57 protein-coding genes and 1 pseudogene (2 of these 58 running past the window's edge) are annotated in these 55,873 nt (G+C 66.8%); 33 read left to right on the top strand and 25 right to left on the bottom strand.

From position 1 onward, the window contains the following. From ruvB to A7G45_RS18380, 12 genes are all read left to right on the top strand, one after another. Positions 1–1,030, top strand: partial view of a Holliday junction branch migration DNA helicase RuvB gene (gene ruvB / locus A7G45_RS18435; RefSeq protein ID WP_043399180.1) — the 3' portion only. The gene continues 29 nt to the left of window position 1, outside the view; the window shows 1,030 of its 1,059 coding nt (coding positions 30–1,059); its start codon lies off the left edge, out of view; the stop codon is at positions 1,028–1,030. A 5-nt stretch (positions 1,031–1,035) separates the two neighbouring features. Beyond that, on the top strand, positions 1,036–1,422 hold the full coding sequence (locus tag A7G45_RS18430; protein WP_260939240.1) for a DUF1304 domain-containing protein: 387 nt from the start codon (positions 1,036–1,038) through the stop codon (positions 1,420–1,422). Between the two features lie 32 nt (positions 1,423–1,454). Beyond that, positions 1,455–2,210 carry a lytic transglycosylase domain-containing protein gene (locus tag A7G45_RS18425; RefSeq protein ID WP_260939790.1) on the top strand — a complete coding sequence of 252 codons (756 nt, stop codon included), beginning with the start codon at positions 1,455–1,457 and terminating at the stop codon, positions 2,208–2,210. A 150-nt stretch (positions 2,211–2,360) separates the two neighbouring features. Continuing rightward, positions 2,361–2,693, top strand: coding sequence for a preprotein translocase subunit YajC (gene yajC, locus A7G45_RS18420; RefSeq protein ID WP_043399174.1), 333 nt, complete (start codon positions 2,361–2,363; stop codon positions 2,691–2,693). A 66-nt stretch (positions 2,694–2,759) separates the two neighbouring features. After that, a complete protein-coding gene (secD, locus tag A7G45_RS18415) occupies positions 2,760–4,676 on the top strand; it encodes a protein translocase subunit SecD (protein ID WP_260939238.1) in 1,917 nt (638 codons plus the stop codon). A gap of 7 nt (positions 4,677–4,683) precedes the next feature. Further along, entirely contained in the window at positions 4,684–5,937 is a 1,254-nt protein-coding gene (gene secF / locus A7G45_RS18410) for a protein translocase subunit SecF (protein WP_260939236.1), read from the top strand. 6 nt (positions 5,938–5,943) lie between these two features. Continuing rightward, complete coding sequence (locus A7G45_RS18405; protein WP_260939235.1) at positions 5,944–7,584, top strand: ABC transporter substrate-binding protein; 1,641 nt, start codon at positions 5,944–5,946, stop codon at positions 7,582–7,584. After that, entirely contained in the window at positions 7,581–8,105 is a 525-nt protein-coding gene (locus A7G45_RS18400) for an adenine phosphoribosyltransferase (protein ID WP_043399167.1), read from the top strand. Before A7G45_RS18405 ends, A7G45_RS18400 begins: the two co-directional genes overlap by 4 nt. A gap of 98 nt (positions 8,106–8,203) precedes the next feature. Next, entirely contained in the window at positions 8,204–10,489 is a 2,286-nt protein-coding gene (locus A7G45_RS18395; RefSeq protein WP_231575645.1) for a RelA/SpoT family protein, read from the top strand. 121 nt (positions 10,490–10,610) lie between these two features. Then, a complete protein-coding gene (locus tag A7G45_RS18390) occupies positions 10,611–11,378 on the top strand; it encodes a hypothetical protein (RefSeq protein ID WP_260939234.1) in 768 nt (255 codons plus the stop codon). Between the two features lie 50 nt (positions 11,379–11,428). Then, positions 11,429–12,586, top strand: coding sequence for an ESX-1 system-associated protein (locus A7G45_RS18385; protein WP_344258624.1), 1,158 nt, complete (start codon positions 11,429–11,431; stop codon positions 12,584–12,586). Between the two features lie 1,107 nt (positions 12,587–13,693). Beyond that, entirely contained in the window at positions 13,694–15,070 is a 1,377-nt protein-coding gene (locus tag A7G45_RS18380; RefSeq protein WP_260939232.1) for an EspK C-terminal domain-containing protein, read from the top strand. A 2-nt stretch (positions 15,071–15,072) separates the two neighbouring features. Here the strand turns inward: A7G45_RS18380 and A7G45_RS18375 are convergent, their stop codons facing one another. Together A7G45_RS18375 and A7G45_RS18370 are read right to left on the bottom strand one after the other, a co-directional pair. Further along, a complete protein-coding gene (locus A7G45_RS18375) occupies positions 15,073–15,900 on the bottom strand; it encodes a thioesterase family protein (RefSeq protein WP_260939231.1) in 828 nt (275 codons plus the stop codon). A 53-nt stretch (positions 15,901–15,953) separates the two neighbouring features. Continuing rightward, entirely contained in the window at positions 15,954–16,421 is a 468-nt protein-coding gene (locus A7G45_RS18370; protein ID WP_260939230.1) for a winged helix-turn-helix transcriptional regulator, read from the bottom strand. Between the two features lie 94 nt (positions 16,422–16,515). Here A7G45_RS18370 and A7G45_RS18365 point away from each other — a divergent pair, with 94 nt between their 5' ends. Together A7G45_RS18365 and A7G45_RS18360 are read left to right on the top strand one after the other, a co-directional pair. Then, entirely contained in the window at positions 16,516–17,217 is a 702-nt protein-coding gene (locus tag A7G45_RS18365) for an SDR family oxidoreductase (protein WP_260939229.1), read from the top strand. 6 nt (positions 17,218–17,223) lie between these two features. Next, complete coding sequence (locus tag A7G45_RS18360; protein WP_260939227.1) at positions 17,224–17,649, top strand: tautomerase family protein; 426 nt, start codon at positions 17,224–17,226, stop codon at positions 17,647–17,649. Between the two features lie 23 nt (positions 17,650–17,672). Here A7G45_RS18360 and A7G45_RS18355 read toward each other — a convergent pair whose 3' ends face one another. The 3 genes from A7G45_RS18355 to A7G45_RS18345 are packed head-to-tail and all read right to left on the bottom strand — an operon-like array spanning position 17,673 to position 21,774. Further along, on the bottom strand, positions 17,673–18,500 hold the full coding sequence (locus A7G45_RS18355; RefSeq protein ID WP_260939226.1) for a thioesterase family protein: 828 nt from the start codon (positions 18,498–18,500) through the stop codon (positions 17,673–17,675). Continuing rightward, entirely contained in the window at positions 18,497–21,346 is a 2,850-nt protein-coding gene (locus tag A7G45_RS18350) for an MMPL/RND family transporter (RefSeq protein ID WP_260939225.1), read from the bottom strand. Before A7G45_RS18350 ends, A7G45_RS18355 begins: the two co-directional genes overlap by 4 nt. Beyond that, positions 21,343–21,774 (bottom strand): MmpS family transport accessory protein, encoded by a 432-nt coding sequence (locus A7G45_RS18345; RefSeq protein WP_043986306.1) that lies wholly within the window; start codon positions 21,772–21,774, stop codon positions 21,343–21,345. The genes A7G45_RS18350 and A7G45_RS18345 overlap by 4 nt, the downstream gene beginning before the upstream one ends. A gap of 95 nt (positions 21,775–21,869) precedes the next feature. Here A7G45_RS18345 and A7G45_RS18340 point away from each other — a divergent pair, with 95 nt between their 5' ends. Both A7G45_RS18340 and A7G45_RS18335 read left to right on the top strand, forming a co-directional pair. Beyond that, on the top strand, positions 21,870–22,481 hold the full coding sequence (locus A7G45_RS18340; RefSeq protein WP_260939224.1) for a TetR/AcrR family transcriptional regulator: 612 nt from the start codon (positions 21,870–21,872) through the stop codon (positions 22,479–22,481). Between the two features lie 56 nt (positions 22,482–22,537). Next, a complete protein-coding gene (locus A7G45_RS18335) occupies positions 22,538–23,032 on the top strand; it encodes a hypothetical protein (protein WP_260939221.1) in 495 nt (164 codons plus the stop codon). Positions 23,033–23,046: 14 nt separating this feature from the next. On the opposite strand, the gene zwf is transcribed toward A7G45_RS18335, so the two are convergent. The 3 genes from zwf to A7G45_RS18320 all read right to left on the bottom strand — a co-directional run bounded on the left by zwf (position 23,047) and on the right by A7G45_RS18320 (position 26,440). Further along, entirely contained in the window at positions 23,047–24,549 is a 1,503-nt protein-coding gene (gene zwf, locus A7G45_RS18330; RefSeq protein ID WP_133761927.1) for a glucose-6-phosphate dehydrogenase, read from the bottom strand. Between the two features lie 96 nt (positions 24,550–24,645). Next, positions 24,646–25,527: a peptidylprolyl isomerase gene (locus A7G45_RS18325; protein ID WP_071287274.1), complete on the bottom strand. Its 882-nt coding sequence runs from the start codon at positions 25,525–25,527 to the stop codon at positions 24,646–24,648. Positions 25,528–25,636: 109 nt separating this feature from the next. Continuing rightward, positions 25,637–26,440 (bottom strand): DsbA family protein, encoded by an 804-nt coding sequence (locus A7G45_RS18320; RefSeq protein ID WP_260939217.1) that lies wholly within the window; start codon positions 26,438–26,440, stop codon positions 25,637–25,639. A gap of 33 nt (positions 26,441–26,473) precedes the next feature. On the opposite strand from A7G45_RS18320, the gene A7G45_RS18315 reads away from it, so the two are divergent. Both A7G45_RS18315 and hisS read left to right on the top strand, forming a co-directional pair. Further along, entirely contained in the window at positions 26,474–27,139 is a 666-nt protein-coding gene (locus A7G45_RS18315; RefSeq protein WP_071287276.1) for an MBL fold metallo-hydrolase, read from the top strand. After that, positions 27,136–28,395, top strand: coding sequence for a histidine--tRNA ligase (gene hisS / locus A7G45_RS18310; protein WP_260939213.1), 1,260 nt, complete (start codon positions 27,136–27,138; stop codon positions 28,393–28,395). The genes A7G45_RS18315 and hisS overlap by 4 nt, the downstream gene beginning before the upstream one ends. On the opposite strand, the gene A7G45_RS18305 is transcribed toward hisS, so the two are convergent. Both A7G45_RS18305 and A7G45_RS18300 read right to left on the bottom strand, forming a co-directional pair. Then, positions 28,392–28,910 carry a cytochrome b gene (locus tag A7G45_RS18305; RefSeq protein WP_043399123.1) on the bottom strand — a complete coding sequence of 173 codons (519 nt, stop codon included), beginning with the start codon at positions 28,908–28,910 and terminating at the stop codon, positions 28,392–28,394. The two genes, hisS and A7G45_RS18305, sit on opposite strands and share 4 nt — an antisense overlap. Further along, a complete protein-coding gene (locus A7G45_RS18300) occupies positions 28,907–29,962 on the bottom strand; it encodes a catalase family peroxidase (protein ID WP_260939210.1) in 1,056 nt (351 codons plus the stop codon). Before A7G45_RS18300 ends, A7G45_RS18305 begins: the two co-directional genes overlap by 4 nt. 44 nt (positions 29,963–30,006) lie before the next feature. On the opposite strand from A7G45_RS18300, the gene dtd reads away from it, so the two are divergent. Further along, the gene (gene dtd, locus A7G45_RS18295; RefSeq protein ID WP_260939789.1) at positions 30,007–30,447 is read left to right on the top strand and encodes a D-aminoacyl-tRNA deacylase; all 441 of its coding nucleotides are present in this window, start codon (positions 30,007–30,009) and stop codon (positions 30,445–30,447) included. Between the two features lie 43 nt (positions 30,448–30,490). After that, positions 30,491–30,922, top strand: a complete 432-nt coding sequence (locus A7G45_RS18290; protein ID WP_133761933.1) for an Rv2576c family protein — start codon at positions 30,491–30,493, stop codon at positions 30,920–30,922. A gap of 4 nt (positions 30,923–30,926) precedes the next feature. Here A7G45_RS18290 and A7G45_RS18285 read toward each other — a convergent pair whose 3' ends face one another. After that, on the bottom strand, positions 30,927–31,262 hold the full coding sequence (locus A7G45_RS18285) for a gamma-glutamylcyclotransferase family protein (RefSeq protein WP_260939207.1): 336 nt from the start codon (positions 31,260–31,262) through the stop codon (positions 30,927–30,929). Between the two features lie 181 nt (positions 31,263–31,443). Here A7G45_RS18285 and mbp1 point away from each other — a divergent pair, with 181 nt between their 5' ends. The 3 genes from mbp1 to A7G45_RS18270 all read left to right on the top strand — a co-directional run bounded on the left by mbp1 (position 31,444) and on the right by A7G45_RS18270 (position 32,288). Further along, positions 31,444–31,680 (top strand): microaggregate-binding protein 1, encoded by a 237-nt coding sequence (mbp1, locus tag A7G45_RS18280; protein WP_260939205.1) that lies wholly within the window; start codon positions 31,444–31,446, stop codon positions 31,678–31,680. 186 nt (positions 31,681–31,866) lie between these two features. Next, complete coding sequence (locus A7G45_RS18275; protein ID WP_208112589.1) at positions 31,867–32,079, top strand: hypothetical protein; 213 nt, start codon at positions 31,867–31,869, stop codon at positions 32,077–32,079. 53 nt (positions 32,080–32,132) lie between these two features. Beyond that, the gene (locus A7G45_RS18270; RefSeq protein WP_260939204.1) at positions 32,133–32,288 is read left to right on the top strand and encodes a DUF6131 family protein; all 156 of its coding nucleotides are present in this window, start codon (positions 32,133–32,135) and stop codon (positions 32,286–32,288) included. A gap of 70 nt (positions 32,289–32,358) precedes the next feature. Here A7G45_RS18270 and A7G45_RS18265 read toward each other — a convergent pair whose 3' ends face one another. Further along, positions 32,359–32,565: a hypothetical protein gene (locus A7G45_RS18265; RefSeq protein ID WP_260939203.1), complete on the bottom strand. Its 207-nt coding sequence runs from the start codon at positions 32,563–32,565 to the stop codon at positions 32,359–32,361. A 212-nt stretch (positions 32,566–32,777) separates the two neighbouring features. On the opposite strand from A7G45_RS18265, the gene A7G45_RS18260 reads away from it, so the two are divergent. Then, entirely contained in the window at positions 32,778–33,380 is a 603-nt protein-coding gene (locus A7G45_RS18260; RefSeq protein WP_260939788.1) for a PAS and ANTAR domain-containing protein, read from the top strand. A gap of 31 nt (positions 33,381–33,411) precedes the next feature. Further along, positions 33,412–34,437: an Rv2578c family radical SAM protein gene (locus tag A7G45_RS18255; protein WP_260939202.1), complete on the top strand. Its 1,026-nt coding sequence runs from the start codon at positions 33,412–33,414 to the stop codon at positions 34,435–34,437. Between the two features lies 1 nt (position 34,438). Here A7G45_RS18255 and A7G45_RS18250 read toward each other — a convergent pair whose 3' ends face one another. The 7 genes from A7G45_RS18250 to A7G45_RS18220 form a co-directional block, all read right to left on the bottom strand. Beyond that, complete coding sequence (locus A7G45_RS18250; protein WP_260939200.1) at positions 34,439–35,443, bottom strand: zinc-binding alcohol dehydrogenase family protein; 1,005 nt, start codon at positions 35,441–35,443, stop codon at positions 34,439–34,441. Between the two features lie 20 nt (positions 35,444–35,463). Continuing rightward, positions 35,464–36,444: an Acg family FMN-binding oxidoreductase gene (locus A7G45_RS18245; protein ID WP_260939198.1), complete on the bottom strand. Its 981-nt coding sequence runs from the start codon at positions 36,442–36,444 to the stop codon at positions 35,464–35,466. A 49-nt stretch (positions 36,445–36,493) separates the two neighbouring features. Then, positions 36,494–37,111, bottom strand: a complete 618-nt coding sequence (locus A7G45_RS18240) for a TetR/AcrR family transcriptional regulator (RefSeq protein WP_043399095.1) — start codon at positions 37,109–37,111, stop codon at positions 36,494–36,496. Positions 37,112–37,130: 19 nt separating this feature from the next. Then, a complete protein-coding gene (locus A7G45_RS18235) occupies positions 37,131–37,952 on the bottom strand; it encodes a mycofactocin-coupled SDR family oxidoreductase (RefSeq protein ID WP_260939196.1) in 822 nt (273 codons plus the stop codon). Further along, a complete protein-coding gene (locus A7G45_RS18230; protein WP_260939194.1) occupies positions 37,949–39,508 on the bottom strand; it encodes a flavin-containing monooxygenase in 1,560 nt (519 codons plus the stop codon). Before A7G45_RS18230 ends, A7G45_RS18235 begins: the two co-directional genes overlap by 4 nt. Beyond that, positions 39,505–40,104, bottom strand: a complete 600-nt coding sequence (locus tag A7G45_RS18225; RefSeq protein WP_043988283.1) for a TetR/AcrR family transcriptional regulator — start codon at positions 40,102–40,104, stop codon at positions 39,505–39,507. Before A7G45_RS18225 ends, A7G45_RS18230 begins: the two co-directional genes overlap by 4 nt. A 131-nt stretch (positions 40,105–40,235) precedes the next feature. After that, positions 40,236–41,276, bottom strand: a complete 1,041-nt coding sequence (locus A7G45_RS18220) for an IS1595 family transposase (protein WP_043988452.1) — start codon at positions 41,274–41,276, stop codon at positions 40,236–40,238. A 41-nt stretch (positions 41,277–41,317) separates the two neighbouring features. Between A7G45_RS18220 and A7G45_RS18215 the strand changes: the two genes are divergently transcribed. After that, complete coding sequence (locus A7G45_RS18215; protein WP_260939191.1) at positions 41,318–42,628, top strand: HNH endonuclease; 1,311 nt, start codon at positions 41,318–41,320, stop codon at positions 42,626–42,628. Here the strand turns inward: A7G45_RS18215 and ypfJ are convergent. Then, positions 42,625–43,515 carry a KPN_02809 family neutral zinc metallopeptidase gene (gene ypfJ, locus A7G45_RS18210; protein ID WP_260939189.1) on the bottom strand — a complete coding sequence of 297 codons (891 nt, stop codon included), beginning with the start codon at positions 43,513–43,515 and terminating at the stop codon, positions 42,625–42,627. The genes A7G45_RS18215 and ypfJ overlap by 4 nt on opposite strands. 62 nt (positions 43,516–43,577) lie before the next feature. Here ypfJ and A7G45_RS18205 point away from each other — a divergent pair, with 62 nt between their 5' ends. Next, positions 43,578–45,098: a carboxylesterase/lipase family protein gene (locus tag A7G45_RS18205; RefSeq protein WP_260939187.1), complete on the top strand. Its 1,521-nt coding sequence runs from the start codon at positions 43,578–43,580 to the stop codon at positions 45,096–45,098. On the opposite strand, the gene A7G45_RS18200 is transcribed toward A7G45_RS18205, so the two are convergent. Beyond that, complete coding sequence (locus A7G45_RS18200) at positions 45,086–45,601, bottom strand: SRPBCC family protein (RefSeq protein WP_043987531.1); 516 nt, start codon at positions 45,599–45,601, stop codon at positions 45,086–45,088. The two genes, A7G45_RS18205 and A7G45_RS18200, sit on opposite strands and share 13 nt — an antisense overlap. Before the next feature lie 33 nt (positions 45,602–45,634). Beyond that, a complete protein-coding gene (locus tag A7G45_RS18195; RefSeq protein WP_043987530.1) occupies positions 45,635–46,102 on the bottom strand; it encodes an MPT63 family protein in 468 nt (155 codons plus the stop codon). Positions 46,103–46,204: 102 nt separating this feature from the next. Here A7G45_RS18195 and A7G45_RS18190 point away from each other — a divergent pair. Continuing rightward, positions 46,205–46,828: pseudogene (locus A7G45_RS18190) on the top strand (phosphoribosyltransferase); the annotation flags it as partial. A 2-nt stretch (positions 46,829–46,830) separates the two neighbouring features. Here the strand turns inward: A7G45_RS18190 and A7G45_RS18185 are convergent. Then, a complete protein-coding gene (locus tag A7G45_RS18185; RefSeq protein ID WP_260939185.1) occupies positions 46,831–47,712 on the bottom strand; it encodes an oxidoreductase in 882 nt (293 codons plus the stop codon). Between the two features lie 72 nt (positions 47,713–47,784). Between A7G45_RS18185 and aspS the strand changes: the two genes are divergently transcribed. Beyond that, positions 47,785–49,581 (top strand): aspartate--tRNA ligase, encoded by a 1,797-nt coding sequence (gene aspS / locus A7G45_RS18180; RefSeq protein ID WP_260939184.1) that lies wholly within the window; start codon positions 47,785–47,787, stop codon positions 49,579–49,581. Here the strand turns inward: aspS and A7G45_RS18175 are convergent. Further along, on the bottom strand, positions 49,574–52,111 hold the full coding sequence (locus A7G45_RS18175) for a flavin-containing monooxygenase (RefSeq protein ID WP_260939181.1): 2,538 nt from the start codon (positions 52,109–52,111) through the stop codon (positions 49,574–49,576). The genes aspS and A7G45_RS18175 overlap by 8 nt on opposite strands. Before the next feature lie 78 nt (positions 52,112–52,189). Here A7G45_RS18175 and A7G45_RS18170 point away from each other — a divergent pair, with 78 nt between their 5' ends. After that, positions 52,190–52,651 (top strand): nitroreductase family deazaflavin-dependent oxidoreductase, encoded by a 462-nt coding sequence (locus tag A7G45_RS18170; protein ID WP_260939179.1) that lies wholly within the window; start codon positions 52,190–52,192, stop codon positions 52,649–52,651. Positions 52,652–52,714: 63 nt separating this feature from the next. Here the strand turns inward: A7G45_RS18170 and A7G45_RS18165 are convergent, their stop codons facing one another. Beyond that, positions 52,715–53,899 (bottom strand): thiolase family protein, encoded by a 1,185-nt coding sequence (locus A7G45_RS18165; RefSeq protein ID WP_260939176.1) that lies wholly within the window; start codon positions 53,897–53,899, stop codon positions 52,715–52,717. Positions 53,900–53,995: 96 nt separating this feature from the next. On the opposite strand from A7G45_RS18165, the gene A7G45_RS18160 reads away from it, so the two are divergent. The 3 genes from A7G45_RS18160 to A7G45_RS18150 form a co-directional block, all read left to right on the top strand. Next, positions 53,996–54,472 carry a winged helix-turn-helix transcriptional regulator gene (locus A7G45_RS18160; RefSeq protein WP_260939173.1) on the top strand — a complete coding sequence of 159 codons (477 nt, stop codon included), beginning with the start codon at positions 53,996–53,998 and terminating at the stop codon, positions 54,470–54,472. Between the two features lie 9 nt (positions 54,473–54,481). Further along, the gene (locus A7G45_RS18155) at positions 54,482–55,393 is read left to right on the top strand and encodes a DUF389 domain-containing protein (protein WP_260939171.1); all 912 of its coding nucleotides are present in this window, start codon (positions 54,482–54,484) and stop codon (positions 55,391–55,393) included. 192 nt (positions 55,394–55,585) lie between these two features. Further along, positions 55,586–55,873 carry the beginning of a hypothetical protein gene (locus tag A7G45_RS18150; protein ID WP_260939169.1) on the top strand. It continues 1,050 nt past the right edge of the window, so only the first 288 of its 1,338 coding nucleotides appear in the window; it begins with the start codon at positions 55,586–55,588; its stop codon lies beyond the right edge, outside the window.

The following is a 55,873-nucleotide window of genomic DNA, read 5'->3' as shown; positions in this document are numbered from 1 at the left end:
ACCCGACGAGCGGGACGTCTCACCCGCGCTGACCGTCGGTGAAGGCGACGTCGACGCCAGCCTGCGGCCCAAATCGCTGCGTGAGTTCATCGGCCAGCCCCGGGTCCGGGAACAGCTGCAACTGGTACTCGAAGGCGCCAAGAACCGCGGCGGCACACCCGACCACATCCTGCTGTCCGGCCCGCCCGGTCTCGGCAAGACGTCGCTGGCCATGATCATCGCCGCCGAGCTGAGTACCTCGCTGCGCGTCACCTCCGGCCCCGCCCTGGAACGTGCCGGCGACCTGGCCGCCATGCTCAGCAACCTGGTCGAGGGCGACGTCCTGTTCATCGACGAGATTCACCGCATCGCCCGGCCCGCCGAGGAGATGCTGTACCTCGCCATGGAGGACTTCCGGGTCGACGTGGTGGTCGGCAAGGGCCCGGGCGCGACGTCGATTCCGCTGGAGGTTGCGCCGTTCACCCTGGTCGGCGCGACGACCCGGTCGGGCGCGTTGACCGGCCCGCTGCGCGACCGGTTCGGTTTCACCGCGCACATGGACTTCTACGAACCGCCCGAACTGGAGCGCGTGCTGGCCCGTTCGGCCGGCATCCTCGGCATCGAGCTCGGTGTGGAGGCCGGCGCCGAGGTGGCCCGGCGGTCCCGCGGCACGCCCCGTATCGCCAACCGGTTGCTGCGCCGGGTCCGTGACTACGCCGAGGTCCGCGCGGACGGCGTCATCACCCGTGACGTCGCCAAGGCGGCGCTGGCGGTCTATGACGTCGACGAGCTCGGCCTGGATCGGCTGGACCGGGCCGTATTGACCGCTCTGACAAAGAGTTTCGGGGGCGGTCCGGTCGGTGTCTCGACGCTGGCGGTCGCGGTCGGGGAGGAGGCCACCACCGTCGAGGAGGTTTGCGAGCCGTTCCTGGTGCGGGCCGGCATGATCGCGCGGACTCCACGGGGGCGCGTGGCGACCCCGCAGGCATGGACGCATCTGGGCCTGCAACCGCCGATAAACGGATTTGGGCAGTCCGGGCTGTTTGAATAGGACCCATGCTGACTGCAGGGTTGATCGTTGCCGGCCTGGCCGCGCTGTTGCACGTGTACATCTTCGTGATGGAGTCGCTCACCTGGACTTCGCCGCGGACCAGGGCCACCTTCGGCCTCACTGAGCAGCAGGCGGTGGACACCAAGGAGCTGGCCTTCAACCAGGGGTTCTACAACCTGTTCCTGGCCATCGTCACCGCCGTCGGTATCGCGGCAATCATCATGGGGTGCAAGGGCATCGGCCTGGCGCTGATCTTCGCAGGCATCGGTTCCATGGCCGCCGCGGCGCTGGTGCTGCTGCTGTCGTCCCCGGACAAGGCGCGGGCTGCCATCACCCAGGGCACCTTGCCGGTGCTCGGCATCGCCGCCTTGCTGATCGGATCCTTGGGGTGATCCGCCGCTGCGCGACCGTCGTTGTTGCTGTCGTGCTGGCGTTCACCGGTGGCGGCACGTCTGCCGCGGATCCCGGTCCTGACCCGGTGCAACTCGCCGACGGCCTGGTCGCCGACGAACAGGCCGTGCGCGATCCGGCGACGCCGGAACCCGCACTGATCGCCGCTGCGCACCGGCAACAGACGGCGTACCGCGAGATCGCCAGGCATCCGGAGTGGGATGCGGTCATCGCCCCGCGCATCCCGCCGACGCTGGCCGCGGCCTACGACCGCAACGTCGACGCCGGCCGCCAGCTGTTCGGCATGACACCGCCGCGCGACGCCATCCCGCTGTGGACCATCCAGCCGCCGGCGCCCGCCGACGAACTGCTCGGCTACTACCGCGAAGCCGAGGCGGCCTCCGGGGTCGACTGGACCTACCTCGCGGCGATCAACCTGATCGAGTCGCGGTTCGGCCGGATCAACGGCGACAGTACGGCCGGGGCACAGGGCCCCATGCAGTTCCTGCCGTCGACGTTCGCCGCGTACGGCTCCGGGGACATCCGCGCACCCCGGGACTCGATCCTGGCGGCCGGTCGCTATCTGGCCGCCAACGGTTTCGCCGCCGACCACGACCGCGCCGTGCACCACTACAACCATTCCGGCGCCTATGTCCGCGCGGTCAACGATTACGCGGCGGTACTGGCCGCTGATCCCGCCGCGTTCGCCGGCTACTACCAATGGCAGGTCTACTTCCGGACCACGTCGGGCGACGTGCTGCTGCCCGTCGGATACCCCGCCACGCGCTAGGCGCCTGCCGTTTCGGCGGGTCAGCGATTGCGCCGGTTGCGGGCACTGACGCCCGTGATGGCACACTGGTCAGTACCGCGGCACGGCGCTCGGCTGGTCCGGCTCGCCTGCCTGTTCACAGACTCAACAGAACGAAAGATTTTCGCTGTCATGGATTTGGTTGTCTTTCTGCCGCTGCTCCTGGTCATGGGTGCGTTCATGTTCTTCGCATCGCGGCGTCAGCGGAAGCAGATGCAGGCCACCATCGACCTGCACAACTCGCTGAATGTCGGCGACCGCGTGCACACCACCTCCGGTCTGCTGGGCACCATCGCCCGGATCGACGACGACAACGTGGATCTGGAGATCGCCCCCGGCGTCATCACCACCTGGATGAAGCTGGCCGTGCGCGACCGTATCGAGGCCACCGAGGACTCGGCTGAGGACTCCGAAGAATTGACTGCGGCGTCGGCCGAAGAGGGCGCGCCGAAGACCGAAGGCTGACATTCCCGCACCAGCACGTACCCTTTGCGGGGCTGACCGTACCGATCTCAAGGAGACCCTAGAACCGTGGCATCGTCTTCGGCGCCGGTGCACCCATACCGCTATTTGTCGTTCTTCCTGGCGCTGCTCGTCGGTGCCTACCTACTGGTGTTTCTCACCGGCGACAAGCAGGCCAAGCCCAAGCTGGGCATCGACCTGCAGGGCGGTACCCGGGTCACCCTGACTGCACGTACCCCTGACGGCTCGACGCCCACCCGCGAGGCGCTGATCCAGGCCCAGGAGATCATCGGATCCCGGGTGAACGGACTCGGTGTCTCCGGCTCTGAGGTCGTCATCGACGGTTCGAACCTGATCATCACCGTGCCCGGCCAGGACGGCAGCGAGGCCCGCAACCTGGGCCAGACCGCGCGGCTGTACATCCGGCCCGTCGTGCACGTCATCCCGGCTCAGGGCGCGCAGCCCGCGAAGCCCGCCGCGCCGGCTCCCGGCGCACCTGGCGCTCCCGGAGCCCCTGGTCTGCCTCCGGGCATCCTGCCGATGCCTGGTGGTCCCGGCGGCGGCGGTATGCCGCCGCTGATCGCCCCGGCCGAGCCCGAGGCCCCGGTCACCCAGCCGACGCCGGGCGTGCCCGCGCACCCGGCATCCACCGCTCCGGCGCCCGCGCCGGCCCCGCAGCCGCGGCCGTTCCCCGAGGAGCCGACCCCGGCACCGTCGGACAGCCCGACTGCTCCGGCGCCCGCGCCCGCAGAACCCGGCGCGCCCGCGCCTGGTGCCCCCGCCGCTCCGGTCCCTGGCGCTCCGGCCCCCGGTGCTCCGGCCGCTCCCGCCCCTGGTGCTCCGGCACCGGGCGCGCCCGATGCGCACGGCCCCAAGGCCGAGTTGGCTCAGCGCATCGCCGATGAGAAGGCCCTGCGTCAGAGCACGCAGCCGCAGATCCAGCTGCTCGCGCTGCAGTTCCAGGCCACCCGCTGCGACCAGCAGGACGTGCTGGCCGGCAACGACGACCCGAACCTGCCGCTGGTGACCTGCTCCAAGGACCACAAAGAGGTCTACCTGCTGGACAAGTCGATCATCAGCGGTGACGAGATCAAGGACGCGTCGTCGGGCCTGAATCAGCAGCAGGGCGAGTACGTCGTCGACGTCACGTTCAAGGAGAAGGCCGCCGATGTGTGGGCCACCTTCACCGCCGCCAACATCGGCACCCAGACCGCCTTCGTTCTCGACTCCCAGGTGGTCAGCGCCCCCGCCATCCAGGAAGCGATCCCGGGTGGACGCACGCAGATCACCGGCCACTTCAACGCCACCACGGCGAAGGACCTGGCCAACGTGCTGAAGTACGGCTCGCTGCCGCTGTCGTTCGAGTCGTCCGAGGCCGAGACGGTGTCGGCCACGCTGGGTCTGACGTCGCTGCGGGCCGGGCTCTGGGCCGGTCTGATCGGCCTCGGTCTGGTGCTGCTGTACTCGCTGGCCTACTACCGGGTCCTCGGAGTCCTGACCGCGCTGTCGCTGGTCGCGTCGGGCGCCATGGTGTTCGCGATCCTGGTGCTTCTGGGCAGGTACATCAACTACACGCTGGACCTGGCCGGTATCGCAGGTCTGATCATCGGTATCGGTACGACCGCCGACTCGTTCGTGGTGTTCTTCGAACGCATCAAGGACGAGATCCGGGAAGGCCGCAGCTTCCGCTCGGCGGTGCCGCGCGGTTGGGCCCGGGCCCGCAAGACGATTCTGTCCGGCAACGCGGTGACCTTCCTGGCCGCCCTGGTGCTGTACGTCCTGGCCGTCGGCCAGGTGAAGGGCTTCGCGTTCACCTTGGGCCTGACCACGATCCTCGACGTCGTGGTGGTGTTCCTGGTGACCTGGCCGCTGGTCTTCCTGGCATCCAAGTCGGCCACCCTGGCCAAGCCTTCGTACAACGGCCTCGGCGCCGTGCAGCAGATTGCGCGCGAGCGGCGAGCGGCCAGCCTGACGGGACGGGGGTAACACCGATATGTCGAAGCATTCAGCAGATGACACCGAGTTGGAACTGACCGAATCGGCTGCGGCCGAAGAGGATTCGGCCACCGAGGTCGCGGAAACCACGGCCTCGGAGCCGGACGGCAACCTGCCGCACCACAGCTTCTTCGTCCGGCTCTACACCGGTACCGGCGCCTTCGAGGTGATCGGCAAGCGCCGCATGTGGTACGCGATCAGCGCGCTGATCATGCTCATCGCGATCGCCAGCATCGGTATCCGTGGATTCAACTTCGGTATCGACTTCGAGGGCGGTACCAAGGTCGCCATGCCCGTCGCGGGTGTCAGCGCCACTGCCACCCCGCAGGGCGTCGAGGACGTCTTCAGCAAGACCCTCGGCCACGCGCCGGAGTCGGTCGTGCGGGTCGGTAACGGCGACTCGGCCACCCTGCAGATCCGCACCTCGACGCTGTCGACCGCGGACACCGAGAAGCTGCGCAACGCGCTGTTCGATGCGTTCCAGCCGAAGGGCGAGGACGGCAAGGCCTCCAAGAACGTGATCAGCGACTCCGCGGTCTCGTCGACCTGGGGTGATCAGATCACGAAGAAGGCGCTGATCGCGCTGGTGGTGTTCGTCGTCATCGTCGCCATCTACATCACCATTCGCTATGAGCGGTACATGGCGCTGGCGGCATTGGCCTCACTGGCGTTCGACCTGGTCAGTACGGCGGGTGTCTACTCGCTCGTCGGGTTCGAGGTCACGCCGGCCACGGTGATCGGCCTGTTGACGATTCTGGGCTTCTCGCTGTACGACACCGTCATCGTGTTCGACAAGGTCGAGGAGAACACCCACGGCTTCGAGCACACCACTCGACGGACCTTCGCCGAGCAGGCCAACCTGGCGGTCAACCAGACCTTCATGCGGTCCATCAACACCAGCCTCATCTCGGCGCTGCCGATCATCTCGCTGATGGTGGTCGCGGTGTGGCTGCTGGGCGTGGGCACGCTCAAGGACCTGGCGCTCGTTCAGCTGGTCGGTGTCATCGTCGGCACCTACTCGTCGATCTTCTTCGCCACTCCGCTGCTGGTGTCGATGCGCGAGCGCACCGACCTGGTCAAGAACCACACCCGCCGCGTGCTCAACCGCCGCAAGTCGTCGACCGAGCGCGGCACTTCCGGTGGCGACGAGGTGACGGTCGGCGTGGTGGACGCACCGGCAAAGCCGGCGCCGGGGGCCAAGCCCTTGCGGCCCACCGGTAAGCCGTCGGGTAAGCGAAACAGCCGGGGCTAGCCCACCATGCCTGTGCGGTTCCGCGCATTGGCCGGTGCGGTGATGTTGGTGGCCGGTTTCGGCCTAACCGGTTGTGACAGTTCGGCTGACGCCGTCGACTACATCGTCGACGGCGCTCTGCCCACCTACAACACCGCGTCGGTCGTCGGCGCGGCATCCGGTGCGCCGCAGGCCTTTTCGCGGGTGCAGACAGGCTTCAACTTTCGCGGGCCCGACGGGCAGGTGGTCGCCGACCGTGACTTCGGCACCGTCTCTGTCGTCGGCCGCGCCCCGCTGACCCTCGACTACAAGATCAACGACAGTGCCGTGTACTCCGACGGCAAGCCCGTCACCTGCGACGACATGGTGCTGGCCTGGGCCGCGCAGTCGGGGCAGTTCCCGGCGTTCGACGCGGCCAGCCGTGCTGGATACGCCGATCTCGCCGCCGTCGACTGCACCCCGGGCCAGAAGCGGGCTCGCGCCGTCTTCGTCCGTGACCGCGCGGTCACGGACTACGGGCAGTTGTTCGCCGCGACGTCGATGCTGCCGGCGCACGTGCTGGACGACGCATTGGGCCTCGGCGACGGCGGAGTGGCGAAGGCGCTGCAAACCGGCGACGGACCGACCATCGACAAGATCGCCGAGGCCTGGAACACCACCTGGGATCTGAAACCCGATGCGGACCTCAAGCGGTTCCCGTCGGCCGGCCCGTACAAGCTGGCGTCGGTGGCCAAGGACGGCTCGATCACCTTGGCGGCCAACGACAAATGGTGGGGCGCCAAGCCAGTGATCGGCAAGATCACGGTGTCACCGCGCGGCGCCGACCTGGCGAGCCGGATCAAGTCGGGCAAGGCCGAGATCGTCGATGTCGCCGCCGGGGTGATCGGCAAGGACGATGTGCCGGCGAGTTACACCCGCAAGGACAGCGCCTCAGATGACATCCAGCAGTTGATCTTCGCGGCGCAGGGTGCGCTGGCCGATCCCGGTGCGCGCCGAGCCGTCGCGCTCTGCACGCCGCGGGACGCCATCGCCGCTGCGGTCGGGGTGCCGGCCAGCAACGCCCGGCTGAACACCGCGTCTGACGATTCCCTCGCGGTGGCCGAAAACGTGGATGCGAGTGGACAATTCGCCGCCGCCGACGTGGACGGCGCGCGCGCTGCCGTCAACGGCCAGCCCCTGACGGTGCGGATGGGCTATCGCGGCCCGGACGCTCGGCTGGCGTCGGTGGTCGCCGCGATCACCAAGTCGTGCGCCGCTGCCGGCATCACGGTGCAGGAGGTGGCGTCGCCGACGGTGGGCGCACAAAGCCTGCGCGCCAACGACATTGACGTGTTGCTGTCCGGTGGCGGGGGAGCCGCGGGTAGCGGGTCCAGTGGTTCGTCGGTGGTGGATTCGTACGCCTTGCACAGCGGCAACGGCAACAACCTGTCGGGATATGCCAACGAGCGGGTCGACGGCGTCATCGCCGCCCTGGCGATCATCACCGATCCCAAGGAGCAGGCGCGCCTGCTCGGCGAAGGGGCGACGGTGCTGTGGGGCGACGTGCCGACCCTGCCGCTGTACCGCCAGCAGCGGACCCTGCTGGTGACGAACGACATGACGTTGGTGCGCGCCAACCCCACGCGGTGGGGTGCCGGCTGGAACATGGACCGTTGGGGGAGCAAATGAGTGACCTGAATACCCTCTTCGCCGAACTGGTCCGTGAGGTGCCGGATTTCCCGGAGCCCGGTATCCAGTTCAAGGATCTGACGCCGCTGCTGGCCGACGGCCGCGGACTGGCGGCCGTGACGGCAGCACTGGCCGAAGTGGCTGACGGCGTGGACCTGGTCGCCGGTATCGACGCCCGCGGCTTCCTGCTGGGCGCCGCGGTCGCGACGCGGTTGGGTACCGGTGTCCTTGCGGTCCGCAAGGGCGGGAAGTTGCCGCCGCCGGTGCACAGCCAGGCCTACGCGCTGGAGTACGGCACCGCCACGCTGGAGATTCCCGCCGACGGGATCGATCTGACCGGCCGGCGTGTTGTCGTCATAGACGACGTGCTCGCCACCGGCGGAACGGTTGCTGCGACGGTCCGTCTGCTGCAGGCGGCGGGTGCGACGGTGACCGCCGCGGCGGTGGTGCTGGAGCTGAATGGCCTGGGTGGACGCGCTGTATTGGAACCGCTGCCGGTCACCAGCCTGTACGTGGTCTGAGGGGCTATTCTCGACAAACCAGGTGTAGGAGGTGTGCGGCGTTGGCTGACGACAAGGTGACGCAGGTTCAATCGGCGCCGCCCGAGCCGACGCCGGGGATGTCACTGGAAACGGCCAAGGGCACGGTCAGTGCATCCCGCCGCGTACGTGCTCGGCTCGCCCGCCGGATGACCGCTCAGCGCAGCCTGGTGAACCCGGTCCTCGAGCCGTTGGTCGCGGTGCATCGGGAGTTCTACCCGAAGGCCGACCTGGTGATCCTGCAGCGTGCCTACGAGATTGCCGAGGAGCGGCACGCGCCGCAGCTGCGCAAGTCCGGCGACCCGTACATCACGCATCCGTTGGCCGTGGCCAACATCCTGGCCGAACTCGGCATGGACACCACGACGCTGGTCGCCGCGTTGCTGCACGACACCGTCGAGGACACCGGCTACACCCTGGAGGCGCTGACCGCCGAGTTCGGTACAGAGGTCGGCCACCTGGTCGACGGCGTCACCAAGCTGGACAAGGTCGTGCTCGGTTCGGCGGCCGAAGCCGAGACCATCCGCAAGATGATCATCGCCATGGCCCGCGATCCGCGCGTGCTGGTGATCAAGGTTGCCGACCGGCTGCACAACATGCGCACCATGCGGTTCCTCCCGCCCGAGAAGCAGGCCCGCAAGGCTCGCGAGACGCTGGAAGTCATTGCGCCGCTTGCTCATCGGCTCGGTATGGCGACCGTCAAGTGGGAGCTGGAGGATCTCTCCTTCGCGATCCTGCACCCCAAACGCTACGAAGAGATCGTGCGACTGGTCGCCGACCGGGCCCCGTCGCGTGATACCTATCTCGCCAAAGTTCGCGCCGAGATCGCCAATTCGCTGCTTTCGATGAAGATCAACGCGACGGTCGAGGGCCGGCCCAAGCATTACTGGTCCATCTACCAGAAGATGATCGTCAAGGGCCGCGACTTCGACGACATCCACGATCTGGTCGGTGTGCGCATCCTCTGCGACGAGATTCGGGACTGCTACGCCGCGGTCGGCGTCGTGCACTCGCTGTGGCAGCCGATGGCAGGGCGGTTCAAGGACTACATCGCTCAGCCGCGGTTCGGTGTCTATCAGTCGTTGCACACGACGGTCGTCGGCCCGGAGGGCAAGCCGCTGGAGGTGCAGATCCGCACCACCGACATGCACCGCACCGCGGAGTACGGCATCGCGGCACACTGGCGGTACAAGGAAGCCAAGGGCCGCAACGGGTTACCGGCGGGCGGCCATGCCACCGAGATCGACGACATGGCGTGGATGCGCCAGCTGCTCGACTGGCAGCGAGAGGCCGCGGACCCCGGCGAGTTCCTGGAGTCGCTGCGTTACGACCTTGCCGTGCAAGAGATTTTCGTGTTCACCCCCAAGGGTGACGTGATCACGCTGCCGGCCGGTTCCACGCCTGTCGACTTCGCCTACGCCGTGCACACCGAGGTTGGGCACCGTTGCATCGGCGCCCGGGTCAACGGGCGCCTGGTGGCGCTGGAGCGCAAGCTCGAAAACGGCGAAGTGGTCGAGGTTTTCACCTCCAAGGCGCAGAACGCCGGCCCGTCGCGGGACTGGCAGACGTTCGTGGTCTCGCCGCGCGCGAAGGCCAAGATCCGGCAGTGGTTCGCCAAGGAACGGCGTGAAGAGGCGCTGGAGACCGGCAAGGACGCCATTGCCCGTGAAGTGCGCCGCAGCGGAATGCCGTTGCAGCGGTTGATGAACGCCGAACTGATGGCCACGCTGGCCCGCGAGCTGCGCTACGCAGATGTCTCGGCGCTGTACACCGCAGTCGGTGAAGGACATGTCTCAGCCCGGCACGTTGTGCAGAGGCTGGTGGCCACGCTCGGTGGTGACGACGAGGCCGCCGACGAGATCGCCGAACGGTCGACGCCGGCCACCATGCCGGTGCGCCGCCGCACGAATGACGATGTGGGCGTGGCGGTTCCGGGCGCACCCGGGGTGCTGTGCAAACTGGCAAAGTGCTGCACGCCGGTGCCCGGCGACAACATCATGGGTTTCGTGACCCGTGGCGGTGGCGTCAGCGTGCACCGGACTGATTGCACCAACGCCACGTCGCTGCAGGAGCAGGCCGAGCGCATCATCGACGTGAAATGGGCGCCGTCGCCGTCGTCGGTGTTCCTGGTAGCCATCCAGGTTGAGGCGTTGGATCGCCACCGGCTGTTGTCCGACGTCACGCGGGTGCTGGCCGACGAGAAGGTCAACATCCTGTCGGCATCGGTCACCACGTCCAACGATCGAGTTGCGATCAGCCGCTTCACTTTTGAAATGGGTGATCCGAAGCACCTCGGTCATGTGCTGAACGTGGTGCGCAACGTCGAGGGCGTATACGACGTCTACCGTGTGACTTCAGCCGCGTAGCGGGCTTTTTCGCTGTTACTCGCGATTTGAGCAAACCCGTACTCAGCGCTGCGCAAGATTGGTGCAGGACTGCGGTCTGCGGTGCGGGTAATCTCAGATGCGGGACTGTCCAGAAGTGGGGGTGGACGCGTTGAGCGGTGAACTGAAAATCGACCTGGAGACCATGTCGTGGTCGGCTGGCACGGTGGACCCGGCTGAGAGTGCGAGTATCCCCGCGGGCGGTGACCCGGTCAGCTTGATGCTCTCGTCATACATTCCAGGGTTGGTTGACGGAGCGAACGCAAAGGTCGCGGCTGCGCAGGCGGAAGATCATGCGTTTGCAGGAAAGGTGTCGTCGGCTAAGGGCGCCTACCAGAGCGGGGACGACGCGGGTGCGCAGGCGATCCAGAAGGCCGACGGCAATCTGAATCCGGCATCTGCGACGGGAAAGTCTGGCGGCGGCGCTGACGGCGGCATGGGCCAGTTCGGCCAGATGATGGGCATGGCGATGCAGGCCTTCCAGGCCCCCGCGCAGGCGATGCAGGCGCTGGGCTCGGTGCCGCAGACCGCGATGCAGGCTGCCCAGCAGATCGGGCAGCAGGTCCAACAGTTGGCTGGCCAGGCCGGCAAAGACGGCGGCAAGCCGGGCGAGGCCGGCGCTGGTGCAGCTGGTGCAGCCGGGGCGGGCGGCGCCGGTGGCCCGCAGGCCAAGCCGGAGGATCGCAAGCCGGGCGAGGAAAAGGCCGGCGAGGAAAAGCGGGACGAGAAGGCCGACGAAAAGAAGGATCGCGAGGCCGACAAGAAGCACGCCGCGGCCGGACCGACCAGTGGCCCCACCGCGCCGGTTCCGCCGTCGTCGCCTGCCCCGCGGTCGGGGCGCCACGCCGCAAATCCTGCGGTTGATGTGTAATTTTCGGTCTTGACTGTTTTGCGTTGTGAGTTTGTGAGGGAGGGCGATCTGTGACGCAACCGCCGACGTGGGGTGCGCCCCCGCCGCAGCAGCCGGGTGGCTGGCCTGGCCAGCCTGCGCCAGGTCAGCCTGTGCCAGGTCAGCCTGGTCCGGGTGGGCAGTGGGGTCCGCAGCAGCCGTGGCCGGCGCCGGTTCCGCCGAAGAAGAGCGGTGCCGCGAAATGGGCCATCGGGGCGGTGTCATTGGTCGCGGTGATCGCACTGACGGCCACGGTTGCCGTGTCATGCACCAAGAACAGCGGTGACAGCAACGGTGGTGGCGGAGGTGGCACCAAGACTTCGGCCGCACAGTCGGACGTTGCGAGCGCGAACGACAATGGCCCGGTCGGGATCATCACTGAAGATCCGTCGTGTGCGCCGTGGACGCCAATCACTAATACGTTGGCGGGCGTCGAGAGTAACGGTTGGCTAAAGCGAGACCCGTCGATCCCGCTCGGGGCGTGGACACCGGAGGCTCGGGGGCAGTACGAGGCGGTTGGCAAGGCAATGCGTAAAGCTGCTGACCAAGCGGTGCCACTTTCCAAAATGACGACGCATCGGGTGATGCGCGAAATGTATGGGCAATTCATAGCCTACTCACGCGCCTACGCGGACAGTCTGATGACCTATACCGCGGTTGACGATAATTTGGCCAGTGCCGCCTCGACGGCGTCATTGGTTATTACATATGTCTGTGGTGCAGTTATTTCGGGGGCTGCGGAGGCTCGCGCATCCTTGGTGCCTGCTCCGGCGCCGCCACCGACTGTGGCCCCTGTCGGGAACCTATCCAATCCGCAACGAATATTTGATACGCCAGACACGGTATGTTCTGAATTGAGTCCGACTTTGCAGCAGCTATTACAGAACCCCGTGTTCAAGAGTTGGGTCAATGGTGATCCTTCTGTTCCAGCGGCCAATCTGCCACCCGATCAGCAGGCTCTAGCTGATGCGGTTGCACCTTTGATGACCTCAACCGCCGATGCCCTTGAGACGCTCGCGAAAAAGACGTCCAATCCGGTTGTGCGGGATTTCATCGAATTGGGGGTCCAGTACCGGCGCACTTTTGTTCAGGCGCTGGCGACATATCAAGCGAACGATCAGGACGTTTACCTGGCCGGTCAGTATGCGCCTGGGGTTGTGTCAATGGCATGCAGATACGCTGCTAGTTAGGCGGTGGTAGTTCCGTGTCGGAAGTTGCTATTGCAGTTCGCATCAGTTGCGCTCTGAGTCTCGCGAATCCATGTAGTTCTCGTGATGATTGGATTACGTATGCCTAGCATCGAGCGCTATCACGATGGTGAATATGGCAAGCAAACGGTAGTCGGTCCCGCGTTTCCGGATGTCGATGAAAACGTGCTGAATGATATCGCCGTCCGTCTCATGGCATTGGGAGATCGACTCGATGGTGAGGTAATTCCGCACCATGCGCACCAGAGGATGACACTCGCAGACTGGCAGGGGGAGGCTGGTCGGCTGGCAGGGCAATCGGCGACTGCTGTTCTCGGCTCATATGGTGACGCGTGCAAGGCCGCCTACGACGCGGCGCGAAAAGTGTTTCGCGCCGAAGCCGCAGTGGTTCAGACCAAGAATGCAGTTAATAAGACTGCCGAAATTACGGAACAGGTCTGTCAGGCATTTAAGACGGCCTGCGAAAAGATGTTGGCGGCTGAAGAGGCAGCTAGGCAGGCAGGCGATACCGCAGGTGCAAACACTTTTCACAATTCGGCTGTGACATTTGCCAACCTTGTTCAGAAGATGATTGGCGTTGGTCTCAAGGAAAACACGAATGCGGTAGCGGCGTGTGCGACGAGTCTCGCAGGCGAGTTGGACATCCCGAAAGGGACTCCGGGGGCCGATGGAAATGTGCTGCCTCCAGCTCCAGCTCCGGCGCCGCAGGGGCCCGAGGGGCCCGGGATTCCGGGAGTGGGGAAAACCGGGGGAGTGCCCGGCGTCTCGCCTGGTGGCGGCGGGGATAAGGGGGCGTCGTCCGAAGCTGGTCCTGGAGCTGCGACTCAGCGGGAGGTCAAGCCGGAGGTGCAGAGAACCCCCGGGGACAAAGGGGGCGTTGCTGAAGCTGGCCATGGCGCCGTCGATCAGCGGGAGGTTAAGCCGGAAGTCCGAGCGACCCCTGGCAACAAAGGCGGTGTTGCTGAAAGTGGCCCTGGGGCGGACATGGCTGGTGAACCGGGAGGGCATGCGCAAGCTGCCTACGGGGGAGGAAACAATGGATCCTCGAATCCTGGGGGCGCAAATGCCAGCGGTGGCAGCGGGTCGGTGATGCCAGCGCCGCCGCGATCGTCGCAAGCGACAACGTCGACCGGCGCGCCCTCGGCGTCGTCTGCCTCTAGTTCAGCCTCAGGAAGCCCCTCAGGCTCCCCGACCGGCCAGGGCGCGGGGCAAGGCACCGGCCAGCAAACCGGCCAGCAGGGCCAAGGCCAGGGGCAGCAGACCCCGAAGAACCCGTTCGGGCAGCTACCGACGCAGCCGTTGGGCGCGGCGGCAACTGCCGCGTCACTAGCGACTCCGGAGCCGGCCGCACAAACCGGTGCAGCGTCGGGCACCTCGGCCGCGGCGGGCGCAGCCACCGGCGGCACCAGCGGCGGTGCAGCGCCCGTCGCGCAGGCAGCGGCTAGCACCGCAGCCGCTCCGACAGGCACGCCGGCCGGCGCGGCGCCGGCTGCTCCGCTGGGTCCGGCTCCGACGCCGTCCCCGGCCGCGCCCGTCGCTCAGCCGGGTGCGGGTGCCGGCGGTCCGGGCGGCCCAGGTGTCGCGCCGATGTCGGCCAACCAGCAGCAGAACGCCGCTGCGGCGGCGCCGATCCCGGTGACGGCGGCGCGGGCCGAGCGCGACGCGATGGCGGCTGCAGCGCGGGCCGGTTTGGTGCGAAAGTCGGCGGGCGACGCGGATGTGCAGTTCGCCGAGCGGATCGCCGCGGCGCTACACGCTCCGCCGTCGATCCCGCCGATGGCGTGGAACTTCGTGTGGGCGGTCGGCGTGACGACCAACGGCGAGATCATTGCCGCGAATTCCTATGGAGTGTCGTTCATTCCGGACGGGATGTGTCTACCGTCGCAGGTCATTTTTGTCAGCGCCGACGAGAATGTCCCGGCGGGCCAGCGTGGCCGCTGGGTTCGTGAGCCGTTTGTCGCGCTCCAGGCGTGGTGCACGTTCTACGAGAAGACGCTGAAGGTGGTCATCGGCACCGAGCAGGAAGTGCAGCCGTTCGCCGGCAGCCTGCAGACGAAAGTCATTCCGCCGGAGGATATTCCGACCGACGGACTGATGAAGGGCCGCACCCGTCTGGAGATCATCGCGCCCGAGGCGGCGGCGAAGCTGGCCGAATGGCCGGACGCGCAGCTGCACGAAGCCCTGCCGCCGCAGCCTGTTCAGCTGGTACCGCCGGACCCGGCGGCGATCGGCAAGGCGTGGATGGAATCGATCCGGCCGTTGATGCAGACGACGGGCGAGACCTACCGGACGGCGCACCTGGAGAAGCTGGCCGCCTACGGCCGGCTGCAGGAGGCCGCGGCGCTGTACCGCGCGTACACCGCGCCGCACGCGGCCGACCTGCGGGCAGCGATCACCGATTGGGTGTGGTGGCAACAGTTCTCGACGATTCAGGGCGACGCCCAGCTCGTGGAACTGGGCGCCTAGCCCTACATACCCTTGGGCAGCATCGCCAGCTGGCGGCTCTGCACGACGACCTGACCGGTGGAGTCGAGGATGACGTGGTCTTCCTCGAACCAGGTCTCACCGACCACCGTCGAGCTGGCCTGCACCCGCAGCCAGCCCGGCGCGGGCCGCCGTCGCACGTAGGTGGTGAGCTGCACGGTCGGCGTCCAGCCGAAATGCCCCTGATTCATGGTGACCGGGGGAGTGATGTCGCCCGCCATCAATGCGAACAGCAGAGCGGTGTCGGGATTGGCCTCGTCATCGGCGAAGGGCCGCAGCCACATTCGATTGATGGGGTCGCCCTCTTCGCCGGAGAGGAACGGTGTCGCTGCGTCCAGGAAGAACTCGCAGCCCTGCGCCACGTGCACCAGCTCGCCAACCACCTGGCCCGCGGTGACGCGCACCGCATCCGCCGGCGGTTCGACCGGTAGGTAAGACACCGCCAGCGATTCCTGCAGACGCGGCGGCTTGGCATCGAGTGGGCCGAGGGTGACAGCACAGCTGACCGCCGCGCGCCCATCCTGGGACAGCTGGACGTCGACCAGGGCGACCTGGCGCCCGTGCTTGCGGACCGTCGTCATCAGCTGCACCTCGCCGGGGTCAGGTGCATTCAGGTAGTTGGCTGACACGGCGACCGGGGCCAGTTCGGACTCGGATCCGATGGCCTGCTGCGCGGCCGCGGCGCACACCGCCATCATGCAGCCCCCGTGCACCTTCGGGCCGATGGTCCACACCGGGTCGATGGTGGCGGTGAAGATGCCATCGCCCACCGCGGTGACGGTGGTGAGGTCGGTGAACGGGCGCGCAGTCATTTCATCTCAAACGGTGACGTGGTGGTTGCTGATTCCAGAACAGGCAAAGATCGCTACCGGTTGGCCCGGATCTCGATGTCACCTGCGGAAACGGTGGCAGCATTTGGATCATCGGTGACGATCACGCCAACCTGGTTTCCGGATTCGCGGTCGACGAAGCACAGCGGCCCCCGGCCGTTCTGCAGATGTTTGTCGCCCCACTGGCTCATCGCGAGGTACACCGGCAGCAGATCTTCTCCGGCCGCGGTCAGCTGGTACTCGTCTCGGACGCGCTTGCCGGGCTCCTGATAGGGCACCCGGACCATCAGTTGCGCAGCTTCCAGCTGCTTGAGGGCGCGGGACACCGCGGGCGCCGACGTCCCGATCCGGTCGACGAAGTCTTCGAATCGTGTTGTGCCGAAAAGGCTTTCGCGGACCGCGAGGAACACCGTCTTGGTGCTGAGCAAGTCCAGCAGCTTGGCCACCGAGCAGCCATCGCCGATCGTCCACTGCCGGTCGCGCAGTCGTTCTTCGAACTCCATCACACCCTCTTTTTGGATAACGCTTGCGTTACTCAGATATCCGTGCTTCCATCTTAGTAACGACTTCGTTATTCAGCAAGGGAGAGTGGTCAAGATGGTCGCAGTGGCAGGCAAAGTGGTTGTGGTAACCGGCGGTCGACGGGGTCTGGGCGCCGCCCTGGTCGACGAACTGCTGGCCAGGGGAGCGCGCAAGGTCTACTCGACGGGCCGGTCGTCGTTCGCCGACGAACGACCGGAGGTCGTCCCCGTCGAACTCGAAGTGCGTTCGGAGGAGTCGGTCGCCGCGTTCGCGGACATCGCATCGGACGCTGAGATCGTGTTCAACAACGCCGGCATCCTGTTGCCCGGCTCGCTGCTGACCGGTGGTTTCGACGATATCGAGGCCACCTTCGACATCAATGTCTTCGGGCCGTTGCGGGTGGCTCGGGCCTTCGCGCCGATCCTGGCGGCCAATGGCGGCGGCGCCCTGGTTAACATGCACTCGGTGCTGTCGTGGGTCGCGGGTAGCGCGGCATACGGCGCCTCCAAGGCGGCGATCTGGTCGGTCACCAACTCGCTGCGTGGCGAGCTCGCCGGCCAAGGCACGCAGGTGGTTGGCGTTCACGCCGGATTGATCGAGACCGACATGGCCGCAGATATCCCCGGACCCAAGACCACCGCCGTCGACATCGCGACGCGCATCCTCGACGGCCTGGAATCCGGCGCGGTCGAGGTCTTGGCCGACGATGTCTCGGTGGGCGTCAAGTCGGCGTTGTCGGGCCCGGTCGAGAACCTGACCTTCGCGATGGCAGTGTGAAAAACCATGCCGCTGTGGACCATTCACCACACACCGGACTTCTTCACCGCCGAGGATAAGCGGGAGTTGGCGTCCCGGATCACTGATCACTACGAGAAGGCCGGGCTGCCGCGGTTCTACGTCGTCGTCATCTTCAACGAAACCCGTTCGGGCGACCTGTATGTCGGCGGTGAACAAACAGATGTCGCGCTGCGGGTGGTCATCGACCACATCGCCCGGCGCGCCGCAGACAAAGAGCACCGCAACCGGGTTGCGCACTGGATCAAGTCGATCCTGAGCCCATACCTGGACGGTCGCGACAACCTGCACTGGGAGTTCCACGTCGACGAGACCAGCGAGGACCTCTGGATGATCAACGGATTGATTCCGCCGCCCATGGGCTCCGACGCTGAAAGGCGTTGGGTCGCAGAGAACGCGGTTTCTGCGTACTGATCACGTCAATGCTGCCGTAGGGGTCACGACCCCAACGGCAGCATTGCCATTTGTCGACTCTGCACGACCACCTGGCCGTTGGCGTCGAGGATGACGTGATCCTCTTCGAACCAGGTGTCGCCGACGACGGTGGAACTGGCCATGACTCGCAGCCAACCGGGTGCCGGCCGGCGGCGCAGGTAGGTGGTCAGCTGGACCGTCGGCGTCCACCCGAAGTGCCCGCGGTTCATCGTGACCGGAGGTGTGATGTCACCGGCCATCAGCGCGAAGAGCAGGGCCGCATCCGGGTCGGCTTCGTCGGATGCGAAGGGACGCAACCATAACCGCGTCACCGGCTCGCCTTCGGCGCCGGTGAGGAACGGCGTGGCGGCGTCCAGACGCATGTCGCAGCCCTGCGCCACGTGGACGACGTGCCCGACGGGATGGTCGGGAGTGACCGGTACCGCATCAGCCGGTGGCTCGGCCGGCATGGCCGTCGCGGCCAGTGGCACCTGATGGCGCGGCGGCTTCGTGTCGAGCTGCCCGAGCGTGACCGAACACGTCACGGCGACCCGGCCGCGTTGGGACAACTCGACCTCGACGAGGTTCACCTGGCGGCCGCGTTTGCGGATCGTGGTGCTGAGTTGGACCTCGCCGGGGTCAGGTGCGCTGAGGTAGTTGGCGCTCAACGCAATCGGTGCCAGTTCGGCGGCGTCGGGGACGCTGCGTCGAGCGGCTGCGGCGCACACCGCCATCATGCAGCCGCCGTGCACCTTGGGGCCGATGGTCCACCTGGCGTCGATGTTGGCGGTGAACGTACCGGCATCGACGGCGGTGACGGTCGTCAGATCGGTGAAGGGGTGGGATGTCATGCCATCTCCAATTCCGGTGTTGTGCTTGCGGTTTCAGTGGTGCGAGCGGGACGGGTGCGGACCTTCAGGGGCCACCAGAACCAGCGTCCGAGCAGCGCCGCGATCGACGGGGTGATCAGGGAGCGCACCACGAAGGTGTCGAACAACAGGCCGAGCCCGATCGTGGTGCCGATCTGGCCGACCGATCGCAGGTCGCTCGCGATCATCGAGATCATGGTGAACGCGAACACCAGCCCGGCCGCGGTGACCACGCCGCCGGTGGCGCCGGTGGCACGAATCAGTCCGGTGCGCAGACCCGCGCCGATCTCTTCCTTGAAGCGCGACACCACCAACAGGTTGTAGTCGGAACCGACGGCCAGCAGCACGATCACCGACATCGCGATCACCAGCCATTGCAACTCGATGCCCAGGAAGTACTGCCAGATAAGGACGGACAGGCCGAAGGACGCGGCGAGGGACAGCACCACGGTGCCGACGATCACGATCGACGCGACCAGCGCCCGCGTGATCAGCAGCATCACCACGAAGATCAGGATGATGGCAGCGAGCGCCGCGATCAGCAGGTCGTAGTGCGCGCCCTGCTGGATGTCCTTGTAGGTGGCGGCGGTACCGCCCAGGTAGAACTTCGCACTGGCCAGCGGCGTGCCCTTGACTGCTTCCTTGGCGGCCTGCAACTCGGCGTCGACGTGCGAAATGCCTTCCAGGGTGGCCGGATCCACATCATGGGTGACGATGAAGCGCGCCGCCTTGCCGTCGGGGGACAGCATCAGCTGCATACCGCGCTGAAAATCGGGGCTGCTGAAGGCTTCTGGCGGCAGGTAGAACATGTCGTCGTTCTTCGCGTCGTCGAACGTCTGGCCCATGGCCGCGGCAGTGTCGGTCATCCGCTCCATCTGGGTGACCATGCCGTCGAAGGTGCTGCGCATCGTCTGCATCAGATCGCGGACGTCGGAGGACAGGCTGATCATCGGCGGCAGCTGCGCGGCGATCTGCGGTGTCACCGTGTCGAGCCTGCCCATCGCGTCGGACAGTGCCTTGGTGTTGTCGGCGAGCCGGTCGAAGCCATCGGTCGCGTCGAACACCGAGCGCATCGCATGGCAGATCGGAATGTCGAAGCAGTGCGGCTCCCAGTAGAAGTAGTTCCGCAGCGGCCGGAAGAAGTCGTCGAAATCGGCGATCTGGTTGCGCAATTCGGCGGTGGTGGCCGACATGTCCTGTGCCGCAACATCTCCAGCGTGCGTGGCGTCGGCCAGCTGCACGCTGAGCTCGTGCATGTGCCGCATGATGCCGATCATCGAGGTGAGGTGGTCGGTCATGGTCTGGATGTCGCCGAGCCGAGCCTTCATGAACTGCAGGTTTTCGTTCATCGAGACGGCCTGGGCGCTGATCTGGAACGGCACCGAGCCGTGTTCCATCGGCGGTCCGAGAGGCCGGGTGATGCTCTGCACCCGCGCGATGCCCGGTACCCGGAAGATGTTCTTCGCGATCCGGTCCAGCACCAGCATGTCCCGGGAGTTCCGCAGGTCGTGGTCGGCTTCGACCATCAGCATGTCGGGGTTCATTCGCGCTGAGGTGAAATGCTTTTCGGCAGCCGCGTAGCCGATGTTGGACGGCACGTCTTTCGGCACGTAGAAGCGGTTGTCGTAGTTGGTGCGGTACCCGGGCAGGGCCAGCACGCCGACCAGCGCGGCGGCGGTGGCCGCGACCAGGATGGGCCCGGGCCACCGGACCACGGCAGTGCCGACGCGGCGCCAGCCGCGGGTCTTGTTGGCGCGCTTGGGGTCCAGCAGACCGAAGTGGGTGCTGACGACCATCACCGCGGGTGCGAATGTCAGCGCCATCACCAGGATGACGATCATGGCGGTCGCGCAGGGCAGGGCCAGGGTGTTGAAGTAGTTCAGCCGGGTGAACAGCAGGCACATCATGGCGCCGGCGATGGTCAGCCCGGAGCCGAGGATGACGTGATAGACGCTGGAAAACGTTGAATAGTAAGCGGTTACCCGGTCCTCGCCGGCACTGCGCGCTTCGTGATACCGGCCGACCAAGAAGATCCAGTAGTCGGTGCCGGCGGCGATCGCCAGGGCGGTCAGCACGCTGACCGCGAAGGTGGACAGGCTGATGGCATGGATGTGCCCCAGCACGGCGACCATTCCGCGGGCCATGCTCATCTCGGTCAGCACGACCAGCAGGGCAATGAATGTCGTTGCGAGGGAGCGGTATACGACCAACAACATCACGGCGATGACGACGAGCGTCACCACGGTCATCTTGACCATGCTCTTGTCGCCGGCTTCGTTGGTGTCGGCCACCAGGGCCGCCTGACCGGTGACGAAGGCTCTCACGTCGGCCGGTGGATGACTGCGATCGACGATGTGCCGTACGGCGTCGACGGATTCGACGCCCTGCGTGGATCCCTGGTCGCCGCGCAGGTTGACCTGGACGTACGCCGCCTTGTGGTCTTCGCTCTCGGAGCCCGCCGAGGTGATGCGGTCGCCCCAGAAGTCCTGCACATGCTCGATGTGGGTGGTGTCCCGCTGCAGCTGTTGGACCAGATCGCCGTAGTACTGCCGCGCTGTGTCACCGAGCGCCTGGTCGGACTCGATGATGATCATCAGCACGCTGTCCGAGTCGAATTCGCCGAACTTGGTGCCGATGTGCTTGGTCGCGATAACCGACGGCGCATCCTGCGGGGAGAGGGACACGGCGTTGTTCGCGCCGACGACTTCGAGCTTGGGCACCAGCAGATTGGTGGCCGCGGTGGCAGCCAGCCAGATCAGGATGATCGGCACCGACAGGATGCGGATCAGTCGCGGATAGCCGCCGCGGGTGCTGTGCTGGCCGCTCATGCTGCTTTCACCAGGCAAAAGGTGGTCGCCGATGCGCCCTCGGCGGCCTGGTGGTCGCGGAGTTCGCCATTGACCGTGATCCGACAGGTCAGCCGGTTGCTGTCACCCTGCGCGACGAGGTTGGCGAACACGCTCGGCACCGTCGTGGTCAGCGTCTTCGACCAGGGCAGTGAGGTGAAGCGCTCCTGCTGCGGCTGCGCCCGTTCGTCGACGTAGCTGATCATCCCGGAGGTGCCCGACGGTCCGTCGACCTCGTACGTCACGTACTTCGGGATCGTGGAAACGATGTTGTCCGTGCGGGATTCGGCGGACTGCTGGCTGCCGAACACGCCGTGGAAGCGGTCGATGATGAAACCCCCGACCGTGACGACCGCGACAACGGTCAACAGCACCCAGCTGCGCCGCGCAGCCTTGAGCAACCAGTTCATGAAAAGCACCATACGACCGTATGTATACGCATGTATAGTTACGGTGCGGTGGCGACCGTCACACCTCGCCATCCGGCGGCGATTAGGGTGAAGGCATGGCAGGGTCGACACGGCAGCGGAATGTGCGAGGACAAGGCGCACTGCTGCGCGACGAAATCCTGGCGGCCGCGATCCGGGTGGTCGACGCGTCCGCGTCCACCAACGAGGTGTCGTTGCGCAGCATCGCGCGCGAAGCCGGCATCTCCAACATGTCGGTGTACGCCCATTTCGACAGCCGCGAGGACGTGCTGGCCGCCGTTGCGGAGTTGAGCTGGGACCAGGTGCGCCAGGACATCGCCGAGCAGGTGCCCAGTGGCAAGACGCGACGAGAGCGGCTGCTGCTCGGGTGCCGCGCGTATGTCGCCTTCGCCCAACGCTTTCCGTTGCGGTACGTCCTGATGGTCAAGGTCGACGAGATCACCCCGTCGGCGCGTCAGGCGCTCGAGGTGGTGACCCGCGGGCTGCTGGCCGCCGGCGGCATGGACCCCGACTCTGAGCCGGGACCCGACGCGCAGCGGATGGCCGCGGCGCTGTCGGTGGCGCTGCACGGCGTCGCGATGCTGCACCGCACCGACACCCCGCATCTGTGGATGAGCGATTTCAGCACCTGCGAAATCATCCAGACCATGGTGGACGCGGCCATCCTGCAGCTCGAGCGCGGGGCATGATGGAAGTCATGCGGATGATTTCGGCGGCTGTATGCGCCGCGACCACAATGGTTTGCTTGTCGTCGATTGCTGGGGCGACGCCGGAGAACTTCCCGGACCTGTCCACGTACCAACAGGTCAACCCCGAGAACTACGGTGGCGAATTCAGTTACGCCACTGCAGGAGTACGCTTCCGGACCCCGGACGGTTTGCACTGTTCGCTCAGTCGCAACATGAAGGCGAGCTCGTCTGTCGCGAGTTGCCGCGGCAAATTGCCGGGCGCCAACGGGGCCACGGGTGTCATGGCATCGACCTTCGCGCCGACCACCTGGCAACAGGTCGATTTGGGCAAGCCGGAGACCTATCAGGAGATGCGGCAGGAAGGCTCGCGTGAGGTTCCGCTGGACCCTTCGGCGTTCAAGCCACTACCGGCCGGCAGCCGGATCACCTATCAGAACATCAGCTGCGCGGTCAGTGACGCGGTGACAACGGCATGCATCATCGGCAGTGCCGCAACAACATTGGATGAACACGGCTTCGTGCTGCAGCCGGGCGGCAGTTGGATTTTCTGACCGTCGCCCGACCCCTACTTCTTCTTCGCCTCCCGCCAACCCCGCTCGAACGGCAGCCGCCAGGCGTTCGGTGCGATCAGTTGGTGAATGGCGTTGGGACCCCAGGTGCCGGGCTGGTAGTTCTTCACCGGCGGCGGATCCTCCAGCAGTGCAGCCGAATTCGCCCACAGGGACTCGATGCCCTCAGCGGTGGTGAACAGGGTGTGGTCGCCGCGCATGGCGTCCAGGATCAGCCGCTCATAGGCCTCCAACACCTGATCGGCACCGTCGGCCTCCCCAGCCGAGAACTGCATCGACAGCTTCTCCAGCTTCATGCCCGGCCCCGGTCGCTTGCCGTAGAACGACAGCGACACCTTCGAGTTGTCGGCGAGGTCGAAGGTCAGGTGGTCGGGTCCCTGGGAGCCGACGCCAGAGCCCGACGGGAACATGGTGCGCGGGGCCTCTTTGAACGCGATCGAGATGATGCGCATGCCTTCGGCCATCTTCTTGCCGGTGCGCAGGTAGATGGGGACGCCGGCCCAGCGCCAGTTGTCGACGCGGACCTTCAGTGCGATGAAGGTCTCGGTATCGGAATCCCTTGATACGCCGTCGAGTTCGCGGTAGCCGGTGAACTGGCCCCGGACCACGTCGGAGCATTTGATCGGCAGCATCGACCGGAAGACCTTGTTCTTCTCCTCGCTGATGGCCCGTGGCTCCAGTGCCGTCGGCGGCTCCATCACCACGAAGGCCATCACCTGCAGCAGGTGCGTCACCACCATGTCCTTGTAGGCGCCGGTGCTCTCATAGAAGTTCGCCCGCTGGTCCAGTCCGAGCATCTCCGGGATGTCGATCTGGATGTGGTCGATGAAGTTGCGGTTCCAGATCGGTTCGAACAGGCCGTTGGCGAACCGGAACGCCAGGATGTTCTGGGCGGCTTCCTTGCCCAGGAAGTGGTCGATCCGGAAAATCTGATCCTCGTCAAACGTTTCGTGGACGAAGTCGTTCAGCTCGACCGCGCTGGCCAGGTCGGTACCGAACGGCTTCTCCATCACGACGCGCGAGCGCTCGACCAGTCCGGCCTCGTCGAGCGTCGCGATCACCGCGCGCGCCGCCTTCGGCGGCACCGAAAGATAGTGCAGCCGGCGCACATTCGGGCCCAGCCTCTTTTCTGCCGCGGCCACCGCTGCCGCCAGTCCCGACGGTCCGGCGCCCTGCGGGACGTAGGTGAGCGTCGCGGCGAACCGTTCCCACTGCTCGGGTGTCAGGTGATGGCTGCCGAATTCGTCGATCGCGGCCCTGGCCAGCTCCCGGAACTCGTCGATGGTCAGGTCCTCCAACGAGGTCCCGACGATCTGGATGTCAGGTGCCAGTTCGGACTGGTCCAGATAGGCCAGGCCGGGCAGCAGTTTGCGTTTGGCGAGATCGCCGGTCGCGCCGAACAACACGATGACGTGCGGGTCGACGGCGACATCGTCGTGACGGTTCGGCCGTGAGCCGGGCGCGGGGTACGAGATGGTCTGCGGTTTGGTGTTCGCCACGATGCGCATGATTCCACCGCGACGGGGTCCGCGCAGGACCTACAACGAAGAAGGCCCGGTCACCGTGATCGGTGACCGGGCCTCGACGCAAAGCTGTCAGTCCAGCTGGATGTACTTCACGGTGACCGGCTGCGCGGGCTTGCCGTCGCCGGCACCGCCCTCGATGCCGTTCTGGGCGACCTTGTCCAGGGTGGCCAGGCCGGTGGCGTCGACGGTGCCGAACGCGGTGTAGCCCGGAGGCAGCTGCGAATCCTGGTACACCAGGAAGAACTGGCTGCCGTTGGTGTTCGGGCCGGCGTTGGCCATCGCCAGCGTGCCGCGCGGGTAGACGACCGGCTGGCTCAGCGCGGGGCTGTCGGGCTGGTACTGGTTGGTCGGGTACTCGTTGGCGAACTGGTAGCCCGGGCCGCCCATGCCGGAGCCGGTCGGGTCACCGCACTGCAGGACGTCGAGGCCGCCCTTGGTCAGCCGGTGGCACGGGGTGTCGTTGAAGTAGCCCTGTTGTGCGAGGCTGACGAAGCTGTTCACCGTGCACGGGGTCTTGGCGTTGTCCAGCGTCAGCCCGAGGTTGCCCTGGCTGGTGCTCATGCTGGCCGTCACCGTGGCCGGGGTGGTCGGGATCTTGCCGGTGCGCGGCGGGTTGACCTTCTTGCTGGCCTGCTCCGACGATGCCGGGTACTGGCAGTTCTCGCCGAGGCCGGCGGGCGCCACGAACGGCGGCAGCTTGCCGTCGGCGGGCGGGTTCTGCGCCGGGGCCGTCGAGCTCTCGGTCGATGCCGAGGCCGTCGCCGACGAGGACTTGGAGTCCTTGTTGAGGTAGATGACGCCGCCGACGACGCCGCCGACAACTGCGAGCACCGCGACCACGGACGCGGCGATCGTGATGATGCGCTGCTTGCGGGCCTTCTCGGCCCGGCGCTCCAACTGGCGTTCCAGCTTGCGCTTGGCGGTTTCCCGCCGTTGTTCGTTCGTCGGCACCGCCGAAGCCCTCCTCGTCACGGTCGGGGTCAAGTGCCCCGACGTATGGTCGGCACCGAGTGTGCCAGGTCACCCTGGATGCGGGGGCCGCGACCCGCGTGACCAGCCGTCAGTTGACGGACTTGAGCTGGTCCAGCAGCGCCTGCGGATCGGGATGTTGCAGCAGGGCGTCGCCGATATCGGTCCCGTTGAGCAGCACCGTCGGGGTCGAATTGATGCCCGAACTCTTGACGGCGTCGTTGACCATGTCGCGGTTCTTGCTGCTCGTGATGCAGTCGGCCACCGAATCGGGTGCGCCGGCCTTCTCGGCCTGTGCGACCAGCTCGTCGTCGGACGGGAACGTCGCGGCCGACTCGTCGGGCTGGCGCGCGAACAGCGCGGCATGGAACCGCTGGAAGGCGGCGGTGTCGGCGTCAGCGACGCAGTAGGCCGCCGCACCGGCACGGACCGAGTACGCCTTCACGTCACCACGGCCCAGGATCGACACCATGGTGTAGTCCACGGCGACCCGGCCGTCGGCGATCAGCTTGCTCATGGTCGGGCCGTAGACCTGCTCGAATCGAGCGCAGAACGGGCACAGGAAGTCCTCGTAGACCGTCAGCGTGGCCTTCGGCTCCGCGCTGCCGGGCTTGGTGGCGACATTCGGCGCGGCGAGGCGGATCGAGCGCAGCGGGGTCGGGCCGTCAGCGGCGGAGGACGTCTCGGCGGCACCACCGACCGGCGTGTTCTCGTGGCGGAGCACGATCATGGCGGCGACACCGGCCGCGACCAGCGCAATGACGGCGATCACGGCGAACAGCACCCAGCCGGTGCGGGACTTCTTCGGCGGTGGAAAGCCCGGAAATTGTTGTGGCACACCGTAGTACTGGGGTTGGTTGGGCTGCGGGGGTCCCCACGGTCCTGGCTGAGTCATGGAGGCAGTTTCCCACGTGGGAAACTGGTTGCCGTGTTGTTGACGGGGTTTCCGGCCGGGATGTTGCAGTGCAACTGCTACATCCTTGCGGCGCGCGCCGGGTCGGACGCCATCATCGTCGACCCGGGCCAGCGGGCCATGGGCCGCATCCGCGAGATTCTGGATGAAAATCGGCTCACCCCGTCGGCGGTGCTGCTCACGCATGGACACGTCGACCACATCTGGTCGGCGCAGAAGGTGGCGGACACCTACGGCTGCCCGGTGTACATCCACCCCGAGGACCGGTTCATGCTGGCCGATCCGATCAAGGGGTTCGGTCCGCGGCTGGCCCAGCTGGCGTTCGGAGTGCTGTTCTCCGAACCCAAGCAGGTCGTCGAACTCGACCGGGACGGCGACAAGCTCGAGCTGGGCGGAATCACCGTCACGGTGGACCACACCCCGGGGCACACCCGGGGCTCGGTGGTCTTCCGGGTGAGTGATGGACCCGACGAGCTGGCATTCACCGGAGACACCTTGTTCAAGCAGTCGGTGGGCCGCACCGATCTCCCGGGCGGCAGCGGCCGGGACCTGCTGGACTCGATCGTGACAAAACTGTTGGTGCTCGACGACGACACCGTGGTACTACCTGGGCACGGCCCACAGACCACGATCGGCGCCGAACGCCGTACCAACCCATTCCTCGAAGGCTTATCAAGTTGAGCGATTTTCAGGCACCCAAGGGCGTCCCGGACTACCTGCCCCCGGACTCGGCGGAATTCGTCGCGGTGCGCGACGGCCTGCTGAACGTCGCGCGACTGGCCGGGTACGGCCACATCGAGCTGCCGGTGTTCGAGGACACCGCGCTGTTCGCCCGCGGTGTGGGTGAGTCCACCGATGTGGTGTCCAAAGAGATGTACACCTTCGCCGACCGCGGTGACCGCTCGGTCACGCTGCGCCCGGAAGGCACCGCCGGCGTCATGCGGGCCGTCATCGAGCACGGTCTGGACCGGGGCGCGCTGCCCGCCAAGCTGCGGTACTCCGGGCCGTTCTTCCGCTATGAGCGGCCGCAGGCCGGCCGCTACCGCCAGCTGCAGCAGGTTGGCGTGGAGGCCATCGGCATCGATGACCCGGCGCTGGACGCCGAGGTGATCGCGGTGGCCGACGCCGGTTTCCGCTCGCTGGGGCTCGACGGTTTCCGTCTGGAGATCACCTCGCTGGGTGACGACACCTGCCGCCCGCAGTACCGGAAGCTGTTGCAGGACTTCCTGTTCAAGTTGGACCTCGACGAGGACACCCGGCGCCGGGCCGAGATCAACCCATTGCGGGTGCTCGACGACAAGCGGCCGCACGTCAAGGAGATGACGGCCGACGCCCCGGTGATGCTCGATCACCTGTCGGAGGCCGCCAAGGAGCACTTCGACACCGTGCTGGCGCACCTGGACGCGCTGGGCGTGCCGTACGTGATCAACCCGCGCATGGTCCGCGGCCTGGACTACTACACCAAGACCACGTTCGAGTTCGTGCACGACGGCCTCGGCGCCCAGTCCGGCATCGGCGGCGGCGGCCGCTATGACGGGCTGATGAAGCAGCTGGGCGGGCAGGACCTGTCGGGCATCGGATTCGGGTTGGGTGTGGACCGCACGGTGCTGGCGCTCAAGGCCGAGGGCAAGACGGTCGCATCGCCTGCGGCCGTCGACGTGTACGCCGTGCCGCTGGGTGCGCCGGCCAAGCTGGAACTGGCAAAGATCGTTGCGGCCCTGCGTGGTTCGGGTGTCCGTACCGACATGTGCTACGGCGACCGCGGCCTCAAGGGCGCGATGAAAGCGGCCGATCGCTCCGGCGCCAAGGTGGCCCTGGTGGCCGGTGACCGCGACATCGAGGCCGGCACCGTCGGCGTCAAGGATTTGTCGACCGGCGAGCAGGTCGACGTGCCCATCGCCGACGTCGTCACCCAGGTAGCGGCGCGGCTGCGTTAGCCCGTCATGCGGCGCAGCATGCCGTCGCGCAGCGTGAGCGTGTGCAGCAGGATGGCACTGACGTGCGCCGCGACTGCGGCGACCAACAGGTAGGCCACCACCGAATGCGCCTGGCGCAGAATGCCGTACAGGTCGGCGTCGAACGGCGCGATGTCGGGCAGTGTCAGGCCGCCGAAGACCCGGACCGGGGTGCCCGACGCCGACACCATCGCCCAGCCGACGAGCGGCTGCGCCAGCAGCATGGCGTACATCGCCAGCTCGGACCCGGCGATCAGCTTGCCCTCCAGTGGCCCCACCGTGTCGGGCCACTTCGGCGGCTTGTGCGTGAATCTGTTTGCCGCGCGGACGATCACGATGACCAGGATGCTGATACCCAGTGTCATGTGGACGGCGACCAGGGCGCCATGGGAGCCGATCTCGTTGGTCATCGTGAAGCCGATCAGCAGTGCGGCGAAGACCGCCACCGCGGTCAGCCAGTGCAACACCCGGGTGCGGATCGGAAAGCGGCCGGTCACGGGGTCACCTGAACGGCAGGAGCGGTATTCGGCTCGGTGGTTCGCGCCCGGTACGACCCCGCGTACACCGCCGACCGAGCACTGAGCAGTGGATCGTCGGACGGCTCGATGCCGTCGGGCAGGACCAGGGGATCGAAGTTGATGTCGCGGGCGTTGCCGGCGGCATCGGTCTGGGCTTCGGTGAGGGTCAGGACCCCGGCATCGATGACCTGCCGATCGGCCGGCCAGGGCAACGTCGGATCGATCGGGTCGCCGTCGTGTCCGACCGTCAGTCGTAGATTCCACTGCAGCGGAGCCTTTTTCAACTGCAGGATCAGCGCGTCGAACAATGCATTGCGGTCGTCGGACTTCGGCGGCAGCGCGGTCTGCTGAGGGACGAACGACCAGCGGACCGGGGTGCGGGCGCCGGAGTGGTTCACCAGATAGAACGTATTCAGACCCCAGAACGTGCTGTCTGCGAAACCCGGTGTGGGCGGGCTCTTCTTGACCAGTGCCATCGCTGCCGCGGTCTCCGGATGCCGGCTGAGGAAGTCGGTCATGACCTTCGGGTCGGGCTTACCGGTGCCGGGAACCGGCTTGGACGCCAGCAATCGGTCATAGAAGCCCTGCGGTGAATTATCAAGGAACACCGGGATATTCAGCATCGCCGTCCGCCATTGGCCGGTGCCGGGGAAGCCGATGGCCAGGCCGAGCCCGCGTGCCGCGCCAGGAGTGTCGGCGACTGTCGGGTTGCCGCCGGCCAGCGAGAACCGGCCCGCGACGGGCGCCTCACCCGGCCCGAAGACCGCGGCATGAGACAGGGCCGCCGCGTTGCCGTTGCTCATGAAATGGCCGACCACCGAGACGCCTTTGGCATGGTTCTTCCGGAATCCGGGGTGATCACCGAAGACCTTCTGGAAGCCGTCGAGGAACGTCTGGCGGGTCAGGGTGCCGGCGCGGCTGGTGTACGCGACCAGTCCGAGATCCACGGCGAGGAATGCGCTGACGGCGCCGAGCCCGACCAGGATCGAACGCCGGGTCAGGGGAGTGCCGCGCCAGGATGGGCCGTCCATGACCACCACAGGTACCACAAAGTCCTGTGGCAACATCTGCGAACGTGCGGGTACTGGTGCAACGGGTGACGTCGGCGCGGGTGACGGTCGACGGGCAGACCGTCGGCGAGATCACCCCGAATCCTCAGGGCCTGGTGGCGCTCGTCGGTCTCACCCACACCGACGACGCGGCGGTGGTGCGCAAGATGGCCGACAAACTGTGGCGGCTGCGCGTCCTCGACGGTGAACTCAGTGCCGCCGACGCGGGTGCCCCGATTCTGGTGGTCAGCCAGTTCACCCTGTACGCCGACACCGCAAAGGGCCGGCGGCCGTCGTGGAACGCCGCCGCTCCTGGACCGGTTGCCGAGCCGCTGGTGGACGAGTTCGCGACGGCGCTGCGGGCACTGGGGGCTGTGGTCGCCACCGGACAGTTCGGCGCGCACATGCACGTCGAACTGGTCAACGACGGCCCGGTGACGGTGCTGCTGGAACTGCAGGCGGGGTGATACGCCTGAGGCAGGGTGTAACGGTCCGGTACGGTCAGTCGATATGACCGGCATGCGTAAAGCGACAGTCAAGCTCGGAGTGGTGTGTGGCGCGGCAGCGGTGGCAGCCGCTGGGCTGATGGCGCCTGTGGCGTCTGCGGCCCCGGCTGGTCACGAGGTCCGATACACGCTGTCGGTGGGCGGCCCGGCGACCTTCGACCTGCTCTACCTGGTCAACCAGCCGGCGAACAAGGCCGCCTACAACGCGGACGCCTACTCCTACCTCAAGCGTGAGACGGTCACTGTCGGACCGGACGCCCCGTGGGTGTTCACCACCACACTCGCCGACCCGCAGTGGGCCATCTTCACCGTCAGCAGCACCACGCACGGTGGCCAGGCTGCCCCTGATTCGACGTGCGATATCGCGGTCGACGGTCAGTCGGCGGCGCACCAGACCGCGCCGTACAACGTCCAGTGCCAGCTCGGCCAGTGGTAGTTCGCTAACCCGCGAACACGTAGACCCAGGCCTGTCGGCCAGACCGTAACGGCACCTGCACGCGCTGGTAGTCGTTGACCTCGTATTCGTCGGCGGCGGCCAGTTCGGCATCGGTGATCTCGAACACGCTGCCGTCCACGGCGTCCTCTGGCGTACCCGACTTCAGGATCGGGTGCCGGTCACTGCCGCTGGTCTCGATGACGTGCGGGTCGGTGATGGTGACCCAGTCCAGGCGGTAGCCGACGATGGCGTCGTCGGAGCCGTTCAGTTCACGGCCGAACGTGGACAGTTGGACATCGCGCTGGCGCAGGGTTCCGTAGGAGAACAGCAGTTCGGGCACATGCGTGACGGTACCGTTTTCCGCCTGGCGATCAACCCGTTTCACAACGCCGTACCCGCTGTGGGAATTGTGAAACGTTGGGCGAGTTGAGGTTTCGCCGAGGCCGACACGGGTATCCCACATCTAGCCGGATCGTATTCGGCTGTATTGGATTGAAACCAACCATGTTTGGAGGAAACCCGTGGGAGAGCGCAACAGTGGCCCTGAAGAGGGAATCAAGGGCGTGGTGGAAGGCGTCAAGGGCAAGCTGAAGGAAGCTGCCGGCGTGGTCACCGGCCGTGACGACCTGGTCCGCGAGGGACAGGCCCAGCAGGACAAGGCGCAGGCCGAACGGGACGCGGCCAAGCATGAGGCGAAGGCCGAGGCGGCCCGTGCCGGTGCGCAGGTGGCCGAGGAGCGACAGCGGCGGAATCAGTAGCCGCAACAGAACGGCCCGATCTCCCCTGACCGTGGGGAGATCGGGCCGTTTCTTGCGTACCCGCTGGGTGCGCCGTCAAACGTGTCTTGTGTACCGGCAGAGGCATCTGCGCTCGCGTTAGTTTGCCGACCGCAGCGCCGGGGTACTCATCTTCCGGAGGCCATTCGGGCCGATGTAGGAGGAGCAATGTTGCGAGGAAGCGTTGGCGTCATAGTGCTGGTCTGGCTGCTGGTCGGTGTACTCGCCGCGTGGCAGCGTGACTATTTCCGCGGCGGCGACACCAGCTGCGGCTCGGCCGGCCGCATCGCGTTGACGGTGATCGCCGGACCGTTGAATTACGCCGGGGTCAACCCGCGGGTGGTCGATTGTCGTCTGCCTCAACCAAGTTCGATGCGGTGAGCCGCTCGCACCCGGTCAATTGAGATGTAGTGAGAGATAAGGAAACGGTCATCATGATTGCTTTGGGAGCGGTTCTGCTCATCCTGGGCTTTGTGTTCAACGTGTATCTGTTGTGGGTCTTGGGCATCGTGCTCGTCGTGGTCGGCGCGGTGTTCTGGTTGCTCGGCACAGCCGGCCACAGCGTCGCCGGTCGGCGCCACTGGTATTGATGGAGGTCGATGGCAAGAGAGCCCGGGCCAAGGCCCGGGCTCTCTTGCACTGTGTCGGCGCAGACGACAATCAGGCGCCGCGGCCGAAATCATCTTCGTCAGGGTCTATTTCGACATCCTCGGTCTGTTCCTGCCAGTCGTGCGCCGTCGCGTCGGTCGGCGGCGCAGTCGGACCTCTGACAGCGGCCTCCTCGTCCGGCACCTGTTCGCGGACGTCGCGGGCCTGCTCGGCAGCATCGGCCTCGGGGACCTCGCCCGGGAACTCTTCGTGGCTCATGACGGTGGCCTGGTCAACTCGTGATGTCTCACCTCGGAGCCGTACCCGGTGAGTGCAGCGGCCAAACCGCCCTGCCTGGTTGTGGCTGTGGCGTTAATATGTTGCTCGGCTCCCTGCCACCCAAAAACGATATGACTAAATCCAACGGCGAGATCGCCGACTCCGAATCCTGGGATGTCGCTGCCGTATTCAGCGGCGGCGACAGTCAGCACGTGGGTAGCTTCCAGTTTCTTCTTGCCGACCAGAGGTGGGTGTGGTCCGCGGCGGTCGCCCGAATGCACGGCTACGCGCTGGGGGAAGTGGAGCCCACCACCGAGTTGCTGCTGAGCCACAAGCATCCGGACGACCGCGCCAAAGTCGCCGAGATTCTCAAGCGGGTCCAGACCGGTGGCCTGTTCAGCAGCCGGCATCGCATCGTCGATGCAGAGGGGAAAATCCACTGGGTCGTGGTGGTCAGCGACCGGATGACCGACGATGCCGGCGAGACGATCGGTACCCACGGCTACTACATCGATGTCACGGCCGGTATCCAGTCCGATCTCACCGTGGCGATGGCCTCGGTGGTGGAATCGCGCGCTGTGATCGATCAGGCCAAGGGCATCCTCATGGCGGCCTACGGAATCGACGCTGATCGCGCCTTCGAGATTCTGAAATGGCGTTCGCAGGCTACCCAGACGAAGCTCCGGACTGTCGCGACCCGGTTGCTGGAGGCGGTGATTCACGAGGGCCTGGCTCCTGAGACCGTCACCGCGATCGACCATCTGTTGCTCGTCGACGGTCCAGGTGATGACGATGATGGTGATGATGAGACTTGACAAGTAGTCGAACAATTGTTCGAATGTAGGCATGCGGTGGGACGGGCAGGCGGTGACGCGGGCCGAAGCGGACGGGGCCTTGCCGGGCCTGGAACGTCTCGGTTTGGTACGCAGCATCCGGGTGCCGAAGTTCGACGGCATCACGTTCCATGAGGTGCTCTGTAAGTCGGCGTTGAACAAGGTGCCGGAAGCGTCGAATCTGCCGTTCCGGTACACCGTCAACGCCTACCGCGGCTGCTCGCACGCCTGCCGGTATTGCTTCGCGCGGCCCACCCATGAGTACCTGGACTTCGACTCCGGAAATGACTTCGACCGTGAACTCGTGGTGAAGACGAACGTCGCAGAAGTGTTGCGGCGGGAGCTCTTTCGGAGGTCTTGGACGCGCGATGCGGTCGCGTTGGGCACCAACACCGATCCCTATCAGCGGGCCGAGGGGCGATATGCGCTGATGCCGGGAATCATTGCGGCGCTGGCTGATTCCGGGACCCCTTTCTCGATCCTGACCAAGGGCACGCTGTTGCGGCGCGACCTGCCGCTGATCGTCGATGCGGGAACGCGGGTCGGGGTCAGCGTCGCGGTGTCGTTGGCGATGTTGGACCCGGACCTGCACCGGTCGGTCGAGCCCGGAACGCCCACGCCCGCCGCGCGGCTGGAGCTGATTTCGGCGATAGCGGAGGCGGGCCTCGGCTGCCACGTGATGGTGGCGCCGGTGCTGCCGTACCTGACCGACTCGGAATCCCATCTGGATGCGCTGTTATCGCGGATCGCGGCGGCCGGTGCCACCGGCGTGACGGTGTTCGGGCTGCATCTGCGCGGCGCGACGCGCGGATGGTTCCTGGCGTGGCTGGGCTCGGCATATCCGGAACTGCTGCCCAGATATCGCGAATTGTATGGGCGCGGTGCGTATCTCGGACCGGAGTACCGCGAACGGTTACGTACCCGAGTGGCACCGCTGGTTGCCCGGTACGGCCTCGGCGGCAGCGGACACAGACCTGACACCGTGCGTACCGCCCCGGCGGCAGTGGCCGCCGGGGCGGTGCAGCCTGCGTTGTTCTGACTCAGCCGACGTGGAGCACTGCGGCGCCCGAGATTCGACCAGCGGCCAGATCCCCCAGGGCGCGGTCCGCCTGATCCAACGGGTAGATCGGGGTGGTGACCTGGATGCGATGGGCGCCGGCGAAGGCGAGAAATTCTCGGGCGTCGGCGCGGGTGTTCGATGCCACCGATCGCACCTGGCGTTCCTGGAACAGGTGCCGCTGATAGTTCAGCACCGGAATATCACTGAGATGGATGCCGGCGATCGCCAGTGTGCCGCCGTGGTCCAAGGCCTCCAGCGCCGGCAACACCAGATCGCCCACGGGGGCGAACAGGATCGCGGCGTCCAGCTCGACCGGTGGCCGCGCCGTGGCGCCCTGGGCCGAGGCGGCACCGAGCTCGAGCGCCAGCTGTTGTGCGGCCTCGCCGCGGGTCATGACGTGCACCTCGGCACCGCGGGCGAGCGCCACCTGGGCGGTGATGTGCGCACTGCCACCGAAGCCGTAGATTCCGAGCCGGCCGCCGGCGGGTAGGTCGGCGCGGAGCAGCGACCGGTAGCCGATGATGCCGGCGCACAGCAGCGGGGCGAGTTCGGCATCGGTGTACCCCGCGGGCAAGCGGTGGACGTAGTCGGCTGGCGCCGTGAGAAATTCGGCGTAGCCACCATCGGCGTCCCAGCCGGTGTAGCGCGACTGTGGGCACAGGTTCTCCGCTCCGCGGCGGCAGAACCGGCAGCGTCCGCAGGTCTGCCTGAGCCAGGCCACGCCGACGCGATCACCGACGACGAGGTCGGTGTCCGTGTGTTCGGCTATCGCCACCACCTCGCCCACCACTTCGTGGCCAGGGGTGACCGATGGCCGGTGGACCGGCAGGTCGCCTTCGGCGATGTGGAGGTCGGTGCGGCATACGCCGCACGCCCGCACGGCGATGAGCACCTCGCCGGCACCGGGTTCAGGGACTGCGGCGGTGCAGAATTCGAGCGGGCCGCGATCGATCGGCGCGGGCGTACGCACTCGCCATGCACGCATGGGCCCAGCCTACGTCGCCGTCATTCGAGCCGGACGTGAAAAACGTCCGACAGTGGACGGCGCGGTGTCGGCGGCGGGACGTCGTCCAGCGCCGGCGCGTTTCCGATCCGTACCAGTACCTGCGGCAGCGGATGCCCGGTGAGCGTGCTGATGATGTCGCGGGTGGCGGGGTGTTCGGTCACGTGGGTGAGGGTGCAACTGGCGAGCCCCGCGGCTGTGGCTTCGATCAGCACCGCCGACAGTGTTTCGCCGCACGCCATGATGTCTCGCGGGGTGTCGTCGAGTGCCGAGATCACCACGATGGTGGCCTGATCGTCCCCGGTGTGTTGGCGCCGTTCCCGGTTGTGCGTGACGGGGAAGGTGCGTCCGACCTCGACCCGGTCGGATTCGGCGGCCGAAACCAGCGCGCTGTGCGGTATCCCGGTGGTTGCCCCGAAAGGCGCGGTCCACCACGCCAATTCGGCATGGTACGCGGTGTCGTACATGCGCAGCGCCTCTGCGAGATGGGAGGCATCGGCCACCTCGCTACGTTGCTGCGGCGCAATCAGGTCGACGTGGGTGGGGTGGTCCTCGACGGCCAGCCGCAGCATCATCTCGAACGCCGACGGATCCTCCACCGGGTCGTAGGGCAGCCGGTCGGACCGCCGGATCGCAACGGCGTCAGCGTCCCGGCGCTGTGCCGCTGTGACGCCGGCCGACTGTCGGAACTCGATGTCCGCCAGGTGGTTCCGGTTGTTCGGGTTCGGAAAGCGGTCTACCACGATGTCCCAGCCACGCGCCGCCGCGACGACTCGTAGATGGTCCAGCGCGGCCCCGCAGCTCAGCAGTGCCTGACGGCCGGAGCCATCGGTGTCCACCAGGTGATCGGGATCGAGGAACAGCCTCAAGGTCGTCGATTCCAGCACCCAGGTCCACGGCTGGCTGTTATGGAATGACGGGGCGCGGCATGCCGAATGGACTGCGTCCTCGAGGTTCCGAAGTGCGATGGCGGTTTTCGTCATGAGCCCACACTGCCCGGCCGCGGGCCGATTCAGACAGGGCCAGAAGTCATCACTTTTCCAACGCGCGCAAGCAGAACGCGTAGATGCGATCGCTGCCGATCGGGGTGAGTTCGAGTCCTGGACCCAGCGCGCGCAACCGGAGCGCGCCGAAGATGGTCTGCATGACCAGTGCCGCGGAGGTTTCGATATCCAGGCCCGGCCGGAAGGTGCCATCGGCGGTGCCGCGTTCGAGGATGTCGACGATGAGTGCGTGCAGCGGTGTCAGCACCCGGCCGTAGTCGTCGGGCATCGTCTCGGCCAGGCGATCGTGGTAGAAGGTCAGCCCACGATTGATGCTGTCCTGCGTGCTGGACGCGGGCGGTACGCAGATGCGGTCGACCAGCGCGCGCAGCGCCGCCGCGGGCTCCAGCTCCGCTGCTTCGGCTTGCCACGTTGTGACGAACTCGGTCAGCATCGCGTCGATCAGCGCCAGTACCAACTCGTCTTTCGTGGCGAAGTGCTGATAGAAAGCCCGCAACGAGGTCTTCGAACGTTCCACGACCTGGAGCACGGTGAACTCCGTGCGGCCGGTCTCGCCGAGGATGTCGAGCGCTGAGCGCATGAACTGTCTGGCGCGCGTCTCACCGTCGAGACTGTTGCTTGCCACTCCGGCGGTCGACTTCGCCATGGCGACTGAGGTTACCCGGTCAAATCTTGAGATATCCCTTGTCTGCCGGGATTTGCGCAGCCGTTACCAACGACGATGCGTCGCTGGCCAGCCACACCACGATGTCGGAGATCTGGTCCGGCTTGATCAGCGAATCCGTCGGCAGGGCGCCGGGGGAGAAGCTGTGGATGTACTGCGGATGGTTCTGCAGGACCTGGTACATCGACACGTCCATGCCCATCGGGGTGTCGGTGCCGTACGGGTGAATCGAGTTCACCCGGATCCCGAACTCGCCCAGTTCGACGGCCAGCGAATTGATCATCCCCACGACACCGAACTTGGTGGCGCAGTAGTGTCCGCAACCCGGGACCGCCTTGATCCCGGCGGCCGAGCTGGTGGCGATGATCGAGCCGCCGTTGCCGGCCTCGATCATCGCCGGCACGACGGCCCGGATGGTGTTCCACATTCCGGTGAGGTTGATGTCAAGGGTGTCCTGCCACTGCTGCTGGGAAATCTCCCAGAGCCGACCCCAGTTCAGCACGCCCGCGTTGGCGACGACGATGTCCAGCCGGCCGAACTGCTCGATGGTCTCCGCGACCACTCGCTGCTGGCCTTCGGCGTCCCGGACGTCGATTTCCTTGGCGTAGATCTTGCGGCCTTCGCCCTCAACGAGATTGACCGTCTCGGCCAGGTCTGCCGGCGTCGCGGGCTCGTACCCGTTGGCCGCGGCCACGGGTGCGCAGGCGTCGATCGCGACGATGTCGGCTCCGGCTCGCGCCAGCCGGACGCAATGCGAACGACCCTGTCCCCGAGCGGCTCCGGTGACAAAGGCGACCTTGCCGGCCAATGGTTGATCGGTCATGCGGTCAGTTCCTCACTCATCGTGGTGGCGCGGACGTCGCTGAACTCGTAGTCCGTGAGCGGCGAGCGCCGCGCGAAAATCCTTGAGCCGGTGATTGTTTGCGGTCGGTAGTAGGGCGTCTCGTGCTGGGAGTTGACGAAATAGGTGTTGAGTTCGGTAGCGCGGGTGTAGTACGTGTGGGCGGTGCGACCGCGCCGGTCCATCAGGGCGTTCCACTTGTGGAACGCGTCGTTGCTCACCGCGACGACCGGCGCGTCATTCCGGCGGGCTTCGTCGATCAGCCGAACCGCATGGGCGGCAACGGTTTCGACCCAGTCCATCCAGGCGAAGCCGACGAACCCGAGCGGACCGACGATCTCCCACCTGTTCGGCAGCCGGGGGTGGGCGGTGCCGGCGTAGGCGTGCAGTCCGTGGGCGCGGTAGTACTCGGCGAGGTCGAATCCGTTTGAGCCCAGGATGGTTCCGGGTCGATACGTTTCCGGATCGGTCCACAGTTCGTAGCCGGTGGCGGTGACCAACAGATCCGCCGGATGGTCCACGCCGTCGACGGTGCGAACTCCGTCGCGGGTGATCCGCTCGATCGGAGTCGTGATCAGGTGCGTATCGGGATGGTTCAGCGCCGGCAGGAACGAGCTGGAGATCACTGGACGCTTTGCCATGATTCCGTAGCGGGGCAGCAGTGCTTTGCGCGTTGCCGGGTCTTGCACGGTGGTGCGCAGCAGCAGCCGATAGAGGTTGCGGCTGTTGCCGTCGTACAGGGGCATGAGCTTGGTCAGCACCTTGCGCGGCAGCCGGGAGTAGACGTGGATGATCGGTGCCACCATCGTGGCGTCCATCAGCAGCCGGCCGAAGATGTTGATCGCGCTGACGAAGCCGGGCACCTTGAACAGCCGTCGCAGCCATGGCGGGATGTCGAAGTCGACCTTGGGTAGTACCCATGCCGGAGTGCGTTGATACACATCGAGATTCGCGGCGACCCCGGACAATGCGCCGGTGATCTGCACACCGCTGGAGCCGGTGCCGATCACCGCGACCCGCTTGCCGCGGACGTCGTAGTCATCGTCCCAGGCATTGGGACGCATGATGGCGCCCTCGAAGTCCTCGATGCCGTCGATGTCGATGACGTTCTTGGCATTGACGTAGCCGCCGACCGAGCTGATCAGGAATCGTGCCGTCACGTCCGGCTGGTTGCGGATGGACAGCCGCCACAGGCCGGCGTCGTCGTCCCACTGCTGGCGGAGCACCTCGGAATTGGCGCGGAGGTGCTGCCGCAGCCCCAGCGTGTCGGCGGTGTCGCGGAGATAGGCGTAGATCTCCGGCCCTGGCGCGAAGAACCGGCTCCAGTTGGGGTTGGGTGCGAAGGACAGCTGGTACCACGGTGACGGGATGTCGACGGCGAGTCCGGGGTAGTGGTTGTCGCGCCAGGTGCCGCCGAAGTCGTCGCCGCGGTCGACGATGAGAAAGTCGTGAATACCTTTCTGCTGCAACAGGTGCGCGGCGGCGATGCCGCCGGGTCCTGCGCCGATGATGACCACTTCGTGGTCGGGTGTGGTCATTGAGTCTCTCCGGTGAGTCCGTTGATGATGTGGTCGGTGACGAAGCGCCGGATGGCGCGGGGGTTGTCGAGGTTGACGCCGATGGGCGGCAGGAGTTCGAAGCTCAGCAGCACCCGGACGATCCACTCGCCGGCACGGGCCGGGTCTACGCCGGCGCCGATTTCACCGTCGCGTTGCGCGGCCTTGACGCGCGGCTTCCACAGTTCGACCGCGCGCTTCATCAGGTCTTCGCCGATGTTGCGCAACAGCAGAACGACGATGCCCTCGTTGATGCCCTTCTGCGGTGCCGAGGGAGAGCTCTGCCGGTGGGCGCAGATCAGGACGGCGGCAGCGGCGACCTGATCTGCCAGCGTGGACTGCTTGTCGATCTCGGTGGCCATGCCGTCGACGAACGCCGAGGCCAGGTGGTCCAGCGCGACGCCGATGGCGTGGTCACGACCGCCGAGCGCGTTGTAGACCGTGCCGCGCGAGACGCCTGCGGCTTCGGCAACGGCGGTGAGGCTGAATTGCCTTGGGCCCAAACGATGGAGCGTCTCCGCGGTGGCTTCCAGCAGTGCCGGCGAGATGGTGCGCGGCGTCGGCGGCTTTGCGGGCATTTGCACACATTAACGAAATTTGTTCAATGTGGTCAATGATTTAGGGACCCGATTTCGGTGGTGGCGCCGGTCGGGGGCGGGGTGTATATTCGAACATATGAACTGCTTATCTGCTTAAGTGGACCCGGTGGCTAGAATTCGCCAAAGGTGTTGCTAGGCAACAACTCTTGATCGATCTCCGGTAGGCGTTCAATGTCATGCAGTGGGGCGTCGGTTCCACCGATGAGATCGGTCAGCGGATGCGGGTCCGTGTTCACGGCCTGTTGCAGTAGCCGGTAAAACAACATTCCTCGGGCCTTTGACCTGCGGCGATTGAACCGGAACGTGAATTCGTCGAGGTAGTACGGCAGGTGCTCGCGTTCGACTCGATAGTGGTGGGTGCCGGCATTCCAGCGTTTGAGCAGTGATGCGATGCGATGTGGACCCGGCAGGGTCACATGACCCGGCTCTGGCGAGCTGTAGCCGGAGATGTACTCGTGTCGGTAGCCCTCGCTGGCCAGCACGCGGAACATCCGGGCGCCATCGGTGCGGATCAGCGAGCCGGGTTCAGCAGTGCTGCGAGCGAAATCCACGAGCTGTTTGGAGCCGGGCGCATCAGCGACTCCTAACCGAATCCGGCCGAGACGCAGTTTCCGATTCACTTGCGTACCAATATTTTCCACCGCAATCATCACGGGAACCTTGGACGTGGACGCACCATCACGTCCGGCTGCGCGGCCGCCGATGAACGATTCGTCGACCTCCACCACGCCGGAAAGCAGCTCACGATCGGGACGCACCATCGCGCGCCGCAGTTTGTGCAGCCAGACCCACGCGGTTTCGTAGGACCCCAGGCCGAGCATGTCATGCAGGTTCTGCGCCGAGGCTCCGTTCTTCTGCGAGGTGACCAGCCAGATCGCTGCAAACCACGTGGTCAAGGGTGTGCGGGTGCGATGAAAGATCGTCCCGGCGGTGACCGACGTCTTACGGCCACAGGCCACGCACTTCCAATGCTGCGTCGAGGTCTGCCACGCCCGATCGCCATTACACACGGGGCAGCGAAATCCTTCCGGCCAGCGCAGATTCGCCAGATACTCCAAACACGCCGCTTCATCGGGAAACCAGCTCCGAAACTCCTGGAACGTGCGCGGATAGTCGACCCCGCCGACCGGCCCACCCTCTGCAGTACCCATGCTGACCAGCATAGGTCCAATTAAGCAGATAAGCAGTACATATGAGCGAAAGCTTGGTGGATATCGACCCTGACGCCGATGAGGCGGCGTTGCTGGGTCGCATCACCGAGCTCGGACGGATCAAGGCTGCCGCGGCCGCCGGGCAGGCGCGAGCGGCGGCTGCGTTGGAGGCCCGGCGGGTGGCGGCGGCGAAGGCCGGTGGGCCGCGGGTGTCGCGGGTGTCGCGGGCGGCGCTGGGGTCGGAGGTCGGGCTGGCCCGGCAGGAGTCCCCGCACCGGGGTGAACTGCTGATGGCGATGGCCCGGGTCCTGATCGCGGATATGCCGTGCACGTTGGAGGCACTGGAGTGCGGGCGCCTGTCGGAGCATCGGGCCGAGCTGATCACCAAAGAGGCGGCGTGCCTGTCGATCTTCCACCGCCAACTCCTGGACAAGGAACTATGTGGGGACCCGGCCACGGTCGACGGCATGGGCAACGCCGAGATCGCCGCTGAGGCCAAGCGCATTGCCTACCGGCTGGATCAAGAGGCGGTACTGGAGAAGGCGCGGCAGGCCCGGGCCGATCGGCATGTGCGGTTCCGAGCCGTCGGTGACGGCATGGCCACGGTGAGCGTGCGGTTACCGGCCGCCGAAGGTAAGGCGGTGCACACCGCCCTGTCGCAAGGGGCGGCGACGACGCTGGCCTCGACGATCCCGGGGACGTCGGTGCCGGCTGGGCTGGGTCGTACCCATGGCCAGATCATGGCCGACCTGGTGGTTGAGCGGGTCACCGGACGTAATCCGGTCGAGGCGCCGGTGTCAGTGACGGTGAACCTGGTGCTCTCTGATGAAACGCTGCTCGCCGGCGGTGAGGAACCCGCTCACCTGGACGGGTACGGCCCGATCCCGGCGGAGTTGGCCCGACATTTGGTGCTGGCCGCCGAAGCCGACCCGCAGGCGGCCGCGGCGGTGCGGCGGCTGTATGCCCAGCCGGGTACCAACAAGTTGGTCGCGATGGAATCGACGGCGCGGGCGTTCCCGAAAGGGCTGGCCCGGTTCATCGCTCTGCGGGACCAGATCTGCCGGACGCCATACTGCAACGCCCGGATTCGTCACACCGACCATGTGAAGCCGCACGCCCACCACGGACCCACAAGTGCAGACAACGGGGATGGGTTGTGCGAGCACTGCAATTACGTCAAAGAAGAACCCGGCTGGCAAGCAGCCGCGAGCTACGACCGGTACGGCCGGCACACTATCGCGTTGACCACGCCATCGGGAGCGGTTTACACCTCGACCGCACCACCGGGGCCCGAGGGGCTACGCATCTTCACGCGCGACGTGTACATCGCGCGGATCAACCCTGCGGCCTAGCCCAGATCCTGTGCGTTGTACGTGTCGCACTGCTTGGGGTCGCCGGTCTGGTAACCGGTGGTGAACCACTTCTGTCGTTCGGCAGACGATCCGTGCGTCCACGACTCCGGGTTGACGCGGCCGGTGGCCTGCTTCTGGATGCGATCGTCACCGACCGACGAGGCGGCCGACAAGGCGTCGGCAATGTCCTTGTCGCTCAACGGCTGCAGAAACGGGACGCCCGTGCTCTTCTGCTTGACCGTCGAGGCGTAGTGCGCCCACACGCCCGCGTAGCAGTCGGCCTGCAGCTCGGTGCGGACGCTGTTGCCCTCGGCGCCCTTCGGCCCCCGCTGCGCCTTTCCGATGTCACCGAGCAGATTCTGGACGTGGTGGCCGAACTCGTGCGCCACCACGTACTCCTGCGCCAAAGGTCCGCCGCTGGAACCGAATTGGTCGACCAAGGTCTGGAAGAAGCTGGTGTCGAAATACGCCGTCTTGTCGCCGGGGCAGTAGAACGGGCCCACCGAGGTGTCTGCCGGACCGCACGCGGTGCTGACCTGCCCGCGGAACAGCCGAATCTTCGGCGGCGTGTAGCCCTTCAGCAGCTGCGACCACACGCCGTCCACCGAGTTGCCCGTGGCCACGATGCGGCACTCCAGGTACTTGTTGGCGTCCGCGCCGGTCTTGCACTTGCTCAGGTCGTAAGCGCTGGATCCCTGGCTGGACTGGGGCGCCTGGTTCTGCTGGCCGAGAATCGAACTCGGATCCACGCCGAGGAACATGGCGACCACCACGATCACCAAGCCACCCATGCCGCCGCCGATCGCGATGCCACGACCGCCGAAACCGCCACCCCCGCTGGTCGACGTATTGCTCGTGTCGATCTGCATACCTTCGTTGAAGGTCATCACCGCTCCGTCCGGGCCTCGAATACGACTGGATGCCAGCTTTCCACACTAGGATTTCCAGTGTGGCCGTCCAGCCCGAAACCATTGACCGTTCGACCATCGTTCACACCGTGGCGGGCGCCCTCCGTGGCACCACCGAAGGCAACGTGCACGTCTGGCGGGGCGTCGGCTATGCCGAGCAGCCGGTCGGGCCGTTGCGGTTCCGCGCTCCGCAACCGCTGATCCCGTGGTCCGGCGTTCGTGACGCCATCGACCACGGACCCATCCCGCCGCAGGGCAAGTCGTTCGTCGGCGGCGGGCGCGACGACCCCAAGATGCGGGACGAAGCCTGCCTGACCGTCACTGTGTGGTCACCCGATGTGACGGGCTCGCTGCCGGTGATGGTGTGGATTCCTGGCGGCGCCTTCGTGTTCGGGGCCGGTCAGTTGCAGCTGTACAACGGATCCCGGCTGGCGGCCAACGGCGACGTGGTGGTCGTCAACGTCACCTACCGACTCGGCGTGTTCGGCGGTTTCGAACTCGGTGACCTCGGCCCGGGATTCGACGACAACCTGTGCCTGCGGGACCAGATCGCGGCACTGCAATGGGTGCGCGACAACATCGCCGCGTTCGGCGGAGACCCCGACCAGGTCACCGTCTTCGGCGAATCGGCCGGTGCGACATCAGTGCTGGCGCTGCTGGCCAGTCCCGCGGCCGACGGACTGTTCGGCCGGGCCATCGCGCAGAGCCCGGCGCTGCCGCTGATCGCCGACCGCGAGACCCGGGCCCGCCAGGCCCATGAGTTCGTGCGCCGCCTGGACGTCCCCGTCGACGAGATCGTCGGGCTACCGCAGCGCCAACTGCGCCGCGCCGCCGGGCAGCTGCAGGGGGAGAGCGCGGCCAACAGTCCGAAGCTGGCCTACGGGCTGACCTACGGCGTCGACCTGCTGCCCGCACATCCGGTGTCGGCCGCGCAGGCCGGGGCCGTGGCGAAGGTGCCACTGATCGTCGGTACCAACAGCCGCGAGGCGTCGATGTTCGCGTGGGGCAAGCCGCCGATGCTGCCCACCACCGTCCCGATGGTCGACGACTACTTCGCGCGCATCGCACCGGACTCGAAAGATGCTGTGCTGCAGGCCTATCCGAGCTATCCGCGGCGCCGGGCGCTGATCGGGATCGGCTCCGACGTCATGTTCGGCGCCCCGACGTGGGCCTTCTCGGATGCCTACAGTCAGCATGCGCCGACGCACGTCTACCGGTTCGACCACACCACGTGGACGCTGAAAGTGCTGGGTCTCGGCGCGACGCACGGCAGCGAGATCGTGCATATCCAGCACAGCTACGGCTCCTACATGGGCCGGATACTGCACCCGCTCGGCCGTCAGGTGCAGCCGTCGGTCGGCCGGCGGATGCAGCGGCTATGGCTGGACTTCGCGTCCCGCGAGCGGCTGGACTTCGCCACGAAGAGCGACAGCATGGCCGATTGGCCGGCCTACGACACCGACCGGCGCGCCACCAGGGTCATCGGCTCGATGCGCGACGAAACCATCGATGACCCGGACCAGGTGCGCCGGCAGGTCTGGGAAGGGCTCTACGCGCCGTAGCGCTCGTCCCCGTAACGCTCGTCGGTGTAGCGGCGCAGGTTGTGCAGGAACCGCTGGAACAGCCACGCCATCATCGGGCGGCCGGCCCGCATGCCCAGCTCACCGGCAAGGCCGCTGGGCTTCATGGCCATCACCCACGTCAGGTGGCAACCGCCCGGGGTTTCCTCGACGGTGTAGCCCTCGGCGAAGGCCGAGAGCATGTTGGAGGTGCTGGTGTTGAAGCGGAAAGCCATGTAGGAGAACGGCTCCCAGCCGATGAACTCCTCATCGCCGACGATATGGCCGCGCATCGTCACCGTACGGGTGGTGCCCACGCCGTACGGTTTCGGGCTGGTCCACTCCACGTTGGTGATCAGTGTTGCCCAGCGCGGCCAGGACGTCTCGTCGGAAAAGACCTCGAACAGCTGCTCCGGTTTGATCGCCAGCTCGACTTTGCTGACGAAGCGGAACGGTGCGCTGTCGATGAAGTCGACGCCGACGGGCTCGCACTGGTAGATCTTCATGAGTAGACACCCTAGAGCAGGGTGTCTACTGGTTCACGGCGTCCAGACCATCAGGTCTTCCATGCCGTTGTTCATCGTCACCGTCGTGGGCGCGGCGCCGGTGACGTCGAAGTGAATCTTCCCGGTCGACTGCCCGCCCTGCGGAATGGTCGCGCCGCTGATGTTGATCGGGCTGGCGACCATCCACAGCACGCGGTAGCTGGCCTGGTTCGGCGCGACGGCGTTGAACTGCGAGACACCGGGGGTGACCGGACCACTCAGCGCGCGGACAGTGGCCGTGGCCTCCCAGAGCTTTCCGGCGACCGGATAGCCCGGCATGACATCGGAGCTCGGCTTGAGGTCAGAGACCTGCCAGCTCAGCTGGACCTGTCCGACGCTGTCGGTCATCTTCAAGGTGCTGCCGAGCTTGCCGACGAGCGGATAGCCGGCCGACGACGCGATCGGCGCACTGGCGATGCCGACCACCGAGAGAACCGCAACAGCTGTTCCGGTGAGCTTCACTTCTGCCTCCTCGACGCTATTAATTTGGCTTGTGTCAATTACGGATTACCACGCGACGGCGCTGATGGGAATAGGATCTGAGGCACGCGAAATCATCTATCGAGACGCGTCTTTCGTAACCGTGCAGAGGCGGGGCGCGTACTGGCCGGTCTGCTGACGGCGTACCGCGGCAGACGCGATGTCGTCGTGCTCGGTCTGGCCCGCGGCGGGGTGCCCGTCGCGTCGGAGATCGCGGCCGCTCTGAATGCGCCGCTGGACGCCTGCGTCGTCCGGAAACTGGGCGTGCCCGGTCACGAGGAGTACGCCATGGGCGCGCTGGGCGGTGGCGGTCACATCGTTGTCAATCAGGATGTGGTTGGGCCACTGCAGATTTCGCAGCAGACGCTGTCCGAGGTCGCCGAAGCCGAGGGCCGCGAGTTGGTGCGGCGCGAAACCGACTACCGCCGGGGGCGGCCACCGCCCAACGTGAAGGGGCGGACCGTGATCCTCGTCGATGACGGCATGGCCACCGGCGCCAGCATGCGGGTGGCCGCGGAGGTGGTGCGGGAGAGCGGACCGCGGACGTTGGTGGTGGCGGTACCGGTCGGCACCGAGTCTGCCTGCCGGCAGCTGACCGGGATCGTCGACGACGTGGTCTGCGCCGACCTCCCGACGCCGTTCGCCGCAGTGGGGGAGTCCTACCGTGATTTCGGCCAGGTCAGCGACGACGAGGTGCGCCGGCTGCTGCGTTAACCCGGTCCGTCACTCGCCGCGGCCAACAGTGGCACCAGCAGGTCGCTGATCGGGGTGGCGATGCCATGCGCGGCGCCCTTGCGTTGGATGACGCCGTTTCGGATGTCCCATTCCAGCGGGCGGCCGGCTTCGCGGTCGATCAGCATGGACGTCGCCATATCGGTGGGCGCCTGCTTGAGCATGTCGGCGATCTCGTCGACGACGCTGTCGGGCAGTGCCGCGCCCTCGGCGCGCGCGACCGCCAGGCATTCGGCCAGATACCTGCGGGCCACTGCGGCGACGTCGTCGCGCCGGAACATCCCGGAGCGCCGGCCGGACAGCACCATGAAGCCCACCACGGCGTTGACCAACAGCTTGCGCCACGCAGCGCTGAGGAAGTCCGGATCCAGTTCGATCCTGATCCCACTGCCGTCCATGGCCGCCGCCAGCCTCGTCGCGGCAAGTCCGTCGGGCAGCACCAGCCGCGGGGCCTGCAGCACCTTCACCCAGCCTTCGGGTTGGGTCTCCGCCGCAATCCAGATCGCCGCAGCTACGACGGCAGATTCGGGGCAGTAGGGGCGAAGCCGGTCAGCTTGTTCGACGCCGTTCTGGAGCGCGCAGACGACGGTGTCCGGACCGCACAGCCGGGCCAGCCACGGAGCCGACGCTGCGTACTGGGTGTCCTTGACCGCCAGCAGCACCACGTCGACCGGTCCGGCGACGGTATCGGGATCGGTGTGCACCGGGCCGGGCACCACGATCGGCGCGCTGCCGTCCACCCGAACCTCGATGGCGCCGCGGGGCGTCCGCCCGCACAGCAGCACCTCGCGGCCCGCCGCGTACAGCAGTGCGGCGATCGTTGATCCGATGGCACCCGGTCCTACGAGGGCAAAGCTCACTGTCGCCAAATTACCGGTCGAGGCGCCCCTCTAGACTTAGCGCTCGAATTCAGACTTCTTGAGGAGATATTCGTGTTGCGCAGTCACGCCGCCGGTTCGTTGCGATCCACCGACGCCGGTCAGACGGTGACCCTGGCTGGATGGGTGGCGCGCCGGCGCGACCACGGCGGCGTCATCTTCATCGACCTGCGCGACGCCTCCGGGGTCTCCCAGGTGGTGTTCCGTGACGCCGCGGTGCTCGAGCAGGCGCACCGGCTGCGCGCCGAGTTCTGTGTTCTGGTCACCGGCATCGTCGAGGTGCGGCCCGACGGCAACGCCAACAAGGACATCGCGACGGGCGACATCGAGGTCAACGCGACGACGCTCGAGGTGCTGTCCGAAAGTGTCCCACTGCCGTTCCAGCTCGACGAGACCCCCGGCGAGGAAGCCCGGCTGAAGTACCGCTACCTGGACCTGCGCCGGGAAGGCCCGGGCAACGCAATTCGGTTGCGCTCCAAGGTCAACGCGGCGGCCCGCGGCGTGCTGGACAAGCACGACTTCGTCGAGATCGAGACCCCGACGATGACCCGCTCGACCCCCGAAGGCGCCCGCGACTTCCTGGTGCCCGCCCGCCTGCAGCCTGGCTCGTTCTACGCGCTGCCGCAGAGCCCGCAGCTGTTCAAGCAGCTGCTCATGGTGGCCGGCATGGAGCGCTACTACCAGATTGCCCGCTGCTACCGCGACGAGGATTTCCGCGCCGACCGCCAGCCGGAGTTCACCCAGCTCGACCTCGAGATGAGCTTCGTCAACGCCGACGACGTGATGGGCGTGGCCGAAGAGGTGCTGGCGGCGCTGTGGAAGTTGATCGACGTCGACCTGCCGCTGCCGTTGCCGCGCATCAGCTACGAAGAGGCCATGCGCCGCTTCGGCTCGGACAAGCCGGACCTGCGCTTCGCCGTCGAGCTCGTCGAGTGCACCGACTACTTCAAGGACACCCCGTTCCGGGTGTTCCAGGCGCCGTACGTGGGTGCGGTCGTCATGCCGGGCGGTGCGTCGCAGCCGCGCCGCACGCTGGACGGCTGGCAGGAGTTCGCCAAGCAGCGCGGTCACAAGGGCCTGGCCTACGTCCTCGTGGGCGAGGACGGCGAGCTGGGTGGACCGGTGGCCAAGAACCTCACCGACGCCGAGCGTGCCGGTCTGGCCGAGCAGGTCGGCGCGAAGGTCGGTGACTGCATCTTCTTCGCGGCCGGTCCGGCCAAGGGTGCCCGAGCCCTGCTGGGCGCGACGCGCATCGAGATCGCCAAGCGACTCGACCTGATCGACCCCAACGCCTGGGCCTTCACCTGGGTGGTCGACTGGCCGCTGTTCGAATCCGCCGACGCGGCCACCGCGTCAGGTGACGTCGCCGTCGGCTCCGGTGCCTGGACCGCCGTGCACCACGCGTTCACCGCGCCGCAGCCCGACTCGATCGGCACTTTCGACACCGACCCGGGCGCGGCCATGGCCGACGCCTACGACATCGTCTGCAACGGCAACGAGATCGGCGGCGGCTCGATCCGTATCCATCGCCGCGACGTCCAGGAGCGGGTGTTCGCGATGATGGGTATCGACGAAGCCGAGGCGCAGGACAAGTTCGGATTCCTGTTGGACGCCTTCACCTTTGGCGCGCCGCCGCACGGCGGCCTGGCCTTCGGATGGGACCGCATCACCGCGCTGTTGGCCGGGGTGGACTCGATCCGCGACGTCATCGCCTTCCCGAAGTCCGGCGGCGGCGTCGATCCGCTGACCGACGCCCCGGCGCCGATCACCGCGCAGCAGCGCAAGGAGTCGGGCATCGACTTCAAGCCCGAGGCCAAGAAGGCCGAGGCTCAGAAGGCCGAGGCTAAGTAGTCAGGAACCCGCGCAACGCCGCTGCCATCTGGGCGCGGACGGGGGCTCCGGACACGACGAGGTCGACCATCGTCGTCGACAGGTGCGTGTGACCGCGGGCCTGGACGTGCTCGGTGGGCACACCCGCCGCGGCCAGTGCGGCGGCGTATGCGTTGCCTTCGTCGCGCAGCGGATCGAATTCGCAGGTCACCACCATCGCCGGTGGCAGGCCGGTGAGGTCGCCGCGCAGCGGGGCCCGTCGCGGGTCGTCGGCAGGGCCGTCGTACAGCGCGGCGAACCACTGCATGAGCGGTGTGGTGAGTCCGTAGCCGTCGGCGTTCTCCACGTACGACGGGTAGGGCTGCGCGTCGGTCGCCGGGGTGAGCAGCAGCTGCCCGCGGATGCGCGGGCCGCCATGGTCGCGGGCCCACTGGCAGACGACCGCGGCGATGTTGCCGCCCGCGCTCCATCCGGCCACCGCCAACTGGTCGGGCAGGCCGCCGAGCGCGGCGGCCTGGTCGGCGACCCACCGCAGCGCGGCGATGCCGTCGTCGACGGCCGCGGGGAACGGATGTTCCGGCGCATGCCGGTAATTCATCGAGATGACCAGCGCGTCGGTGCGGACGCACAGGTCGCGGCACAGCGGGTCGTCGGACGTGGCGTCGCCCAACACCCAGCCGCCGCCGTGGAAGTACACGACCACCGGGTGCGGTCCGGGGCTCGCCGGCCGGTACAGCCGGTAGTCGAGTTCGCCTGCCGCGCCGGGAAATCCGCCGTCGAGGACCTCACCCACCTCCGGTCCCGGCGGCCGGGTGCTGTTCGCCTCGAGCATCGCGGCCCGGGCCAGCTCGACCGGAAGTGATTCCAGCGGAGGCGGATTCATCGCCGCGACCATCTCCAGCACCAGCTGGACATCGGGCTGCAGCCGCCGGACCACGCCGTCGTGGCATTGCGTACCGGTCGGCCCGGTCAGGTGGAAGCCCAGATAGTCCTGGCCGACGACGTCGGCGCAGGCGGCGGCGTAGAAGTCGACACCCGCCGCGTAGGGCATGAAAACCCGGGGCTTGCCCGGGATGTTCGCGCCGACGTACCACGAATTCGCTTGCGGGAACATGGTGATGGCGCCGGCATCGGCGACGTGCTGCATCCAGCCGGCCTCGGCGGTCGGGGTCGGTTCGATGGTGTCGAAGCCGTGCGCACGCAGGTACGTCAATGTGTCGGCGACGAGCTCGACGTGCTGTTCGATGGACACCGCCATGTTGGACAGCACCGACGGACTACCGGGTCCGGTGATCAGGAACAGATTCGGGAACCCCGCCGTGGTGAGGCCGAGATAGGTCGACGGCCCTTGTGCCCATTTGGTTTTCAGCGCGAGTCCGTCGCGGCCGACGATGTCGATGGCCGCCACCGCGCCGGTGATGGCGTCGAATCCGGTGGCGAGCACCAGCGCGTCGAAGTCGAAGGACTCACCGACGGTCTCGACGCCGGTCTCGGTGACGCCGACAAGTGGCTGGGTCCGCAGGTCGACCAGGCGGACATGGGATTGGTTGAAGGTGGCGTAGTAGTCGGTGTCGAGGCAGAGGCGCTTTGCGCCCACCGGATAGTCGTTGGGACACAACAGTTCTGCGGTGTGTGGATCGCGCACCGCGGCGCGGATCTTGCCCCGCACGAAGTCGGCGAACGACTCGTTGGCGGCCGGGTTGCTCATCAGGTCCGAGAACATGTTGAGCGTTTCCAGCAGCTCGCCGATCTGCCAGGCGCGCTCGTAGCGCTGCTCGCGGTAGGCCTCGGGCACCGCGAACGTCGGGATCAGTGTGCGCTCCTGCGGCACCCCGCCGAACGAGGCGCGTGCGGCGGCGCGGTAGCCGGGTTCGTCGGCCAGTGCGGCCTGCTTCTCCGCCGACACCGGGCCGTTGTGCGCCGGGATGGAGAAACACGGCGTGCGCTGGAAGACCGTCAGCCGCGCGGCCTGCGCGGCGATCAGCGGAATCGACTGGATGCCCGACGATCCGGTGCCGATCACCCCGACCCGCTTGCCGGCGAAGTGGACGGGTTCGTGGGGCCAGCGGTTGGTGTAATACGTTTCGCCCGTGAAGGTTTCGATGCCCGCGATGTCGGGTTCTTTGGGGATCGACAGGCATCCGGTGGCCATCACGAGGTGACGGCAGGTGACGTCGTCGCCCTGGTCGGTTCGCACCCGCCAGGTGCCGTCGTCCCAATGGGCGGTGGTGACCCGGGTGCCCAGCGTGATGTCGCGGCGCAGGTCGAACTTGTCGGCGACGTGATTGAGGTAGCGCAGGATTTCCGGCTGGGTCGCGTACTTCTCCGACCACTTCCAGTCCCGCTGCCAGTCCGGGTCGAAGCTGAACATGTAGTCGAGGCTCGGGATGTCGACCCGCGCGCCGGGGTACCGATTCCAGTACCAGGTGCCGCCGATGTCGTCGGCCGCCTCGAAGACGCGAACCGAGAAGCCGCGCTCGCGAAGTTCATGGATCAGGTACAAGCCGGCGAATCCGGCTCCGACCACGACGGCGTCGACTTCTGGCGTCATTGGCACCTCCGTCAAATATCAGACAAGTATCGCGGAGGAACGGGAACATTTGGGTCAGTTCACGAGGTTGGGTCAGTCATGACCGAATTCACGGACGCTGCGTCCTTCCACGCCTTCAATGCCGGCATCGTCGACGAGTTCCGCGCCAACGGCGGCAAGGTGGGTGGCCAGTTCGAGGGCGGCAACCTGCTGCTGTTGCACACCACCGGTGCCAAGTCGGGCCAGCCGCGGTTGTCGCCGCTGGCCTACCTGCCGGTCGACGGCAAGATCCTCATCGTCGGCTCGAAGGCCGGCGCCGATACCCATCCCGACTGGGTACACAACCTGCGCGCCAACCCCGGCGCCCGCATCGAGATCGGCGCCGGCGGGGCGAGCGAAGCGACGGGGAAAATCGACGCCTATGACGTCGTGGCCCGCGAACTGCTGGACGACGAGCGTGAGGCCACGTATCCGTTGATCACGGCCGTGGCCCCTGTCTTCGCCGACTACCAGGCGAAGACCTCGCGCGTCATCCCGCTGTTCGAGCTCGTTCGCGCCTGAGCGTGGCCGCAGCCCCGGCAGGACAGGGGGACGGACTGCCGGGGCTGCGTCATTCAGGAGGTCTTACAACCGCTCGATGATGGTGGCGTTCGCCATGCCGCCGCCTTCGCACATCACCTGCAGGCCGTAGCGTCCGCCGCGTTGATCGAGGGCGTTGACCAGGGTGCTCATGATGCGGGCGCCGCTGGCGCCGAGCGGGTGGCCGATGGCGATGGCGCCGCCGTTGACATTGGTGCGCGCCAGGTCCGCCCCGGTATCGGCAGCCCAGGCCAGCACCACCGGCGCGAACGCCTCGTTCACCTCGAACAGGTCGATGTCGGACAGCGACAGCCCGGAGCGGGCCAGCACCTTCTCGGTCGCCGGGATGACGCCGGTGAGCATGTACAGCGGGTCGGAGCCGACCGCGGTCATGGTGTGGATGCGGGCCAGCGGCTGCAGGCCGTGGCTACGGGCGAAGGCGCCGCTGGTGATCATGACCGCCGCGCTGCCATCGGACAGCGGCGACGAGTTGCCCGGCGTGATCTCCCAACGGATTTGGGGGAAGCGTGCGGCGTAGGCGTCGCTGTAGAACGCCGGCTTCAGTCCGGACAGGGTTTCGACGGAGGTGCCCGGCCGGATGATCTCGTCGGCGGCCAGCCCCGCCACCGGCACGAGCTCGTTGTCGAACAATCCGTCCTTGGCGGCGCGCGCGGCCTTCTCGTGACTGGCGGCCGAGAATTCGTCCAACTGGGTGCGGGACAGGTTCCAGCGTGCGGCGATCAGTTCGGCGCTGATGCCTTGGGGGACAAGGCCGTCGGGGTAGCGCTCGGCCAGGCCGGCGCCGAACGGGTTGCTGCCCGGCAGCACAGCAGCGCCCATCGGCACGCGGGACATCGACTCGACACCGGCGGCGATCACCGCATCGTACGAGCCGGCCAGCACACCCTGTGCGGCAAACGAGATGGCCTGCTGCGAGCTGCCGCACTGGCGGTCGACGGTGGTGCCGGGGACGCTCTCGGGGAAACCGGCTCCCAGCAAGGCGTTTCGGGCGATGTTGGCGGCCTGGTCACCGGCCTGTGTGACGGCACCCGCGATGACGTCGTCCACCAGGACCGGGTCGATGCCGGTACGTGCCACGACGGACCGCAGGCTGTGGGCCAGCAGGTCGGCGGGCAGGACGTCGTGCAGCGCGCCATTGGCCTTGCCCTTGCCGACCGGCGTGCGTACCGCGGCCACGATCACGGCGTCGCGGTCTGTGTAACCCGACATGAGAATCCTCCTGTAACTCCACGCTGAGTACTGCTTCCTATACCCAGATCTAACACCTGAGTATGGCAAGAGCAACCCAGCGGTAGAGTGATTCGTATGACAGCGCTACAGGGTGTCCTCGCCGAACGCGACAAGTGGTCGGCCGTCGGTCAGTGCGCCATCGAGAAGACGATGTCGTTGGTCGGCACCAAGTCCGCCATGCTGCTCATGCGCGAGGCCTATTACGGCACAACGCGTTTCGACGACTTTTCCCGGCGCGTCGGCATCACGAAGGCAGCCACGTCGGCCCGGCTGGCCGAACTCGTCGAGGCCGGCCTGCTGACCAAACAGCCATACCAGGAGCCCGGCCAGCGCAGCCGCGACGAATACGTACTGACCCCGGCGGGCACCGACTTCATGCCGGTGGTGTGGGCGATGTTCGAATGGGGCCGGCACCACCTGGGCGACACCGGCCTGCGGCTCACCCACCTGGGCTGCGGCGCCGACGCCACCGTGGAGATCCGGTGCGCAGCGGGACACGAGGTCCCGCCGGACGAACTCGGGATGAAACTGGCCCGTCGCCGCGGTCGGTAATCTTCGGCGGTGCTGCATCTACGTGTGATCACCCCGCCGGAGCTGACCGAATCGGTGCTCGACCTCTATCGGCACCGTGGCGGCATCGCCAACGTGGTGGCTCACCCCGGCGCGGCGATCGATCCGCGAGGTGACGTCATCACCGCCGACATCGCCCGCGACGCCGCCGACGGACTGATCGGCGGACTACGGGCGCTCGGCATCGACCAGGACGGCGCCATCACGATGGAGGTGCTCGACACCGTGCTGTCGACCGCCGCCTACCGTGCCGAGGGCGAGATCGACGGCGACGGCGAAGACGCCGTGGTCTGGGACGAACTGGTGCTGCGCACCCGTGAGCAGAGCAGCCTCGGCATCTCCTACATGGCATTCCTCTGCATCGCCTGCCTGCTGGCCGCCGTCGGCGTGCTCACCGACTCGGCCATCACCGTGGTCGGCGCCATGGTCGTCGGCCCAGAATTCGGCCCGCTGGCCGCGCTGGCGGTCGCGGTGGTGCGGCGGAAGGGCTATCTGGCGAAGCGCGCGGCGCTGGCCTTGCTCGTCGGATTCCCGGCGGCGATGCTCGTCACAACACTGGCCACGCTCGGATTCGAAGCACTGGGCTGGGTGGCGGTACGCAGCATCCATGAATTGCAGAACGTCGACTTCATCTTCCAGGTCGGGCCGTTCTCATTCGTCGTCGCGCTGTTGGCCGGGGCCGCGGGGATGCTGTCCCTGGTGACGTCGAAATCGGCTGCGCTGGTTGGGGTTTTCATCTCGGTGACGACAGTTCCGGCCGCGGGCATGGCCGTCGTGGCGGCCACCACGGGCGACTGGGACGTGGCGTTGGCGTCGGCCGGGCAGTTGGCGGTCAACATGATCGGCATCGTGATCGCGGCGGTGCTGGTGCTCGCCGGATACAACCGGGCCCGCCGGGGCTAGCTTTCTCCGCCCTGCGGCCCGCCGGTTCCGGTGCGCAGCGGGGTACCGGTTCCGCCGCATGAACTCGGAATCAAGCCGGTCCGTCCGGCTCGGTGGATTTCGGCCTGAGAATTTGCCAGAGGCGCTACAGTACCGGCGGCTGCCACACTAAGTGCCGCAGCGGCACCTTCGCCAGAAAGGCCTCCGCGCGCTATGAAAGATCCGGCTGACAGCACGCTGGCCTACATGGACCAGGCGTCCTACCTCGCGCGGCGGGCGCTCGGGCGTGGTCCCGTGATCCAGTACGTCTGGATCTACGAGCGGGGCGTGGACCTGGACGGACTGCGGCGGTTCCAGCGCAACTTGGCGGACGGGCTGCTGGGCAGACGCGTCGAACGATCATCGGTACCACTGGGCCGTCACCACTGGGTGTCCAGCCCGCCGACCGGCATCGACATCGCCACCACCGAACGCGCCCGCGACGCGATGTGGGAGTTCGCC

This window comes from Mycolicibacterium llatzerense (assembly GCF_025331195.1).
In the GTDB taxonomy this organism is placed as follows: Bacteria; Actinomycetota; Actinomycetes; order Mycobacteriales; family Mycobacteriaceae; genus Mycobacterium; species Mycobacterium llatzerense.
Note: the sequence above shows the minus strand (reverse complement) of the source record. Positions and strands in the feature narration are given on the sequence as shown.

Excerpts from the sequence above, each read along its gene's own strand:
- A7G45_RS18430 (WP_260939240.1), top strand. The coding sequence starts at position 1,036 with ATGCTGACTGCAGGGTTGATCGTTGCCGGCCTGGCCGCGCTGTTGCAC.
- yajC (WP_043399174.1), top strand. The coding sequence starts at position 2,361 with ATGGATTTGGTTGTCTTTCTGCCGCTGCTCCTGGTCATGGGTGCGTTC.
- secF (WP_260939236.1), top strand. The coding sequence starts at position 4,684 with ATGTCGAAGCATTCAGCAGATGACACCGAGTTGGAACTGACCGAATCG.
- A7G45_RS18405 (WP_260939235.1), top strand. The coding sequence starts at position 5,944 with ATGCCTGTGCGGTTCCGCGCATTGGCCGGTGCGGTGATGTTGGTGGCC.
- A7G45_RS18400 (WP_043399167.1), top strand. The coding sequence starts at position 7,581 with ATGAGTGACCTGAATACCCTCTTCGCCGAACTGGTCCGTGAGGTGCCG.
- A7G45_RS18395 (WP_231575645.1), top strand. The coding sequence starts at position 8,204 with ATGTCACTGGAAACGGCCAAGGGCACGGTCAGTGCATCCCGCCGCGTA.
- A7G45_RS18380 (WP_260939232.1), top strand. The coding sequence starts at position 13,694 with ATGCCAGCGCCGCCGCGATCGTCGCAAGCGACAACGTCGACCGGCGCG.
- A7G45_RS18375 (WP_260939231.1), bottom strand. The coding sequence starts at position 15,900 with ATGACTGCGCGCCCGTTCACCGACCTCACCACCGTCACCGCGGTGGGC.
- A7G45_RS18370 (WP_260939230.1), bottom strand. The coding sequence starts at position 16,421 with ATGGAGTTCGAAGAACGACTGCGCGACCGGCAGTGGACGATCGGCGAT.
- A7G45_RS18365 (WP_260939229.1), top strand. The coding sequence starts at position 16,516 with ATGGTCGCAGTGGCAGGCAAAGTGGTTGTGGTAACCGGCGGTCGACGG.
- A7G45_RS18360 (WP_260939227.1), top strand. The coding sequence starts at position 17,224 with ATGCCGCTGTGGACCATTCACCACACACCGGACTTCTTCACCGCCGAG.
- A7G45_RS18355 (WP_260939226.1), bottom strand. The coding sequence starts at position 18,500 with ATGACATCCCACCCCTTCACCGATCTGACGACCGTCACCGCCGTCGAT.
- A7G45_RS18350 (WP_260939225.1), bottom strand. The coding sequence starts at position 21,346 with ATGAGCGGCCAGCACAGCACCCGCGGCGGCTATCCGCGACTGATCCGC.
- A7G45_RS18345 (WP_043986306.1), bottom strand. The coding sequence starts at position 21,774 with ATGAACTGGTTGCTCAAGGCTGCGCGGCGCAGCTGGGTGCTGTTGACC.
- A7G45_RS18340 (WP_260939224.1), top strand. The coding sequence starts at position 21,870 with ATGGCAGGGTCGACACGGCAGCGGAATGTGCGAGGACAAGGCGCACTG.
- A7G45_RS18320 (WP_260939217.1), bottom strand. The coding sequence starts at position 26,440 with ATGACTCAGCCAGGACCGTGGGGACCCCCGCAGCCCAACCAACCCCAG.
- A7G45_RS18300 (WP_260939210.1), bottom strand. The coding sequence starts at position 29,962 with ATGGACGGCCCATCCTGGCGCGGCACTCCCCTGACCCGGCGTTCGATC.
- A7G45_RS18290 (WP_133761933.1), top strand. The coding sequence starts at position 30,491 with ATGACCGGCATGCGTAAAGCGACAGTCAAGCTCGGAGTGGTGTGTGGC.
- A7G45_RS18275 (WP_208112589.1), top strand. The coding sequence starts at position 31,867 with ATGTTGCGAGGAAGCGTTGGCGTCATAGTGCTGGTCTGGCTGCTGGTC.
- A7G45_RS18270 (WP_260939204.1), top strand. The coding sequence starts at position 32,133 with ATGATTGCTTTGGGAGCGGTTCTGCTCATCCTGGGCTTTGTGTTCAAC.
- A7G45_RS18265 (WP_260939203.1), bottom strand. The coding sequence starts at position 32,565 with ATGAGCCACGAAGAGTTCCCGGGCGAGGTCCCCGAGGCCGATGCTGCC.
- A7G45_RS18255 (WP_260939202.1), top strand. The coding sequence starts at position 33,412 with ATGCGGTGGGACGGGCAGGCGGTGACGCGGGCCGAAGCGGACGGGGCC.
- A7G45_RS18250 (WP_260939200.1), bottom strand. The coding sequence starts at position 35,443 with ATGCGTGCATGGCGAGTGCGTACGCCCGCGCCGATCGATCGCGGCCCG.
- A7G45_RS18245 (WP_260939198.1), bottom strand. The coding sequence starts at position 36,444 with ATGACGAAAACCGCCATCGCACTTCGGAACCTCGAGGACGCAGTCCAT.
- A7G45_RS18240 (WP_043399095.1), bottom strand. The coding sequence starts at position 37,111 with ATGGCGAAGTCGACCGCCGGAGTGGCAAGCAACAGTCTCGACGGTGAG.
- A7G45_RS18235 (WP_260939196.1), bottom strand. The coding sequence starts at position 37,952 with ATGACCGATCAACCATTGGCCGGCAAGGTCGCCTTTGTCACCGGAGCC.
- A7G45_RS18230 (WP_260939194.1), bottom strand. The coding sequence starts at position 39,508 with ATGACCACACCCGACCACGAAGTGGTCATCATCGGCGCAGGACCCGGC.
- A7G45_RS18225 (WP_043988283.1), bottom strand. The coding sequence starts at position 40,104 with ATGCCCGCAAAGCCGCCGACGCCGCGCACCATCTCGCCGGCACTGCTG.
- A7G45_RS18220 (WP_043988452.1), bottom strand. The coding sequence starts at position 41,276 with ATGGGTACTGCAGAGGGTGGGCCGGTCGGCGGGGTCGACTATCCGCGC.
- A7G45_RS18215 (WP_260939191.1), top strand. The coding sequence starts at position 41,318 with ATGAGCGAAAGCTTGGTGGATATCGACCCTGACGCCGATGAGGCGGCG.
- ypfJ (WP_260939189.1), bottom strand. The coding sequence starts at position 43,515 with ATGACCTTCAACGAAGGTATGCAGATCGACACGAGCAATACGTCGACC.
- A7G45_RS18200 (WP_043987531.1), bottom strand. The coding sequence starts at position 45,601 with ATGAAGATCTACCAGTGCGAGCCCGTCGGCGTCGACTTCATCGACAGC.
- A7G45_RS18175 (WP_260939181.1), bottom strand. The coding sequence starts at position 52,111 with ATGACGCCAGAAGTCGACGCCGTCGTGGTCGGAGCCGGATTCGCCGGC.
- A7G45_RS18170 (WP_260939179.1), top strand. The coding sequence starts at position 52,190 with ATGACCGAATTCACGGACGCTGCGTCCTTCCACGCCTTCAATGCCGGC.
- A7G45_RS18165 (WP_260939176.1), bottom strand. The coding sequence starts at position 53,899 with ATGTCGGGTTACACAGACCGCGACGCCGTGATCGTGGCCGCGGTACGC.
- A7G45_RS18160 (WP_260939173.1), top strand. The coding sequence starts at position 53,996 with ATGACAGCGCTACAGGGTGTCCTCGCCGAACGCGACAAGTGGTCGGCC.